General features: G+C 72.3%; 48 protein-coding genes, 2 tRNA genes and 2 pseudogenes (1 of these 52 running past the window's edge). 24 read left to right on the top strand and 28 right to left on the bottom strand.

The features are described 5' to 3' along the window. Positions 1-767: the 3' portion of an alcohol dehydrogenase catalytic domain-containing protein gene (locus ABT023_RS21930; protein ID WP_350888241.1), read on the top strand. Its footprint begins 409 nt before the window's first position; only the last 767 of its 1,176 coding nucleotides appear in the window; the start codon falls outside the window, past its left edge; the stop codon is at positions 765-767. 81 nt (positions 768-848) lie between these two features. Next, a complete protein-coding gene (locus ABT023_RS21925; protein WP_350888240.1) occupies positions 849-2,033 on the top strand; it encodes a saccharopine dehydrogenase family protein in 1,185 nt (394 codons plus the stop codon). 3 nt (positions 2,034-2,036) lie between these two features. On the opposite strand, the gene ABT023_RS21920 is transcribed toward ABT023_RS21925, so the two are convergent. Then, positions 2,037-2,717: a lysophospholipid acyltransferase family protein gene (locus tag ABT023_RS21920; protein WP_350888239.1), complete on the bottom strand. Its 681-nt coding sequence runs from the start codon at positions 2,715-2,717 to the stop codon at positions 2,037-2,039. 87 nt (positions 2,718-2,804) lie between these two features. On the opposite strand from ABT023_RS21920, the gene ABT023_RS21915 reads away from it, so the two are divergent. From ABT023_RS21915 to ABT023_RS21880, 8 genes are all read left to right on the top strand, one after another. Further along, positions 2,805-3,422, top strand: coding sequence for a TetR/AcrR family transcriptional regulator (locus tag ABT023_RS21915; protein ID WP_350888238.1), 618 nt, complete (start codon positions 2,805-2,807; stop codon positions 3,420-3,422). Between the two features lie 46 nt (positions 3,423-3,468). After that, entirely contained in the window at positions 3,469-4,527 is a 1,059-nt protein-coding gene (locus ABT023_RS21910) for a DNA polymerase III subunit beta family protein (RefSeq protein ID WP_350888254.1), read from the top strand. 128 nt (positions 4,528-4,655) lie between these two features. Next, entirely contained in the window at positions 4,656-5,942 is a 1,287-nt protein-coding gene (gene serS, locus ABT023_RS21905) for a serine--tRNA ligase (RefSeq protein ID WP_350888237.1), read from the top strand. Between the two features lie 571 nt (positions 5,943-6,513). Then, complete coding sequence (locus ABT023_RS21900; protein WP_350888236.1) at positions 6,514-7,959, top strand: alpha-amylase; 1,446 nt, start codon at positions 6,514-6,516, stop codon at positions 7,957-7,959. 77 nt (positions 7,960-8,036) lie between these two features. After that, complete coding sequence (locus ABT023_RS21895) at positions 8,037-8,954, top strand: L,D-transpeptidase (protein WP_350888235.1); 918 nt, start codon at positions 8,037-8,039, stop codon at positions 8,952-8,954. A 148-nt stretch (positions 8,955-9,102) separates the two neighbouring features. After that, positions 9,103-9,255: a type II toxin-antitoxin system VapB family antitoxin gene (locus ABT023_RS21890; protein ID WP_350888253.1), complete on the top strand. Its 153-nt coding sequence runs from the start codon at positions 9,103-9,105 to the stop codon at positions 9,253-9,255. A 555-nt stretch (positions 9,256-9,810) separates the two neighbouring features. After that, entirely contained in the window at positions 9,811-10,632 is an 822-nt protein-coding gene (locus ABT023_RS21885; protein WP_350888234.1) for a hypothetical protein, read from the top strand. Positions 10,633-10,634: 2 nt separating this feature from the next. Continuing rightward, the gene (locus tag ABT023_RS21880) at positions 10,635-11,765 is read left to right on the top strand and encodes an Ig domain-containing protein (RefSeq protein WP_350888252.1); all 1,131 of its coding nucleotides are present in this window, start codon (positions 10,635-10,637) and stop codon (positions 11,763-11,765) included. Here ABT023_RS21880 and ABT023_RS21875 read toward each other — a convergent pair. Then, positions 11,755-13,854 (bottom strand): prolyl oligopeptidase family serine peptidase, encoded by a 2,100-nt coding sequence (locus ABT023_RS21875; protein WP_350888233.1) that lies wholly within the window; start codon positions 13,852-13,854, stop codon positions 11,755-11,757. The two genes, ABT023_RS21880 and ABT023_RS21875, sit on opposite strands and share 11 nt — an antisense overlap. 83 nt (positions 13,855-13,937) lie before the next feature. Between ABT023_RS21875 and ABT023_RS21870 the strand changes: the two genes are divergently transcribed. Next, entirely contained in the window at positions 13,938-15,080 is a 1,143-nt protein-coding gene (locus tag ABT023_RS21870) for a site-2 protease family protein (protein WP_350888232.1), read from the top strand. Positions 15,081-15,162: 82 nt separating this feature from the next. Here ABT023_RS21870 and ABT023_RS21865 read toward each other — a convergent pair whose 3' ends face one another. Beyond that, positions 15,163-16,401 carry an FAD-binding protein gene (locus ABT023_RS21865; RefSeq protein ID WP_350888251.1) on the bottom strand — a complete coding sequence of 413 codons (1,239 nt, stop codon included), beginning with the start codon at positions 16,399-16,401 and terminating at the stop codon, positions 15,163-15,165. A 170-nt stretch (positions 16,402-16,571) separates the two neighbouring features. Between ABT023_RS21865 and ABT023_RS21860 the strand changes: the two genes are divergently transcribed. After that, positions 16,572-16,901, top strand: coding sequence for a hypothetical protein (locus ABT023_RS21860; protein WP_350888231.1), 330 nt, complete (start codon positions 16,572-16,574; stop codon positions 16,899-16,901). A 45-nt stretch (positions 16,902-16,946) separates the two neighbouring features. Here the strand turns inward: ABT023_RS21860 and ABT023_RS21855 are convergent, their stop codons facing one another. The 3 genes from ABT023_RS21855 to ABT023_RS21845 form a co-directional block, all read right to left on the bottom strand. Then, positions 16,947-17,876 (bottom strand): LLM class F420-dependent oxidoreductase, encoded by a 930-nt coding sequence (locus tag ABT023_RS21855; RefSeq protein WP_350888230.1) that lies wholly within the window; start codon positions 17,874-17,876, stop codon positions 16,947-16,949. Between the two features lie 63 nt (positions 17,877-17,939). Next, a complete protein-coding gene (locus ABT023_RS21850) occupies positions 17,940-18,617 on the bottom strand; it encodes a response regulator (RefSeq protein WP_350888229.1) in 678 nt (225 codons plus the stop codon). Then, positions 18,614-20,893 (bottom strand): sensor histidine kinase, encoded by a 2,280-nt coding sequence (locus ABT023_RS21845; protein WP_350888228.1) that lies wholly within the window; start codon positions 20,891-20,893, stop codon positions 18,614-18,616. Before ABT023_RS21845 ends, ABT023_RS21850 begins: the two co-directional genes overlap by 4 nt. A gap of 412 nt (positions 20,894-21,305) precedes the next feature. On the opposite strand from ABT023_RS21845, the gene ABT023_RS21840 reads away from it, so the two are divergent. Further along, positions 21,306-22,478, top strand: a complete 1,173-nt coding sequence (locus ABT023_RS21840) for an acyl-CoA dehydrogenase family protein (protein ID WP_350888227.1) — start codon at positions 21,306-21,308, stop codon at positions 22,476-22,478. Between the two features lie 55 nt (positions 22,479-22,533). Here the strand turns inward: ABT023_RS21840 and ABT023_RS21835 are convergent, their stop codons facing one another. The 4 genes from ABT023_RS21835 to ABT023_RS21820 all read right to left on the bottom strand — a co-directional run bounded on the left by ABT023_RS21835 (position 22,534) and on the right by ABT023_RS21820 (position 28,209). Beyond that, positions 22,534-25,794 carry an ATP-binding protein gene (locus tag ABT023_RS21835; RefSeq protein ID WP_350888226.1) on the bottom strand — a complete coding sequence of 1,087 codons (3,261 nt, stop codon included), beginning with the start codon at positions 25,792-25,794 and terminating at the stop codon, positions 22,534-22,536. Continuing rightward, positions 25,791-26,483 (bottom strand): hypothetical protein, encoded by a 693-nt coding sequence (locus ABT023_RS21830; protein WP_350888225.1) that lies wholly within the window; start codon positions 26,481-26,483, stop codon positions 25,791-25,793. The genes ABT023_RS21835 and ABT023_RS21830 overlap by 4 nt, the downstream gene beginning before the upstream one ends. Before the next feature lie 17 nt (positions 26,484-26,500). Continuing rightward, on the bottom strand, positions 26,501-27,643 hold the full coding sequence (locus ABT023_RS21825; RefSeq protein WP_350888224.1) for an endonuclease domain-containing protein: 1,143 nt from the start codon (positions 27,641-27,643) through the stop codon (positions 26,501-26,503). A gap of 164 nt (positions 27,644-27,807) precedes the next feature. After that, positions 27,808-28,209, bottom strand: a complete 402-nt coding sequence (locus tag ABT023_RS21820) for a hypothetical protein (RefSeq protein WP_350888223.1) — start codon at positions 28,207-28,209, stop codon at positions 27,808-27,810. Positions 28,210-28,421: 212 nt separating this feature from the next. Between ABT023_RS21820 and ABT023_RS21815 the strand changes: the two genes are divergently transcribed. Genes ABT023_RS21815 through ABT023_RS21805 form a run of 3 tightly spaced genes read left to right on the top strand, consistent with a single transcriptional unit; the run spans position 28,422 to position 31,074 of the window. After that, complete coding sequence (locus ABT023_RS21815) at positions 28,422-28,727, top strand: DUF6403 family protein (RefSeq protein ID WP_350888222.1); 306 nt, start codon at positions 28,422-28,424, stop codon at positions 28,725-28,727. After that, complete coding sequence (locus tag ABT023_RS21810) at positions 28,724-30,100, top strand: hypothetical protein (RefSeq protein ID WP_350888221.1); 1,377 nt, start codon at positions 28,724-28,726, stop codon at positions 30,098-30,100. The genes ABT023_RS21815 and ABT023_RS21810 overlap by 4 nt, the downstream gene beginning before the upstream one ends. Next, positions 30,097-31,074: a hypothetical protein gene (locus ABT023_RS21805; RefSeq protein WP_350888220.1), complete on the top strand. Its 978-nt coding sequence runs from the start codon at positions 30,097-30,099 to the stop codon at positions 31,072-31,074. Before ABT023_RS21810 ends, ABT023_RS21805 begins: the two co-directional genes overlap by 4 nt. A 246-nt stretch (positions 31,075-31,320) precedes the next feature. On the opposite strand, the gene ABT023_RS21800 is transcribed toward ABT023_RS21805, so the two are convergent. Next, the gene (locus tag ABT023_RS21800; protein ID WP_350888219.1) at positions 31,321-33,012 is read right to left on the bottom strand and encodes a glycoside hydrolase domain-containing protein; all 1,692 of its coding nucleotides are present in this window, start codon (positions 33,010-33,012) and stop codon (positions 31,321-31,323) included. 538 nt (positions 33,013-33,550) lie between these two features. On the opposite strand from ABT023_RS21800, the gene ABT023_RS21795 reads away from it, so the two are divergent. Then, entirely contained in the window at positions 33,551-33,700 is a 150-nt protein-coding gene (locus tag ABT023_RS21795) for a hypothetical protein (protein WP_350888218.1), read from the top strand. 67 nt (positions 33,701-33,767) lie between these two features. Here the strand turns inward: ABT023_RS21795 and ABT023_RS21790 are convergent, their stop codons facing one another. The 3 genes from ABT023_RS21790 to ABT023_RS21780 are packed head-to-tail and all read right to left on the bottom strand — an operon-like array spanning position 33,768 to position 35,468. Further along, entirely contained in the window at positions 33,768-34,253 is a 486-nt protein-coding gene (locus ABT023_RS21790) for a hypothetical protein (RefSeq protein ID WP_350888217.1), read from the bottom strand. After that, a complete protein-coding gene (locus tag ABT023_RS21785) occupies positions 34,240-34,761 on the bottom strand; it encodes a hypothetical protein (RefSeq protein WP_091630141.1) in 522 nt (173 codons plus the stop codon). The genes ABT023_RS21790 and ABT023_RS21785 overlap by 14 nt, the downstream gene beginning before the upstream one ends. Continuing rightward, entirely contained in the window at positions 34,758-35,468 is a 711-nt protein-coding gene (locus ABT023_RS21780; protein ID WP_350888216.1) for a hypothetical protein, read from the bottom strand. Before ABT023_RS21780 ends, ABT023_RS21785 begins: the two co-directional genes overlap by 4 nt. 182 nt (positions 35,469-35,650) lie before the next feature. Here ABT023_RS21780 and ABT023_RS21775 point away from each other — a divergent pair, with 182 nt between their 5' ends. The 5 genes and pseudogenes from ABT023_RS21775 to ABT023_RS21760 all read left to right on the top strand — a co-directional run bounded on the left by ABT023_RS21775 (position 35,651) and on the right by ABT023_RS21760 (position 42,451). Continuing rightward, positions 35,651-38,770: an AfsR/SARP family transcriptional regulator gene (locus ABT023_RS21775; RefSeq protein ID WP_350888215.1), complete on the top strand. Its 3,120-nt coding sequence runs from the start codon at positions 35,651-35,653 to the stop codon at positions 38,768-38,770. Between the two features lie 63 nt (positions 38,771-38,833). Next, positions 38,834-38,935 (top strand): annotated as a pseudogene (locus ABT023_RS29165) (IS982 family transposase); the annotation flags it as partial. A 132-nt stretch (positions 38,936-39,067) separates the two neighbouring features. Next, complete coding sequence (locus ABT023_RS29160; RefSeq protein ID WP_502890736.1) at positions 39,068-39,610, top strand: AAA family ATPase; 543 nt, start codon at positions 39,068-39,070, stop codon at positions 39,608-39,610. A gap of 459 nt (positions 39,611-40,069) precedes the next feature. Then, a complete protein-coding gene (locus ABT023_RS21765) occupies positions 40,070-41,329 on the top strand; it encodes an acyltransferase family protein (protein ID WP_350888213.1) in 1,260 nt (419 codons plus the stop codon). 225 nt (positions 41,330-41,554) lie between these two features. After that, a complete protein-coding gene (locus tag ABT023_RS21760) occupies positions 41,555-42,451 on the top strand; it encodes an alpha/beta hydrolase (RefSeq protein ID WP_350888212.1) in 897 nt (298 codons plus the stop codon). A 66-nt stretch (positions 42,452-42,517) separates the two neighbouring features. On the opposite strand, the gene ABT023_RS21755 is transcribed toward ABT023_RS21760, so the two are convergent. Beyond that, a complete protein-coding gene (locus ABT023_RS21755; RefSeq protein WP_350888250.1) occupies positions 42,518-42,973 on the bottom strand; it encodes a rhodanese-like domain-containing protein in 456 nt (151 codons plus the stop codon). 72 nt (positions 42,974-43,045) lie between these two features. Here ABT023_RS21755 and ABT023_RS21750 point away from each other — a divergent pair, with 72 nt between their 5' ends. Continuing rightward, entirely contained in the window at positions 43,046-44,026 is a 981-nt protein-coding gene (locus ABT023_RS21750; RefSeq protein WP_350888211.1) for a helix-turn-helix domain-containing protein, read from the top strand. An 87-nt stretch (positions 44,027-44,113) separates the two neighbouring features. Here ABT023_RS21750 and ABT023_RS21745 read toward each other — a convergent pair whose 3' ends face one another. The 6 genes from ABT023_RS21745 to ABT023_RS21720 all read right to left on the bottom strand — a co-directional run bounded on the left by ABT023_RS21745 (position 44,114) and on the right by ABT023_RS21720 (position 48,196). After that, positions 44,114-45,136 (bottom strand): hypothetical protein, encoded by a 1,023-nt coding sequence (locus tag ABT023_RS21745; protein WP_350888210.1) that lies wholly within the window; start codon positions 45,134-45,136, stop codon positions 44,114-44,116. Between the two features lie 929 nt (positions 45,137-46,065). Continuing rightward, on the bottom strand, positions 46,066-46,731 hold the full coding sequence (locus ABT023_RS21740; protein ID WP_350888209.1) for a dihydrofolate reductase family protein: 666 nt from the start codon (positions 46,729-46,731) through the stop codon (positions 46,066-46,068). Then, complete coding sequence (locus tag ABT023_RS21735) at positions 46,731-47,237, bottom strand: SRPBCC family protein (RefSeq protein WP_350888208.1); 507 nt, start codon at positions 47,235-47,237, stop codon at positions 46,731-46,733. The genes ABT023_RS21740 and ABT023_RS21735 overlap by 1 nt, the downstream gene beginning before the upstream one ends. A gap of 3 nt (positions 47,238-47,240) precedes the next feature. Next, positions 47,241-47,582 (bottom strand): ArsR/SmtB family transcription factor, encoded by a 342-nt coding sequence (locus tag ABT023_RS21730; RefSeq protein WP_350888207.1) that lies wholly within the window; start codon positions 47,580-47,582, stop codon positions 47,241-47,243. Between the two features lie 247 nt (positions 47,583-47,829). Next, positions 47,830-47,903, bottom strand: a tRNA-Ile gene (locus tag ABT023_RS21725). Between the two features lie 217 nt (positions 47,904-48,120). Next, positions 48,121-48,196: transfer RNA gene (locus ABT023_RS21720), tRNA-Asn, on the bottom strand. A gap of 275 nt (positions 48,197-48,471) precedes the next feature. Here ABT023_RS21720 and ABT023_RS21715 point away from each other — a divergent pair. Further along, the gene (locus ABT023_RS21715; protein ID WP_350888206.1) at positions 48,472-48,873 is read left to right on the top strand and encodes a hypothetical protein; all 402 of its coding nucleotides are present in this window, start codon (positions 48,472-48,474) and stop codon (positions 48,871-48,873) included. Between the two features lie 61 nt (positions 48,874-48,934). Here the strand turns inward: ABT023_RS21715 and ABT023_RS21710 are convergent. From ABT023_RS21710 to ABT023_RS21680, 7 genes and pseudogenes are all read right to left on the bottom strand, one after another. Continuing rightward, positions 48,935-49,361: pseudogene (locus ABT023_RS21710) on the bottom strand (sugar phosphate isomerase/epimerase family protein); the annotation flags it as partial. Positions 49,362-49,517: 156 nt separating this feature from the next. Further along, positions 49,518-50,807 (bottom strand): MFS transporter, encoded by a 1,290-nt coding sequence (locus tag ABT023_RS21705; protein ID WP_350888205.1) that lies wholly within the window; start codon positions 50,805-50,807, stop codon positions 49,518-49,520. Then, on the bottom strand, positions 50,807-51,382 hold the full coding sequence (locus tag ABT023_RS21700) for an ArsR/SmtB family transcription factor (RefSeq protein WP_350888204.1): 576 nt from the start codon (positions 51,380-51,382) through the stop codon (positions 50,807-50,809). The genes ABT023_RS21705 and ABT023_RS21700 overlap by 1 nt, the downstream gene beginning before the upstream one ends. Positions 51,383-51,514: 132 nt before the next feature. Then, complete coding sequence (locus tag ABT023_RS21695) at positions 51,515-54,889, bottom strand: non-ribosomal peptide synthetase (protein ID WP_350888203.1); 3,375 nt, start codon at positions 54,887-54,889, stop codon at positions 51,515-51,517. Positions 54,890-55,092: 203 nt separating this feature from the next. Next, the gene (locus tag ABT023_RS21690; protein WP_350888202.1) at positions 55,093-56,163 is read right to left on the bottom strand and encodes a branched-chain amino acid aminotransferase; all 1,071 of its coding nucleotides are present in this window, start codon (positions 56,161-56,163) and stop codon (positions 55,093-55,095) included. Positions 56,164-56,174: 11 nt separating this feature from the next. Then, positions 56,175-56,585, bottom strand: coding sequence for a nuclear transport factor 2 family protein (locus ABT023_RS21685; RefSeq protein WP_502890735.1), 411 nt, complete (start codon positions 56,583-56,585; stop codon positions 56,175-56,177). Continuing rightward, positions 56,570-57,671, bottom strand: a 1,102-nt coding sequence (locus tag ABT023_RS21680; RefSeq protein ID WP_350888200.1) for a thioesterase domain-containing protein, incomplete at its 5' end; no start/stop codon positions are given. The genes ABT023_RS21685 and ABT023_RS21680, both read right to left, overlap by 16 nt.

Genomic DNA, 57,671 nt, shown 5'->3' with positions numbered 1-57,671 from the left:
GTGGCCACGCCGAGTACGTCCGGGTGCCGTACGCCGACGTCGGGGCGTTCGCCGTGCCCGACCCGGTGGACGACGACCGGGCGGTCTTCGCGTCCGACGCGGTGCCGACCGGCTGGCTCGGCGCCGAGCTGGGCGAGGTGCGCCCCGGCGACGTGGTGGCGGTCTGGGGGGCCGGGGCGGTGGGCCAGATGACCGCGCAGGCCGCCCTGCTGCGCGGCGCGGCCCGGGTGGTGGTGATCGACCGGTACCCGGATCGGCTGCGGTCGGCCGAGCGGCACGTCGGCGCGGAGACCCTCGACTACCGGGCCACCGACGTCGCGGCCGAACTGCGCGAGCGCAGCGGCGGGCGGGGCCCGGACGTCTGCGTGGAGGCGGTCGGGGTGGCCTGGGACGGCACGGGGCCCCGGTCGCTGGCCGACCTGTTCGCCGCCGCCGGGCGGGCCGGCGCGGTCCCGGACCGGCCGATCGCGGTCCGCGAGGCGGTGCACGCCTGCCGCAAGGGCGGCACGGTCGTCGTGCTCGGCACGTTCACCGGGTTCGTCGACACGTTTCCGCTCGGCGCGGTGCTGCACAAGGGGCTGACCGTGCGCAGCTCCCGGCAGCACGGGCAGCGGTGGATCCCGATGCTGCTGGACCGGATGGCCCGTGGCGAGATCAACACCGGCCACCTGGCCACCCACCGCCTCCCCCTGGAGCAGGGCGCGCACGGCTACGACCTGTTCCGCGAGCGCGCCGACGGCTGCCTGCGCGCGGTCTTCACGCCCTGAGCCGGTCCCTGAGCCGTCCTCGGGGGCCCGGCTGTTGTCGGGGGCCGGGCGGGGTGTCGGCCCGGGTGGGACACTCGCAGGATGCGTGAGGACCGGGCGTACGACGTCGTTCTGTTCGGGGCCACCGGGTTCACCGGGGGGCTCACCGCCGAGTACCTCGCCCGGCACGCGCCGGACGGGCTGCGCTGGGCGCTCGCCGGGCGCAACCCGGCGAAGCTGGCGGCCGTCCGGGACCGGCTGGCCGGCATCGACCCGGCGCTGGCCGGGCTGCCGCTGCTCACCGCCGACGTCACCGACCCGGAGTCGCTGCGCCGGGTCGCCGGCAGCGCCCGGGTGGTGGCCAGCACGGTCGGGCCGTACGTGCACCACGGCGAGCCGCTGGTCGCCGCGTGCGCCGCGGCCGGCACCGACTACCTCGACATCACCGGCGAGCCGGAGTTCGTCGACAGGATGTACGTGCGCCACCACGCCGAGGCGGTGCGCACCGGGGCCCGGCTGGTGCACGCCTGCGGCTTCGACTCCGTCCCGCACGACCTGGGCGTCTGGTTCACCGTCAAGCAGCTCCCGGCGGACGCCCCGATCACCGTGGACGGGTTCGTCCGGGCCGGCGGGAGGTTCTCCGCCGGGACGTACCACTCGGCGCTGACCGCGTTCTCACGTACCGCCGAGGCGAGCCGGGCGGCGCGGGAGCGCCGGGCCGTCGAGCCCCGGCCGGAGGGCCGCCGGGTCCGGGCGGTGCCTGGGAAGGTGGGCCGGTCGAAGGAGCTGGGCACCTGGGCCGTGCCGCTGCCGACCATCGACCCGCAGGTGGTCCGCCGGTCGGCGGCGGCCCGCCCGGAGTACGGACCGGACTTCCGCTACCGGCACTTCGCCGCCGTCAAGCGGCTGCCGACGATCGTGCTCGGCGCGGCCGGGCTGGGCGGCCTCGTCGGGCTGGTCAAGCTCCCGCCGACCCGGCGCTGGTTGCTCGGCCGGCTCGCCTCCGGGCAGGGGCCGAGCCCGCAGCAGCGGGCCAAGTCCTGGTTCCGGGTGCGGTTCCTCGGCTCGGGCGGCGGCCGGCGGGTGCTCACCGAGGTCTCCGGCGGCGACCCCGGGTACGACGAGACCGCGAAGATGCTCGGCGAGTCCGCGCTCTGCCTGGCTCTGGACGAGGGCCTGCCGGCCACCTGCGGCCAGGTGACCCCGGTGACCGCGATGGGCGACGCCCTGCTGGACCGGTTGACGCGGGCGGGGATGACGTTCCGGGTCCTGGACGCGCCCCGCTGAACGTCAGCCCGGCTCGTCGCCGGGCGGCGGGTTGTACGTGTGGGCCCGCTCCTGGCCGGAGAGGGCACCGATGGCGTCCATGATCTGGTCGGTCACCCGACGACGGGCCGGGGCGGAGCCGGCGTTCCCCCGGTGTGCGGGGAACTCCAGCACCGGGCCGAACCGGACCACCGGCCGGGCGGCGCCGGGCAGCAGGGCCGCCGCCGACCCCAGCCGGGCCGTGCCGGCCACCGCCACCGGCACCACGGGGGCTCCGGAGGCCATCGCCAGCCAGGCCACCCCGGTGCGCCCCCGGTGCAGCCGGCCGTCCCGCGAGCGGGTGCCCTCCGGGTAGATGCCGAAGGCGCCGCCTGACTCCAGCAGCGCGAGGGCGGCATCGAGCGAGGACTGGAACTCGCGGTTGACGCCCCGCCGCACGGGGATGGCCCCGAGGCCGGCGAAGAACTGGCGGCGCAGCAGCCCGCCGGCACCGTGGCCCTCGAAGTACTCCGCCTTGGCCAGGAACGACACCGGGCGGGGCGCGGCCAGGGGGATGAGCACGCTGTCCTGGAAGGACAGGTGGTTGCTGGCCAGGATGACCGGACCGGTGGCGGGCACGTGCGACGCCCCGTCGATGCGGGGATGCCAGGCCAGCCGCATCAGCGGTCGCAGCACGGCGCGGACGGGGGCGGCGGCTCGGGGCAAGGGACTCTCCTGGAGTGAGGGGTCCCTCGCACTATAGCGACCGAACGTTCGGACGTTATTGGCCGCGCGCGTCGCTACACTTTCCCGATGAGTCCCCGCTCGTCCCTTGCCGACGCCGCCCGCACGCGCGCCGCCATCCTGGCGCACGGCGCCGCGGTCGCCTCGGTCGAGGGCCTCGCCGGGCTGACCATCGGCCGGCTCGCCACCGACCTCGGCATGAGCAAGTCCGGGCTGCTCGGCCCGTTCGGCAACAAGGAGACCCTGCAACTCCAGGTGGTCGAGGCCGCCGCCGACGTGTTCTGGCGGGAGATCTGGGAACCGGTCGCGGATCGGCCGGCCGGGCTGCCGAGACTCGCCGCCGTCTGCGGCAGTTGGGTACGCCACCTCGCCCGTCCCGTCTTCCCCGGCGGGTGCTTCTTCATCGCCGCCGCCAGCGAGTTCGACGACCGACCGGGCCCGGTCCGCGACCTCGTCCTCGGGTACGCCGACCGCTGGCACCGCGAGCTGCGCGGGCAGGCCGTGCGGGCCGTCGCCGACGGGGACCTGCCCGCCGGCACCGACCCGGAGCAGTTGATCTTCGAGCTGACCGGGCTGGCGCTGGCCCTGCACCAGGCGCTGCGGCTGCGCCAGGACGCGGGCGCGGTGCCGCGCGCCTGTCAGGGCATGGGGCGGCTGCTCGGCGTTCCGGTCCGGCTTCCGGCTTGACCCTCGACCAGGTCGAGGCAACAGGATCCTCGGTGTGGAGAGCGAACTGCGCAGCATCGGCGAACTGGCCCGGGCCAGCGGGCTGACGATCAGCGCCCTGCGGTTCTACGACCGCTCCGGTGTGCTGGTGCCGGCCCTGGTCGACCCGGTGACCGGTTACCGCTGGTACGCCGACGACCAGGTTGCCCCGGCCCGCCTGGTGGCGGGGCTGCGCCGGGTCGGGATGCCGCTGGCGGAGATCGCCGCCGCCGTGCGGCACCGCGCCGAGCCGGCCGTGGTGCGCCGGCTGCTCGACGGGCACCTGCGCCGGCTGGAGGACGGCCTCGCCGACGCCCGCCGCGAGCTCTCCCGCGTCCGCGCCCTGATCGATCCCGAGGAGAACCCGATGACCACCACTCTTGCCCTGTCCCGCGTCGACCTCGCCGCCGCGATCGACGCCGTCCGCTTCGCCGTCGGCGCCGACCCCGAGATGCCGATGCTGTCGGCGGTCCTGTTCGAGGCGGACAACGACGGCGTACGCCTCGTCGCCACCGACCGGTACCGGCTGGCGGTGTCCCGGGTTCCCGGCCGGGTCGACGGGGCCGGGGCGCGGGCGCTCGCCCCGGTGGCCCTCGTGGACCGGATCCGCGCACTGCTCGACACCGACGCCCCCGAGGCGCTGCTGCGGCTGGACGGGGCGAGCGTCTCCGTCTCCGTCGCCGACGACGAGGTCTCCGACACGGTCCTGCCGTACGACGCCCCGGACTACGGGCGGCTGCTGCGCGGGCACGTCGCGCCCGCGTACCGGATCGAGGTGGAGGTGCCGGCGCTGCGCGCGGCGCTCGCGGGCGCGACGCCGGCCCGGGTCCGGCACGAGGGCGTCGACGTACCGGTGACGGTGCTGGGCCTGGACGACGCGGGCGGGCTGCGGGTCCTCGACGGCGAGGCGCCCGCCGACCCGGGCGCGGTGCGGGTCGGGGTCAACGGGCGGTACCTGCTCGACGCCCTGGACGCGGGCGACCGGGGCCAGCTCGTGCTGGAGCTGGACGGCCCGATCGCCCCGCTGGCCGTGCGCCGGCCCGACGACGCCGACGCGTTCTCGATCCTGATGCCGATCCGCCTGTGACCGCCGGCCGGGGTCGTCGACCCGCGCGGCCCCGGCGGACGGTCACAGGGCCGGGCCGGTGGCGCGGGGCGGCGACGGTAGCATCTGGAGGTTCCACCTGACCCCCGGACGGAGGCGTACGGAGCAGCATGCTCGACATGGAGTTGATCCGGAAGGATCGCGAGGCGGTGGCGACCGCGCTGGCGAAGCGACTGGATCCCGCCGAGGTCAACCGGGCGCTGGACGAGATCCAGCGGCTCGACCAGGAACGTCGCGCCCTCATCACGGAGATCGACGCCGAGCGGCAGCGCCGCAAGGCGGACGCCCGGGCGTACGCGGCGGCGAAGCGGGCCGGCACCACGCCGGAGAGCGTCGCCCCGGAGGCGGAGCGCAAGCAGCTCGCCGAGCTGGAGTCCCAGCTCGACGAGGTGCAGTCCCGGCTGCGCGACCAGATGAGCGAGCTGCCCAACCTGCCCGCCGACGACGTGGTCGCCGGCGGCAAGGAGGCCAACCGGGTCGTCAAGACCTTCGGCGAGCCGCCGGCCATCGAGAAGGTCCGCGACCACGTCGAGCTGTCCCGGTCGCTGGGCCTGGTCGACTACGAGCGGGGCGTCAAGCTCGGCGGCTCCGGCTTCTGGATCTACACCGGTCAGGGCGCGCGGCTGGAGTGGGCGCTGATCAACTGGTTCATCGACCGGCACGTCGCGGCGGGGTACGAGTTCCTCCTCCCGCCGCACCTGCTGCTGGACAGCGTCGGGTTCGCGGCCGGGCAGTTCCCCAAGTTCTACGACGACGTCTACCACCTGGACCGGGAGTCCGCCCCGCGCGGGCAGTTCCTGCTGCCCACGGCGGAGACGGCGCTGCTGGGCACGTACCAGGACGAGATCCTGGACACGACGAAGCTGCCGCTGAAGACGTTCGCGTACACCCCCTGCTACCGGCGTGAGTCGGCCGGGTCACACTCGGACGAGCGGGGCACCGTGCGGGGCCACCAGTTCAACAAGGTGGAGATCTTCCAGTTCACCCTGCCGGAGCAGGCGGACGCGGCGCTGGAGGAGATGCTCGCCCACGCGGAGAGCCTGGTGGAAGGGCTGGGCCTACACTACCAGCGCAGCCTGCTGTCGGCCGGCGACGCCAGCGCGGGGATGAAGAAGACCCTCGACATCGAGGTGTGGATGCCGAGCACCGGGAAGTACAAGGAGGTGTCGTCGGTCTCCTGGGCCGGCGACTACCAGGCCCGTCGGGCGGCGATCCGGTACCGGGAGCCGGGCGGCAAGCAGACCCGGTTCGTGCACACCCTCAACGGTTCGGCGCTGGCCACCAGCCGGCTGTTCCCGGCGATCCTGGAGCAGTTCCAGCAGCCCGACGGCTCGGTTCTGGTGCCAGAGGTGCTCCGCGACCGGGTGGGCACCGACCGCCTCACCCCCCTCCGCTGACCACTGCGACAGAAGGCGGGGGCCGAGTGGCCCCCGCCTTCTGTCGCCGGCACCCGGGCCCGGCGGACCACCCCGGCCCCCACCCTCGCCGATCTTGCACTTTGGGCCCACCATAAGTGCGTAATGGGGCATTTGTCGGGGCCGCAACTGCAAGATCGCGAGGCTCAGGAGTGCGTGGGCCGGCCGGGCGGGGCGGTGACTGCGTGGGCACGTCAACCGGGTCGGTCCGGCGGCGCTATGAGCCGGCGGAGGCTTGCGAGACCGCGCCTTCCTTCGGGAGCAGGCGGCGGGAGCGGCGGGAGAGGCTGGCGCTGTGACGCCCCGGCTTCCGACCAGTCCAGCGAGGTTCGCTACTCGGCCCTGACCAGCCGCAGGCCAATTCCGCTCCCCGATGAGCATGGAGCGTCGGGGCCAACGCCCTGCACAATGACGCATGTCCATGCATTGACAGCCCTCGCAACACGCTTTAATCTCTCCGCAAATTTCAGCTCGGCTTGCAATATTGCATCAGTCGAGCCCTCACCCGCCGCAGCATCACCACGGTTCCCCCCGACCCCCGTCAGGAGTTCCGATGCATCGACGTAGCCGCCGCCCGGCGGTCCTCGCCCTCGGCGTGATCGCCAGCCTGCTCGTCCCAACCGCTGTGGCGGCACCGCCGGCCGCCGCGGCCCCGTCCGGCGGCAAGAAGGTCATCGCCAACCTGTTCGAGTGGAACTGGCCCTCGGTGGCCAGCGAGTGCACGAGCGTCCTCGGCCCGAAGGGGTACGGCTACGTCCAGGTCTCCCCGCCCCAGGAGCACGTCCGGGGCAACCAGTGGTGGGTGGCGTACCAGCCGGTCAGCTACCGCATCGAGTCCCGCAAGGGCACCCGGGCGCAGTTCCAGTCCATGGTGAACACCTGCCACGCCGCCGGGGTGAAGGTGATCGTGGACGCCGTCGTCAACCACATGTCCGGCCAGGACGCCGGCGGCACCGGCTGGGCCGGCTCGTCGTACGGCCACTACGACTACCCGGGGATCTACCAGACGCAGGACTTCCACCACTGCGGGCGCAACGGCGGCGACGACATCGCCAACTACAACGACCGGTACGAGGTGCAGAACTGCGAGCTGGTCAACCTCTCGGACCTGAAGACCGAGTCGGACTACGTCCGGTCGAAGATCGCCGGATACCTCAACGACCTGCTCTCCCTCGGCGTGGACGGGTTCCGGCTGGACGCCAGCAAGCACATGCCGGCCGCCGACATCGCCGCCATCAAGGGCAAGCTGTCCCGCTCGGCGTACCTGGTGCAGGAGGTCATCCACGGCGCGGGTGAGCCGATCCAGCCGCCGGAGTACACCGGCAACGGCGACGTGCACGAGTTCCGCTACGGCAAGGATCTCGCCCGGGTGTTCCGCAGCGAGAAGCTGGCGTACCTGAAGAACTTCGGCGAGGGGTGGGGCCACCTGCCCAGCGGCGCGGCGGCGGTCTTCGTGGACAACCACGACACCCAGCGCGAGGGTGGCGTGCTGACCTACCGCGACGGCGGGATCTACGCGCTGGCCAACGCCTTCATGCTGGCCTGGCCGTACGGCTCGCCGACGGTGATGTCCAGCTACACCTTCAGCAACCGGGAGGCCGGCCCGCCCTCGGACGGCGGCAACAAGACCTTGAACACCACCTGCTACTCCGGCTGGGAGTGCGAGCACCGCTGGCGGGTGGTGGCCAACATGGTCGCGTTCAACAACGCCGTCCAGGGCGCGGGCGTCGCCAACTGGTACGACAACGGCAACAACCACATCGCGTTCAGCCGCAGCGGCAAGGGCTACCTGACGGTCAACGACGAGGACGGCGCGGTCAACGGGCGCTCCTACCACGCCGGGTTGCCCGCCGGCCGGTACTGCGACGTCATCCACGGTGACTTCTCTGGCGGGGCGTGCAGCGGCCCGGTGATCACCGTGGACGCGAGCGGCTGGTTCGCCGCGAACGTCGCGGCCCACGACGCGGTCGCCATCCACGTCGACGCCAAGCTGAGCTGAGTGGAAGGGAGGGCCCTCTCCGGGAGCATTTCGCACAGGAGAGGGCCTCACCCCGAACATGTGGTTACAGTGCATTTGTGCTGTTTGCCCGATTGACTTCGCGGTGGGTGCTCGGCTGGCTGGCCGCCGCGCTCGGCGTACCGCTGCTGCTGGCCGCCGCCCTGCTCGCCGGCCGGGCCGCGACCCCCGACCCGGTCCGCCCGGCGCCCCCGCCCGCCGCCGATCCCGCCGAGAACGCCGCGCCCACCGAGGACGCCGCCCCCACCGACGAGCCGGTCCCGGCGGCGGCCCCCGCGCCCGCCACCCTGCCGGTCGTCGACTACGACCCGGCGCCCACCGGCTTCCCCGCCGACCCCCACCCGCTGGACGCCACCCCGCTCACCGAGGGGCTGCGGCCGAGCCGGAACGTCGCCGCCTACGACGCGCCCGGCGGCCGGCCGCTGGCCTTCCTCGCCCCCACCATCAACGGCGTCAAGCTGACCGTGCCGATCGTCGAGCGCCGGACCGGCTGGACGGCGGTGCTGCTGCCCTCGGCCAACCGGCGGCTCGCCTGGCTGCCACCCGGCGACGACCGCAGCGTCGTGCCGCTGCGCGACCAGATCGTGGTGGAGCGCCGGCAGCACCGGCTCACCTGGCACCGGGACGGCCGGGCGATGAAGTCGTGGCCGGTCAGCCTCGGCATGCCGGGCCAGTCCACCCCGCTCGGCCGCACCTTCGTCCTCGGCCGCACGCCCCCGCCCGAGGCGGTGTACGGCGGCGTGGACGTCTACGCCCTCGGCGCGGTCCCCGACGACCCGGACGCCGTCCCGGCCGGGCTGCGCGGCGCGCACATCGGCGTGCACAGCTGGCACAACGACGACACTCTCGGCGAGAACGTCACCAACGGCTGCATCCGGCTGACCCGCAGCGCTCAGCGCCAACTCCTCGCCGAGGTCCCGCCCGGCACCGGTGTGCTGGTGGTCGACGCCCTGCCCACCCCACCCCCGACCGCCTGACACCACCGGAGCCTCAGCAGCCAGCCACCCACTCTGATATCACCAACGAAAGAAATTGATATCACCCGAGGGAGTCCGCGACGAGAGGCAGGCCCGTGACCCGACCCGTCCTTGACGTCGACGACGAACTGCTCGCGAGGCGGCGAAGATCTTCGGCACGGCCACCGAGAAGGCCACCGTCAACGCGGCTCTGAAGGCTGCGGTCGACCGGGAGAAGCGCCGGGAATTCGCCGACTGGCTCAAGAGCGGCGGCCTGCCCGACCTGACGGGACCAGTCTCCGGCAAACGGGACGCCGCGTGAGTCGCGAGCACTCAGCCACGCCTACGCCCTTCTCGCTGAACGGCGCTGACCAACGCGTTATTCAAGGCTCCTAGTTCGACACAAGGATGAGATCGATCCCCTGATCAGGATGATAAGTCCACGACGCTCGCACCTTGCCCATTGCGCCGCCTGCTTGCCGTCCAGCGCAATCACTTATCGTCCTCGCATAAAAAGAGGCGCAGAAACGGCTGTTGCTGGCATTGGCCGACGCGTCCAACTGCCCGCTATCCCCTGGCGGCAATCGCTCGTCACGCCCAGGCAGCACCAAACTGCCCACTGTGACCTGATCGCCGGTTGCTAAACAAGGTTCCTAATCATTGTCGGGCTTTCGACAGTTGATCATCATGCCATCTTAGTTCTGGGACGCCCACCCCGTCGCCGGAGGGCGCTGCGGGAAGCCCTCCTGCAAGTCGCATCGGTGACAGTAGCGCGGCCCTCTCGGTCTTGATCCTTATGGTCATGCAACGGCGCGGGCGAGCCATGGAACTTCCATCACCGACCTGCTGCCTGACTGCGTATCAATCTGGGGGTTCGGTGGGGATTTTCGACATCATCGGCACGGCGCTCTCCGTCGCGACGACGATCGGCAAGGTGGCGGGGGCGCTCAGCGGGGCCCTCAGTGGCGACCTGGTGCATCTCGGCCGTGCGCAGGTCGGCAACAGCAACCCCGACCTCGGTGAGGTCGTGTTCTGGCGGGACAAGCAGACGGGCATGCTGATGGTCGGCAACCAGTCGACCGACACCAGCGTCGCGCTCTTCTTCCCGGGGAACCCGTACGGTGGCGCCGGCGCCGAGTCGATCATTCTCGGGAGCATGCAGAAGTTCCCCGTCGGCGACATCTTCACTCAGTACGCCAATGCCGACGTGGACGACCTGGTCATCACCCCCTTCCTGGACGACTCCAGCGCCCAGGCGGAGGCCGGCGTGGGCACCGGTGGCCCCACCGGCATCTCGATCCAGGCGTCCGGTCAGAACATCGCCCCGAGGGCCAAGGTGCAGCTCGGTCCGTCCGTCGTGATCGAGGCGTCCGACACCACCGTGCAGGTCGCGGTGGTCGGCGGGCTCGTCCTCGCCGGAATCGTGCTCCTCAACGTACGTGGTGCCGGCACCACGGCCGCGCGCATCCTGAACGTGCTCCGCAAGCCGTCCGACGCACTCGACGACGACACGTCGATGACGGTGGCCATCCCACAGGGCATCGACATCGCCAACGGCATCTCCTCCATCGACGTGATCCTGGCGGTGCAGAGCGCGAGCCCGACCGCAGCCATCCCCGCCCTGGCTCCCCACCCCGACGCCGTGCCGTTCACCGACGAGGACCTTGCCCGGCTGGCAGCGTCCACTCCCGGCCAGTGACCATGGTCGAGATCACGACACCCGATCCGCTTCCCCCGGGAACCGTCGGTCAGCCGTACCACCTGGAGTTGCAGGCCGCGCACGGCATCCCGCCGTACTCGTGGTCGACGGCGAACGGTGAGCTTCCCTACGGCCTGGCGCTGGACGACGAGGGTCTGGTCTCCGGGGTGCCGAAGGCCGAGGTGATCCTGTCGGTGCAGGTCCGTGTCCGGGACTCGTCGGAGCCCGCGCCGCAGTCGGCGCGGAAGTGGCTGAACATCGTCATCCGACCGGCCGGCCGGTTCCTGATAACGACCGCCGAGCTGCCGCCGGCGAAGCAGAACACCAGTTACCGCTTCGCACTCGCGGCGACGGGCGGAGCGCCGCCCTACGTCTGGTCCGTCGACAGGGACTCGTTGCCGGTCGGGATCGAACTGGACGCCACGACCGGAACGCTCGCCGGCACCCCGTCCGCGCCCGGCTCGTCGTCCTGCGAGTTCGAGGTGACCGACGACGCCGGCAACCACGCCGCCCGCACGCTGCCGCTGACGGTCCTCGGCGAACTCGGGGTCACGACCACGGACCTGCCGGCGGCGATGGACCAGCGCCCGTACGACGTCACGTTGCGGGCCGGCGGCGGAGCGCCACCGTACACCTGGGCCGTCACCACCGGCGCGCTTCCGGCCGGTATCGAGCTCGACGCCGCCGCCGGCCGGCTGAGCGGCACGCCGCAGAGCACCGGAACTTGCGCCGTCAGCTTCACGGTGACGGACAGTCAACAGTCCCACGCCAGCAGCGCGACGATTCCGCTGACGGTCGCCCCGACCGCCTGCCTCGCGACGATAACCTCGTTCACCGGCCGCGTGGAGGTCGTCGTACCGGATGTCAGGAACAGGGTCATCGTGTCGTGGCAGACGGAGGGCGCCGCGGTGGTCTACTTCGACCGGGAGGTGGGCCGGTTCGCGAACCCCGGGCCCAGCGGCCAGGTCTCCATCGAGTACCGGACCAGCGTTTCGGGGCCGATCGACCCTCCGGTCCTCCCCGGCACGATCACCTGCGTGGACCAGTACGGGCTATCGGTCCTGGCCCCCATCCGCCGGGCGCAGGACGCGTCACGCTCCGCCGTCCCCGGGAGGAGTCGGTCTACGCCCTGAGACCCGCCTCCGCCGCGCCGGCCGTCGGCCGCTGGCACGGCACGGTCGGACCCACCTCCCCGCTCAGGTTGCGCCACAGGAACTCCAGCGTCAGCGCCCAGACGAAGGCGCGCTGCGCGTTGTTCGCCGCCGCGCCGTGTCCGCCCTCGACATTCTCGTAGTACGCCACCTCGTGTCCGTGCTCGCGCAGCCGGGCCGTCATCTTGCGGGCGTGCCCCGGATGCACCCGGTCGTCCCGGGTGGAGGTGACGAGCAGCAGCGGCGGATACGGCTGGTCGCCGCGGATGTTGTGGTAGGGCGAGTACCGGCTCAGGTAGGCCCAGTCGGCCGGCTCGTCCGGGTCGCCGTACTCGGCCATCCACGAGGCGCCGGCCAGCAGCCGGTGGTAGCGCCGCATGTCCAGCAGCGGGACGTGGGCGACGACCGCCCCGAACAGCGCGGGGTAGCGGGTGAGCATCACCCCCATCAGCAGGCCGCCGTTGCTGCCACCCTCGATACCGAGTCGCGCCGGCGTGGTGATCCCCCGGGCCACCAGGTCGGCCGCCACCGCCGCGAAGTCCTCGTACGCCCTGGGCCGGTCCTCCCGGAGCGCGGCCCGGTGCCACGGGGGCCCGTACTCGCCGCCGCCCCGGATGTTCGCCACCACGTAGGTGCCGCCCCTGGCCAGCCAACCCCGGCCGATGACGCCGCTGTAGTGCGGGGTCAGGGAGACCTCGAAGCCGCCGTACCCGGTGAGCAGGGTCGGGCCGCCGGCCGCGTCCGGGTCGCCCACCACGAAGTACGGCACCCGCGTCCCGTCGGCCGAGGTGGCGAAGAACTGCCGTTCCGCCAGGCCCTCCCCGGCGAAGAACGTCGGGGCCCGCTTGAGCGTCTCGACCGTGCCACCGACCCGTCCGAGCCGCAGGGTCGCCGGTTGCCGGAACCCCTCGGACGCGAGCAGGTATTCGTCGCCGGTGTCGCGGTCGGTCTCCACCACCCGGCTGTGGCCGGACTCCGGTACGCCCGGCAGCGACTCCCGCCGCCAACCCGTCGCGTCGGGGGTCAGCACCTCCAGCCGGCTCCGCACGTCCGTGAGGGTGGCCAGGATGAGATGGTTGCGGGTCCACGCGTGCCCGCCGAGCGCGGTACGGTCGTCCGGCCTGAACAGCACCGCCAGGTCCCGCCCACCGGTGAGGAACGCGTCGAGCCGGGCCGCCAGCAGCGCGCCTGCCGGATGGGTGACACCCTCGACCGTCCACGGCGAGCGCAGCCGGATCACCAGCCACTCCCGGTGCACGTCCCACTGGGCGTCGTCCGGCACGCCGATCCGCAGCCGCTCACCCTCCCGGGTCAGCAGGTAGCTCTCCCTGCGGTAGAAGTCCAGGTCCCGGACCAGGAACGTGCGCTCGAACCCGGGCGTGCAGTCGTACGAGGCGTGGGCGGCGACGTCGTCCGGCTGCCCCTCGAAGACGACCTCGGCCGCCGACAGCGGCGTGCCCCGCCGCCAGCGCCGGGCCACCCGGGGATAGCCGGAGCTGGTCAGCGAGCCCGGCCCGAAGTCGGTGGCCACGTAGATGTGGTCGACGTCGATCCAGCAGACCGTGCTCTTGGCCTCGGGAAGCGTGAAGCCGCCCTCGACGAAGGCGCGGTCGATCAGGTCGAACTCGCGCACCACGAGGGCGTCGGAGCCGCCTCGGGACAGGCTGACCAGGCAGCGCTCGTACCCGGGGCGCAGCACCGTCACACCGTCCCAGACCCAGTTCTCGCCCTCCTCGGCGGCCAGGGCGTCGAGGTCGAGCAGCACGTCCCACTCGGGCTCGGGCCGGCGGTACCGGTCGAGGGTGGTCCGCCGCCACATCCCCCGCGGATGCGTCGCGTCGGTCCAGAAGTCGTAGTAGAAGCCGTCCCCGCGCCACCCGGGGTAGGGAATGCGGTCGTCCGAGTCGAGCACCTGCCGGATCTCGGCCCGCAGGGCGGCGAACCGCTCGTCCCCGGTCAGCGCGGCCAGAGTCTCCGCGTTGCGGTCCCGCACCCATCCGGCGGCGTCCGGTCCGTCCAGGTCCTCCAGCCAGAGGTACGGGTCGTCATGCTCATCAATCAGCCTCGCCACGTTGTCACTATCCCCCCACGCGTCAACTCGAACTACGACCGCCGGCCTGGTATGGCCCGCGACTGGCGGGGTATGACGCGAACATGAGGGCGAGTTTCCGGATCGGCCGGGTCGCGGGCGTGCCGGTCGGGGTCAACTGGAGCGTCCTGGTCATCTTCCTGCTGATCGCCTGGGGGCTGTCGGCCAACCAGTTCCCCCGGTCGTACCCGGACCGGCCGACCTGGGCGTACGTGCTCGCCGGGCTGAGCGCCGCGGTGGTCTTCTTCCTCGGGCTGCTGGCCCACGAGGTCTCGCACGCCGTGGTGGCCAGGCGCAACGGCATCGAGGTCGGTGGGATCACCCTGTGGCTCTTCGGCGGGGTGGCCGAGCTGCGCGGGGAGGCCCGCGACCCCGGGGCGGAGCTGCGCATCGCGGGGGTCGGGCCGCTGGTCAGCCTGATCATCGGCGTCCTCTTCGGCGGCATCGCGGTGCTGCTCGCCCTGGCCGGGGTGCACGGGCTGTGGTTGGGGGCGCTGGCCTGGCTGGCCGGCATCAACATCCTGCTGGCGGTCTTCAACGCGCTGCCGGCCGCCCCGCTGGACGGTGGCCGGCTGCTGCGCGCCGCCGTGTGGAAGGCCACCGGCGACCGGACGAGGGCGTCCGTGGTGGCGGCGCGGGCCGGCTGGATCCTCGGCGTGCTGCTGATCGGGCTGGGCCTGTGGCAGTTCCTGCGCGGCGTGGGGTTCGGCGGGCTCTGGCTGGCGCTGATCGGCTGGTTCCTGATCGGGGCCGCCGGCCTGGAGGAGCGGCAGGCCCGGACGGGCAGCGCGCTGCGCGGGATGCGGGTGGCCGACGTGATGACCCCGCAGCCGCAGACCGCGTCGGCGGAGATGACCGTGGCCGACTTCGTCGACCACTACCTCTTCGCGTACCGGCACTCGGCGCTGCCGCTGACCGAGGACGGCCGGCCGGTCGGCCTGGTCACCCTCGACCGGGTACGCGGCGTCCCGGCCGACCGGCGGGCCGCGACCACGCTGGCCGAGGTGGCCTGCCGGGCCGACCAGCTCGTGCTGGCCTCCCCGGACGAGCAGCTCACCGACCTGCTCCCCCGGCTCAGCGAGTGCGCCGACGGCCGGGCGCTGGTGGTGACCGACCAGCGCCTGGTCGGCATCGTCTCGCCCAGCGACATCAGCCGTGCGGTGCAGCGCGGCAGCCTCCGCGACCAGGTGGCGGCCGGCCACCACTGAGCCCCCTTGATCGTCTGCTGTGCACCGGCACCCGCTCCGGCGTGTCGCGCCGGTCAGCCGCAGACGATCAAGGGAAGGCGGGTCAGCGGGGGAAGTGGCGGTCCAGTAGGGCTGTGCGGAACTTGCCTGCGGGGTCCAGGGTGCGCAGCAGGGCCAGGAAGTCGCCGTGCCGGGGGTACGCGGCGGCGACCGCCGCCGGGTCGAGCGTGAACACCTTTCCCCAGTGCGGTCGGGGCGCGAACGGGGCCAGCCGAGCCTCCACCTCGGCCAGCACCGGGGCCACCGCGTCGGCGTCGTCGGTCCAGGTGAAGTGCACGGCGACGCTGTCCCGCCCGTACTGCGGGCTCAGCCACAGCTCGTCGGCGGCGACCGTACGCAGCTCGCAGACCTGGAGCACGGCGGCGATCCGGTCCGCCACCGGGTCGAGGGCGGCCAGCGCGTCCACCGCCGCCGCCCGGGGCAGGTGGTACTCCGACTGGAGCTCGTCGCCGCTGCTCGGGGTGAAGCCGAGCCGGAAGTGCGGCAGTCGCTCGTGCCAGGGGCCGGGCTCGCCGAGCTGGGCCGTGCAGTTGCCCGCCGGCATCCCGGGCACCGGGTGCACCGGCCCGGCCGCCGCCGTGGTGCCCAGCCAGTCGGCCTGCGGCGGCGGGGCGTCGGCGAGCTGCTTGCGCCACACCTGGCCGATCCGGCCGCCGCGCCAGTCGGTGAAGAGGCTGACGCTGTACGCCGAGGCGAACGCCTCGTCCAGGGCCATGCGGGGCAGGCCGAGCCGGACGTACTGCCGTATCTCGAAGGCGGGCAGCACGTCCAGGGTGACCCGGGTGACCACGCCCAGCGCGCCGAGGGCGACCACCATCCCGGCGAACCGGTCGCCGTCGGCGTCCCGGCGCACGGTCAGCAGGTCCCCGTCGGCGGTGACCAGCTCCAGGGCGGCCACGGCGGTGGCCAGGTTGCCGATCCCGACGCCCGAGCCGTGGGTGGCGGTGGCCACCGCGCCGGCCACCGAGATGTGCGGCAACGACGCCATCGTCGGCAGGGCGTACCCGGCGGCGTGCAGCCGGATGGCCAGGTCGCCGTAGCGCACGGCGGCGGCCACCGTGACCGTGCGGCGCTCCCGGTCCACCTCGACGGTGGGCGGCAGGCCGGCCAGCGACACCAGGTCGCCGGTGGTGTCGCCGAACCGGTTGAACGAGTGCCCGGTGCCGACCGCCCGGACCCGGTCGCTGCCGGCGACCAGCCGGCGCAGCTCGTCCAACCCGGACGGGCGGTGCCGCCGGGCGGCGGCGTACCGGACGTTGCCGGCCCAGTTGCGCTCCGGCACGCCCGGTGCCCGGTCGGCGGGCCCCGCCCCGGGCACACCGACGCCCGCTTGTGCTTCCTGCTCCTCTGCGTCCACGTCGCACTCCCGTCGCTCGGCGTCGTCGGCCGACGCCCCGGGGCGGCACCGGCCGGGGGCGGTTGGCCCGGGCGTCGTCGGGGAACCCTACGTCGATGAACAGCTACCTCGATCCCGCCCCGCGCGGCGACGTGTACCCGTCCGAGGAGATCGACGCGACCGGCGTCGGTCCGGGCCCCGGGGACGGGCCGCCGGCCGGGGCGCACGCCGCACCGACGCCGGGCCCGCCGGGCGAGTCGCACTCGATCGTCACCCACCACCTGGACGGCTCGACCGAGGTCGTCACCGACCTCGACGGCGACGGGATCGCCGACGTGGTCCAGTTGGACCTGGACGGCGACGGCGTCCCGGACATCACCTACCTGGACAGCGACCGGGACGGCCGCCTCGACACGATCCTGCGCACCCCGCACCCCGCCCGCTGAGGCCCGGCCGGGCGCGCCGAGCGGGGCCCGGGCGGGCGCGAGGACTCAGAGCTGCGGGATGACCTCGGCGGCGACCAGCTCGACGTGGTCCAGGTCGGCCAGGTCGAGGACCTGGAGGTAGATCCGCTCGCTGCCGATCTCGGCGTACCGGCCGATCCGGTCGACGATCTCGGCCGGGGTGCCGGCGAGGCCGTTCTCGCGCAGCTCCGCCGGCTCCCGGCCGATCACCTCGGCCCGCCGTCGCACCTCCGCCTCGTCCCGGCCGCAGCACAGCACCAACGCGTTCGACCAGCGCATCCCGGCCGGGTCCCGGCCGATGTCGGCGCAGGCGGCCCGGACCCGGTCGAACTGGGCCACCGAGTCGGCGACGGAGACGAACGGCAGGTTGAACTCGTCGGCGTAGCGGGCCGCGAGGCGGGGCGTGCGCTTCGGCCCCATGCCGCCGAGCAGGATCGGCGGGCGCGGCTGCTGCACCGGCTTGGGCAGGGCCGGCGAGCCGGTCACCGGGTAGTGGCGGCCCGCGAAGTCGAACGTCTCGCCGGCCGGCGTCTCCCAGAGCCCGGTGATGACGGCGAGTTGCTCCTCCAGCCGGTCGAACCGTTCGCCCACCGAGGGGAACGGGATGCCGTACGCGGTGTGCTCGTCGGCGAACCACCCGGCCCCGATGCCCAGTTCCACCCGGCCGCCGCTCATCTGGTCGACCTGGGCGACGCTGATCGCCAGCGGGCCGGGCAGCCGGAACGTGGCCGCCGTCATCAGGGTGCCGAGCCGGATCCGAGAAGTCTCCCGGGCCAGTCCGGCCAGCGTGGTCCAGGCGTCCGTCGGGCCCGGGTCGCCGCTGACCGCGCCCATCTTCAGGTAGTGGTCAGACCGGAAGAACGCGCCGTAGCCGGCGTCCTCGGCGCAGCGGGCCACGGCGAGCAGCTGGTCGTAGCTGGCCCCCTGCTGGGGTTCGGTGAAGATCCGCAGTTCCATGCCCCGAGCATAGGGAGCCCGTCGGGCCCCCGCCGCGAAAGGAAGGCCGCCGGGGCGTACCGGTCAGGGTTGGCCGAGGCCGGCCTCGCGGGCCCGCTGGATCGCCTGGCTGCGGTCGGCGACCTGGAGCTTGCCGAGCACGTTGGACAGGTGGTTGCGGACGGTCTTCGGGCTCAGCGTCAGTCGGCGGGCGATCACCACGTTGCTCAGCCCCTGCGCGACGAGGTCCAGCACCTCGCGTTCCCGGTCGGTCAGCTCGGGGAACGGCGCCGGGCCGCCGGCCCGCCCGCCGGCTAGGAAGCCGATCGCCCGGCTGGCGATCACCGGCCCGAGCAGCACCTCGCCGTTGGCGACCGCGCGGATGGCCCGTTCCACCTCGCCCGGCGCGGCACCCTTGAGCAGATATCCCCGCGCCCCGGCGCGCAGCGCGGCGAACACCGAGTCGTCGTCGTCCAGCATCGTCACCACCAGCACCCCGATCCCCGGGTGCCGGGCAACGATCTCCCGGGTGGCCTCCACGCCGGACCGCCCGCCGAGGTGCAGGTCCATGATGATCACCTCGGGCCGGGTGCGGTCGGCGAGCCGGACCGCCTCGTCGGCGTCCGCGGCCTCGCCGACCACCTCCAGTCCCGGCGTGGACGCCAGCAGCGCCGTCATGCCGAGCCGGAACACGGGATGGTCGTCGACCACCGCCAGCCGGATCACCGCCTCGCCACCGCCCACCGCACCGCCACCCGTCACCGCCGCACCGCCAGGCTTCGTCCCGTCCGCGTCCCCGGCACCGTACCGGCCTGTGCCGGCACGCCCGAAGGCTGCCGCCGGCCCGCCGACGGATCGGCCGGGGCGGGGGCGGCGGTCGGCGGCTCCGGGCCGGGGTCGGCGGTCGGCAACTCCTGGCCGGGGTCGGCCGGGGCCCACCCGCGCTGGGCGGGGACGGCCGACGGCCGGTCGCCGTCGACCGGCGGCAGGCGGTCGGCCGGCACCCGGACGGTGACCTCGGTGCCGCCGTCGGGCGCCGGGCCGATCACGCACAACCCGCCGATGCCCTCGGCCCGCTCCCGCATGGAGAGCATGCCGACCCCGGCCGGCGTGCCGACCGCGACGCCCCGGCCCGGGTCGGTCACCCGGACGGTGAGCCCGTCCGGATCCCGCTCGACCGCCACCCGGCAGGTCGGTGCGCCGGAGTGCCGTTGGGCGTTGCGGACCGCCTCGGAGACGATCCCGTACACGGCCGTGGCGACCGGCTCGGGCAGCGGCAGCGGCAGCGCCTCGACCAGCACGGTCAGCCCCGAACCGTCGTACCGTTGGGCCAGCTCGTGCAGGGCGGGGACCAGGCCGCGCTCGCCGAGGACCGGCGGCAGCAGCCCTCGGGCCAGGTCGCGGACCTGCTCGACCCGCTGGTCCGTCTCGTCGCGCAGCCGGTCCAGCAGCCGTCCGGCCGCGCCCGGGTCGGTGCCCAGCAGGTTGCGGGTCGCCTGGAGGCCGAGCGCCACCCCGGCCAGGGCGGGCCCGAGCCCGTCGTGCAGGTCCCGGCGCAGCTTGCGGCGTTCCGAGTCGCGGGCCTCGGCCAGCCGGGCCCGGGAGACGACCAGCGCCCGGCTGGTCGCGGCGAGGCTGGCCGCCGAGGCGACCACCGGCACCAGGTCGACCAGCGCCGAGCGGGTGCGCCCGTCCAGCCGCTCGCCGGCCCGGGCCCACGCGGTCAGCCGCCCCACCTCCCGCTCGCCCCGCCGCAGCGGCAGCACCAACGGCTCCCCCAATGGCCCGGCGGACGCGCAATGGGCGGTGCACGGGTCCGGGCCGTCCACCTCGATGCCGCAGGCGCCCAACCGCAGCGACTCGGTGAGGCTCCGCGCCACCCCGGTCAGCACGTCGGTCGGGTCCTCGCTCGCGCTGATCCGGTCGCCGACGCCCCGGACCACGCCGATCGGTTCCGCCGCCGCGCCGTGGATCAGCCGGTCCACCCGCCGCTGCACCCACCACCGGCCCGGCTGCACGGCAGCCGCGACCAGGGCCGTGACCAGCACCCCGGGGACCGCCCGGCTGGCCGGGAGCAGCGCGTCCAGCGTGGTCACCCCGACCACGTACGCGGCGACCAGCAGGAAGGTCAGCAGGAACCAGACCAGCGTGCGGCGGACGGCGATCTCGATCCCCCACAGCCGCTGCCGCAGCACCACGGCCAGCACGGCGGCCGGGAAGAACGCCTGCGCGGCCAGCATGGCGGTCGGCGGCAGCCCCTCCGGCACCGCACCCGCCCAGTCGGCGGGCAGCGCTATCGGGGCGAAGCTCACCGCCAGCAGCACCGTGCCGACCGCGAGCCAGCCCAGGCCGACCCGTTCGGCGGGCGGCGAGACCCGACGCCGCCACAGCAGCCCGGCGGCGGCGACCAGCCCGAGCAGCGGCACCAGGGCGGTGAGCACGGGCTGCACCCGGGCGACGAACTCGGCCCAGTCGGCGCTGCGGATCGCCAACGGCGCCCCGGACGGGGCGCCGCCCAGCCCGGGATAGGTCAACTGGAACAGCTCGGTCGCGGCGACCACCGCGGCGCCGACCGTCACCGCCACCTGGGGACCCACCGTGAGCCGGCTCTCCCGGATCAACCAGGGCAGCACCACGATCAGCGACAGCATCCCCGGCACCCAGCCCCAGTGCCGGGCTGAGGTCAGCAGCGTGACCTCCGGCAGCCAGGGGTACACCCGCAGCAGGTCGAGGTACTGGGCGCCCAGGCCGGCGATCCCCCCGCCGACCCCGGTGACCGCCAGCAGCCAGGCCACCGGGTGACTGCGGCGCAGCAGGATCAGCCATCCGGTCGTGCCGTACACCGCGCAGTCGGTGTAGTCGACGAGGAAGTAGAGCTGGGACAGCCCCCACGGGCGGCGGGCGAGGGCCCAGCAGAGGGTCGTGGCGGCGAGCAGCAGCACGCAGCCGACCAGCACCGTCCAGGCGGCGACCGGGCGGCCGGGGTCATCACCGGCGTTCGGGACGGTCAGCGCGCGCGGCACCGGGTCGACCAGCATGGCGTGATCCTGTCAGTCGGAGCGGCGGTTGCCGAGATCCCGGTGCTGCGCAACGGGTGTCGGTCCGGCGACAGTCGCGCGGGGCCCGGCCGGAAGGGGGTACGGCCACGGGTGGGACACGGGCGCCTCCCGGCGGGACGTGGTCGTCGATGGACCGGCGGGTCGGGGTGCGGGCGACACCGCCGGTCCACCGAGCGTGCCGGTCCCGGTGTCCCGGCCGCATGGTGCGCGCCGTCCCGGCCACCCGGGAACTTCCGCCGGGCAGGGGGCGCCCAGTGGGCCGGTACCGCCGTCCCTTCCCGCCGGGACGCCGGGCCGTCCAACGTCTGAGCCGCGGATGCCGCAGGCCGGCGCCGCGAGTCCGACGGCGCCGGGACGGCGCCGCGACGCCCGGGGCGAGCAGGAGGCAACCATGGACGGACAGGACCGGACCCGACTGACAGATGCGGTACGGGAGCTGACGCCGGAGCTGAGCCGGCGGGCGGAGGAGATCGAGGCCGCCCGGGAGCTGCCCGCCGACCTGCTCGACGGGCTCCGGGCCGCCGGCTGCTTCCGGATGTTCGTGCCGCGCAGCCACGGCGGGTACGAGGCGGACCCGCACACCGGGCTGGCGGTGCTGGAGGAGTTGGCCCGCGCCGACGGCTCCACCGGCTGGACGGTGATGATCGGCGCGGAGACGCCGCACCTGCTGGCGTTGCTGCCCCGGGACCGGTTCGACAAGCTCTACGCGTCGGGCCCGGACGTCGTGGTGGCCGGCGGTTTCGCCCCGCAGGGACGGGCCGAGCTGGCCGACGGCGGGTTCCAGGTAACCGGGCGGTGGGGGTTCGCCAGCGGCTCCCGGCACGCCGACTGGATCTTCGGCAACTGCGTGCTCACCGGGGACGGCCAGCCGCTGCCCGGCCCGAACGGCCAGCCCGTGGAGATACGTTCGATGCTGCTGCCCGCCGGCTCGGTGACGGTGCAGGACACCTGGCACACGCTGGGGTTGCGCGGCACCGGCAGCCATGACGTGCTGATGGAGTCGGTGTTCTGCCCGGTGGAGCAGAGCTTCGACCTGTTCACCGGGACCCCGTGCGTCCCGGGGCCCGGGTTCCTCGCGCCGCTGGCGCAGTTCGTCCTGCACCTGGGCGCGGTGGCCGTCGGGATCGCCCAGGGTGCCCTGGACGACACCGTGGCGCTGCTCGACGGCGGCCGGCAACGGCTGTACGCGCGGCAGTCGCTGGCCGACTCGCCGGCCTTCCGGGTGCAGCTCGGCCGGGCCGACCTGAACGTCCGGGCGGCCCGGGCGCTGGTGCGGTCGCTGGCCCACGACCTGTTCCGGGCGGCCCACGCGGATGACCCGGCCGCGGTCGGGGCACTGCACCCGCAGATCTCCGCCAGCCTGCCCTGGGTGACCGAGGTCGCCACCGCCGCCGTGGACGCCTGCTACCGGGCGGGCGGGGGCGGCGCGGCCCGCGACTCCTCCCCGGTGCAGCGCCGCTTCCGGGACATCCACACCTTCGCCCAGCACGCGGCGGCGGCGGAGGGCTGGCTGGGCAACAACGGCGCCCACCTGCTCGGCCGGCCGGTCGAGCTGGCGTACTAGGTGGCGCTTCGCGGGATCGGCGTGTCGTGCGGTGGGCACCGCTGGTCGGCGCCGGTCAGCCCGCCCGGTCGATCACCTCCTCCGGCGTCAGCGGCGCCTTGGGGTGGTGGGTCAGGCACAGCGGGGTGTCGACCTTGACGAACGGTAAGCCCTCGCCCGCGACATAGAACTGGCCGCTGCTCAACAGCCCGATGTCGGGCAGCCGGCCACCCTTGGCCTCGGCGAGTTGCCGCGCCGCGTCGATCTGCGCAGGGGCGTTGAGCAGACCGAAGAACTGGGTGGTGGCGTTGCCCGAGATCTGGTTGTGCAGGCCTTTCGGGGCCTGGGTGGCGAAGACCAGCCCGAGGCCGTACTTGCGGGCCTGCGAGGCCAGCGCGATCGTGCTGGCCGTGCAGGCGGTGTTCCCGGTCGACGGGGCGAGGGTCTGCGCCTCGTCCATGACGAACAGGCCACCGAGCGGCCGGTCCCCGGCGGGGTGCCGCCGCACCCAGGCGAACAGCGCCATCTGCAACTGGTTGACGAAGCTCTGCCGCTCCTGGTCGGAGGTGAGCCCGACGAAGCTGACCACCGACACCCGGGCCCGGCGGCCGGGCGTCGGGGTGAGCAGCAGCCCGGGATCGGCCGGGGCGCCCGTGCCGCCGAAGAGCGGGTCGGTGACCATCGCCGCCTTGAGCGCCTCGGCCAGTTCCAGGGCCAGCTTGTCGGCCCGGGCCAGCCGGCTCACCCCGTCGGGCAGGTCGGCGAGGAACTCGGTGAAGCCGGGCAGGCCCACCATGCCGCTCCTGGCGTACGCCAGCAGCGCCTCCGTCAGCACGGCCTTGCCCTGCTGGGCGAGCCGGGTGGGCCGGTCCACCCCGGCCCGGGGCGCGAGGGCCTCCACCGCCGAGCGGATGGCCTGGTCGAACTCGTCCGGCGAGTCCCGCACGGGGCTGAAGTCCGGCAGCGGCTGGAAGCTCAACGGCCGCCCGGCTTTGACCCGGGGAGTCCAGACGACGACCTCCGTGTGGTCGAGGTAGTCCCGGGCCCGCTCGTCGTCGCCCGGCTCCCAGCCGGCCGGCGGCTGCGGCCAGGCGTCCCCCAGCCGGGCCAGGTCGTTGTTCGGGTCCAGCACGATCGAGGACACGCCCTGCCGGGCGCACTCCTCGACCAGCCGCCGGATCAGCACCGTCTTGCCCGATCCGGAGCCGGCGAAGACCACGGCGTGCCGGCGCAGCGACTCCAGGTCCACCTGGAACGGTCGCCGCCCGTCCGTGGTGTGCCCCAGCCGGACCGCCGCCGGGTCCGGCCCGTCGCCGCCGGCCGGCCGCTCCCCCGTCGCCCGGCCGTCGGCGGCGGCCGGCACCGCACCACCGGGTGCGCCCGGGACCGGCCCGTCGGGGGTTGCCGGCACCAGGCCGTCGGCGGCCCCGGAAACCGGCGTCGCCGGCTCGGCCGGCACGGGGACAGCCGACCCGGAGGCAGCCGGGGTGGGGGCGGCCGGGACAGGGGCGGCCGGGGCGGAGGCGCCGAGCACCGCACGGAACAGGGCGGTGCCGCTCGCCGGCCGGCGGGCGAGCAGCCATTCCTGGTACGCGGCGTCCGGCTCGCGGGCCAGCTCGCGCAGTGCGGCGAACACCCGCAGGTCGGCCTCCGCCACGGCGCACCGAACCCCGCCGGCATCGTCGAACTCCGCCAGCACCTGACCGGTACGCGGGCCGGTCGGCCAAGGGCCGTTGCGCAGGAGCACCAGTCGCCGCTGCGGGTACTGCCGGTCCAGGCCGGCCATCGTGCAGGCCGCCCGGACCCGGGCGAGCGTGGCGCTCGCGTTCGGGTGGGCGATGCCCCGGAAGCACCAGTGCGCCTCGTTCTCGGTGGCCTCGTCCAGCACCTCGATGAGGCGGCCGTGCAGCGCCGGCTTGCGCCCCGGCAGCGGGTCGTGCTTGTAGGTGGCCCCGGTCGGGGCCTGCTCGGCGATCCACGCGGCGAGCCCGGCGGCGAGCAGCGGCGGCAGGTGGACGTCCTCGGTGCGGTGGTCGAGCGCGGCGCTCACCTCGGCCGCCGCCAGCAGCAGGGCGAACCGCTCGTCCAGCGGGCGCAGGTCCGCCGTCCCGCCCGGCATCGGCCGCCCGACGACCGGGGGGTCCCCGCCGTCGACGAGCCGCTCGAGCAGGGTCACCTCGTCGGCGTCGCGGCACCGGGTGACGTGCCGGTCCACCCGGCGCAGCAGGGCTCTCGGGGTGAGGTTCGGGGCGTCGGCGAAGGCGTCGGGGCTGACCGGCCAGGTCGGTTCCGGCGGGGTGAACCGCAGCTCGGTGAAGACGGCGGCGAAGCGCTTCTGCACGATGGTCCGCCCGATCTCCGGCGTCGGGATCCGGTCGGGCAGCAGGGAGACCCGGAACCGGTCCGCCACGGAGGTGGGCGCGCTGCGGGTCAGCAGCTCCCAGGTGTCCGGCAGGCAGGAGACCACGAGCAGCGTCCGGCGGGTGGCGTCGCGCAGGGTCAGCAGGCCGTCGGCGAGGGGCCCGAACGCGGCCACGTGGGCGTCGTCGAGCTCCGCGCGCGGGTCGAACATGGACGTGCTGGTCTGGGCGAGAAGCGTGTCGAGCTGGTCGACGGCGATCACCGTCGGGTCCAGGGTCAGCGCCATCAGCCGGGAGATGTCCTGAACGACCTGCTGCGGTGGTCGTACCGTGCTGGTCAGCCCCCACGCGGCCCGGCCCGCCGGGTCGCCGGGCTCGCTGATCAGGTGGGCGTAGCCGACGTCCTGGTCGTCGAACTCCTGAGAGCCGTGCAGCACAAGGGCCCGGACGGTGTCCTGGCAGTCCCGCCCCACCTCGCGGTGGTGGGTGCGCAGGGCCCGGACGAAGGTGTCCAGGTGCTCGCGGGTGAGCGGCTGAAGGCCGGCCACCGCGTCCCGGACGTCGATGGGGATGCCGAGCTGCGAGGTGAGCCGGCGCAGGAACTTGCGCAGTTGGGTGTCCCAGCCGCCGGACTCACGGCCCATGCCCTCCACCATGGCCAGCGCAACGCTCGACCAGAAGGTCCGGCCGCTGACCATGTTGACCAGGAAGAAGTAGCCGCCCTCGCGCTGGATGCGCTCGCGGACCGCGCCGAGCAGGTGGGTCTTGCCGGAGCCGGCCCGCCCCTGCATCGCCACCCCGAGGGGCCGGCTGGTGTCGTCGGTGCGGGCCCGGGCCACCCCGCGCAGGATCTCGTTGGCCACCCGCTCGTGCAGTTCGGGCACGTCGCAGGGGGAAGGCCGCCACACGTCGTCGGGGGTGACCGCCGGGTGGAAGGTCAACGCCTCCAGCGCGGCGCGCTCGTCGTCAGGAATCATGCCGCCCCGATCGACAGGGTGTGGTTGTCCTCGTCCCCGATGCGCACCGCCGCCGCCCGGTCCCGCGCGGTCAGCGACTTGCTGTTGGTGACCGGGATGATCCGTACGCCGTCCTGCCGGACCAGCACCCGCAGCGCGGCGTCCACCGCCGCGCGGTCGGTGCCGACGAGGTGGTCGCGCAGGTCGGCGAGGCCGACCCAGGCGCCGGGCCTCGCGGCCAGTTCCCGGTACGCGGCCCGGACCAGCTCCGCGACGTCCCCGTCGCCGGTGGGGGCGGCCGGGGGCGCGTCCTCGACGGCCGGGGGCGGCCCGGCCGGGTCGGCGGCGGTCTGCTTGAAGAGGTCGGCGGGGCTGATCCGCAGCCGGTCCAGCCCCCGGTGCAGGTTTCCCAGCAGGGTGAACAGGGAGCGGCTGGCCGAGCCGCCCGCCTTGGGCGGGACGCCGGTGTGCAGTTGGCGCATCACCCGCCAGCCCTCATCCGTCAGCTCGTGCGAGAGCAGGCGGCGGCTGCGGTCGGTCTCGACCAGGCCCAGCTCGACCAGCTTCTTGTTGTCCTTGCCGGTGAGCGCGAACCCGGCCAGGTCCCGCAGCTCGGCGTTGGTCAGCTTCCGGGCCTCCACCATCAGCACGACGAGCGCTTGGATCTGGTTGGGGGTCAGGCTCGGCAGGTCCGCGGTGCTGCTCGACATGGTGCCTCTTTTTCCTGTCAGGGGTGCGCGCCGGCCGCGCGTCGTCGGGCCAGCAGGTCCCGGATGCTCCGGATGACGGCCTGGACGTCGGTCAGCACCTGTTCGTTGGTGAACCGGAGCACGTCGAGCCCCAGAAGCTGGAGCTGTACGTCGCGCCGCCGGTCGTCGGCGAACATGATGGCTCCCCGATGCTCCGGGCCGTCCACCTCGACCGCAAGCCCTTCGACCGTCCAGAGCAGATCCAGGCGGTACGGCCGACCCAGTGGATGCCATTCGTAGGTGTGGTTCCACCGCCGGCCACGGGCCCAGTCGTGCGGGGCGAGGGCACGCTCCAGGGCCTGTTCGGCGGCGCTGTCCGGCCGGGGTGCCCCGGCCGGCGGCGGGTACGCCAGGCCCACCCCACCCGGGTGGGCGGGGCTGTCGGAAACCCGACCGATGCCCCCGGTCAGCTCGGCGAGGTGCATCGGGAGCCGGAGCGGAACCGGTCGGACCCGGTCGCCTCCGTGCGGGAGCGGGCCGACCAGCCACACCGCGCACCGGCCGTGCTGGACCAGCCACTCGGCCGCCGCCACGAGCGCCCGCTCGTCCTCCGGCCCGGCCCCCTGCGGCGACTCGGCCACCAGCACGCAGGACTCCCGGTCGTACGCGGCGGCGAGTACCCGGGTGAGGCCGGCGGCCCGCACCTCGGCGGGAAAGCGCGACGGGCGCGCACGCCGTCGGTCGTCGCCGGGGCCCTGCGGGCCGTTCCCGCCCGGCTGTGCCCGTCGGTCACAGGGGCGGGCTCCGGCACGGCGGGAGCACAGGGCCCGCTCGGCCAGGTCGGCGAGGAACGGCCCGAAGTGGTCGGAGCGGGCCGCGACCCGGGCGGCGAGCTCCCGGGCGGCGGTGGCGCCGAGGCGTCCGCGACCGTCGAGCCGGGCCGCCCCGGGCAGCCAGCGGGGAAACAGTGCCCCGGCGATGTCCTCCAGCTCGTCGAGGAGGACGGTGACCAGGCTGGCGAGGGAAAGGCCCCGCGCCGGCCGGTAGGCCACCACCGCCGGCGCGGACGGCGGCAGCGGGTCGAGGGCCAATCGGAGCAGTTCGGGGTCGACGCCCGCGAGGTGGCTGACGCGAAGCGGCGGGACAGCCGTCCACCATTCCGGACCGGCCCCGCTGCGCATGGCCACGCACGCTACCGAGCCGGCGGCACGGGCGCTGCCCCCCGCTCCGGCTGTTGTCGAGAAGCCGACCTCGCCGGGCACGCGGCCGTACGCCGTGGCCGGGGAGACCGGGCTGACCGACCGGCGCGCACCTACGACAGGTTCGACGCGGCGACCGGCGCGGATCAGCTTCCGCCGGCCGGCCGCCGCCGCAGCACGTGGGCGACCGCGCTGACCGCGGTCGTGCCGGCCGCCATCCCGACCAGGATCAGGACCGCGCCGACCGCCCATAGGCCCGAGTCGTCGCTCGTCGCCGCCCGCCACGCCCAGGCGATGGTGAAGGCCGCCGTCATCACCGGCGCCACCAGCCAGGGGCTGAGCACCCGACCGCCGACGGCCGCGACCACCGCCAGGGACAGGACGCACCCGACGACCTGCCACACGTCGTACGGGCCGCTGACCGAGTCGGTCACCGGGTCGACCGTGTACTCCGTGTCCCAGCCGAGCCAGGCCCACCAGACTGCGACCGTCGCCACCGCGAGGACCAACCCACCGAGCAGAACACGCGTACGCGTCGAGGTGTTCACAACAAGATCCTCCCCCTGCCGACCCGCACGACGAACAAGCCCCCACCCCGATGAACTGCGACCTTGGACAGTTTCCGTCACCAGCGGACGGGAACTGTCCAAGGTTCGGAGGTGAGGGCCGTGTGCAGCGGTTTGCCTCGATCGGGGAGACTCGGGCGGCACCCCGCCCCTCGCGGCGACGGACCCGACCCCTCGGCACAAGGCTGGAGCGCATGTCACACACCCTCCCGATCTGGCTGGCCGGTGGCCTGCTGCTGGTGGGTGCGGGCTTCGGGACGACCCTGCTGCCCCGGTGGCGGGCCCGGGAGCAGGCTCGCCGTACCGCCTGGTCCACCGCCCGCGCACAGATCGACAGCGCGGCCGTCAGCCGGGACGCGGCCGGGATCCGGGTGCCCGAGGCCGAGCAGTTGCTCGCCCGCGCCGAGCTGATCGCCGCCGGCCGGGGCGGGTCGGCTGCGGCGAGGACGGCGGCCGGGCACGCCCGGCAGGCCGACCGGCTGTGGCGGGAGCACGCATGACCGGCCGCCTGAGCCAGGGCCGCCGCGAGCTGCTGCGCTGGGCGTTCCTCGGCATCGCCGTGGTCGTCCTGGTCGTCTTCCTGCTCGCCCAGCGGCAGAGCATCGACGTCAGCTACGGCAGGTCGCCGTCGTCCTCCCAGGGGGTCGAGGAGGGCTCGGCGGGCGAGCTGAGCGACGCGACCGTGCCCTCGGAGGACGAGCTGACCGCGTTGGTGGCTGCCGCCCCCGTGGTGCGGCTGCCCGGTTCGACCGCGCGGTGGAACGAGCAGCGGGTACGGGAGATCATCGGGAACCGGGACGTCCGCATCCTGGTCGCCCCGCCCGGGCTGGACGAGGACGAACGCCTCCGGGTGAAGGGCGTGAAGAACGCGACCGTCCGGGTGGTCGGCACCGAGGTGAGCGGGGGCCACTATCAGGCCGTCCCCGACGACCTGCCCGGCTGGCGCGACCAGTTCGCCGCCGACGACGTGACGGGGCCGCTGCTGACGCTCATCGCGAAGCTGGAGGACCAGCCCACCCCGCCCGACGGCGACGAGCTGCGCTGGCGGGAGCCGAGCGCCCGGGAGCTGGCCGTGGTCGCCGCCGACCTGCGGGCGACCGGGCTGCACCGCGCGCCGGGGGCCACGCTCGCCGAGGTTCCCGCCGTCAACGCCAAGACCGCCTTCCCGGACGGCGTCCGCGTCGTCGCACTCCCCCCGCAGCGCGACGGCGCGCCGGTGCCCCAGTACGGTCCCGCGCTGACCAGGCTCTTTCCGGGCACCCCGATCGTGGTGATGTACGGCCTCTGGATCGAGCACCACGGCCCGTGGCAGGAGGACTTCGCCGAGCTGGTCGGGGCGAGCTTCTACGGTCAGTTCGGCGGCCGGCTCAGCCTGTACGACTACCCGCAGTACAACGTGCTGGCGGTCTACCTGAACCGGGTCACCGACGTCCGCTACGCGGGCCTGTTCGACCGGCCCCTGCCGTACCGTCCGATCGATCCGCTCCGGGTGGCGCTGCCGGCGCTGCCGTGGGTGTTCGCGGCCTGCGTGGCGGCGTTCCTGACCCTGTCGATCAGGTCGCTGCGCCGCCTCGAAGACGGCCGGGACGGCCGGCGGGGCGGCCCGCGCCGGGGCGGCGTGCCGGCCCGGTTGGCCGGACTGACCGCCCTCGCCGTCGAGATGTCCCTGCTGACCGACGCCCGCAGCGACCCGGCGCTGACCCGGGGCATCGTCCGGCTGCAGGCGGCCCGCGAGGCGCTGGGCGAGGACCTGCCGGACCGGCACGTCCGGACGTTGCTGAACGAAGCGGCGGACGAGTTGGACGACGCCGCCCGCACGCTGGGCATCCCCGGCTACCGCCCGGACCTCTACCTCCGGGGCAGGTTGTCGTGAAACCGACCGTGCGCCGCCGGCTCGGCGACCTGCTCGGCACGTCCTTCGGCCGCGCGGCGCTGGCCTGCGCGGTCCTGGCGGGCTGGGCGTTGTGGAGCGGCGGGGCGCTGGACGGCCCGGTGGCCCGGCAGGTCCGCACCTCGTCGGTGTACGCCGCGCCCGGCGTCGACCTGGACCGGGCCGCCGCGGAACGAGTCATCGGCAACCGCAGGCTGGTCGTGGTGCTGCTCGAACCGGGCGCGAACCTGCGGGACGCCTGCGACCAGGTCGAGCGCGCCGCCGCCGGGACGGTCGTGCTGGTGATGAGCCGCGACGGCGACGACTACGACACCTACGGCTGCGCGCTGTTGCCCGGGCGCAAGAAGAAGAACTTCGGCCGGGCCGTCGTCGCCGAGATGACCGTCGGCCGGGGCATCGACACCTTCGTCGACCGTCCCCTGGAGGCGCTGAAGGTCGTCACCGTCAACTACGACCTGCTGGTGAAGAGCGGCACCGTTCCCGACGGCGCCCGCACCATCAGCCCCTCCCTGCCCCGGTACCTGCTGGCGGCCGCGGCGATCGCGGGCGTCATCGCCGCGGCGACAGTGCTCTACGTCGGAGGCCGGCGGGCCGGCCGGCTCGCGGCGACCCGCCGCAGCCGCCACGACGAGCAGGCGGACGACCGGAGCGCGCTCAGCGCCGCCGCCGCCGTCCTGGCCCAGCAGATCATCGACCTCGACCAGCAGTATGCCCTGGCGGACGGCCGGCCCGGCCGCACCAACCGGCAGTTCTGCCGGAGTTACCTGAAGCTGACGTCCGAGTACACCGCGCTGTTCGACGGCATCACGGCCTTGGACGGCGACGACGAGACTGCCGTACGCGAACTCACCGAGCGCGTCGACTCGCTGAGCCTGCGGGCCCGGTCCGTCGCCGAGGCGGGGACCGGAACCCTTCCTGCGGCTGACCGTCCTGCCCGGCGGGTGCGCCGTGGATGACGTTGTGTTCGAAGGACTCGCGGACGTTTTCGCGTCCGAGCCGTACGGCGACGCCGGCCTGCCACCTGGCTCACCAGCTGCTCAGGAGCACGCCGCCGGCCAGATGGCCTGGTTCGCCGGCATCCCCGGAACACCCGCCCGCGCCGGCGATGCCGAACGATCCACCGCAATGGCCGACGGCCCGGGTCAAGGTCATCGGCCCGGGCCGTCGGCTGTCACGTCACAGCCGCTCGTTCACGCTCCCGGTCAGGCGCGGGTGATGCGGACCGCGTCGGCGATGACGTAGCCGGTGCCGCTGGTCCACCGGCTCACTCCCACCTTGTTGCCCGCGCCCGCGGCCAGCGTGAACACCCCGAGTGACACCCATCGTCCCCCGTTGAGCCGCTGGTTCACCTTCACCGTCTGGCTGCCGCTGGTGGTGGCGACGACGTACGGGGTCGAGTCGTTGTAGCCCGGGTCGGCCGGGTACCAGACCGAGACCTCGTAGCTGCCGGTCGCCGGGAGGTCCGCTGCGAACCAGGCGGCATCACTGGCGGGGGTCGGGGTGGCGAACCGGTAGTCGGTGCCGAACCGCTGGCTGGAATAGGCCGAGGTGCTCCAGTTCGCGCTCGCGGTGAACCGGCCCGTGGTGGTGTTGTCGACCGTGACGGTGAACCCCTGCGGCGGCTCCGTGGTTCCGGTCGAGACGTCGAGATAGTCGCGGTCGATGTAGATCGTCACGCCGCCCCAGGTCTCGCTGGTGTCGCCGGTGTACTGGTGGATGCGCTGGTGGTTGCTGTAGTACGCGTCCGGGCAGTAGTCGCCGGCGTCGGTGTCCGCCACGCCGTTCCACCAGCCGAGGAAGAGGTGGTCGACGCGGGTGTACCGGGTGTCGTTGTAGGCGTTGCACAGATCCCGGACCCCGGAGGAGCCGCTGGAGTACATGCCCGAGAGGTAGCCGAGCGTGTGCAGCCGTTCGGTCCAGCCGGAGAGGTACGAGAGCACGGCCGCCTTGCACGACTCACCCGACGGGTACTGCTCGATGTCGTTGTAGATCGCGCTGCCGGCGGGGATGCCCAGCGCCTTGGCCGCGTTCACCGCGCTGGTCGCCCGGGTCGCGCCCTCGGACCGCGCCGTGGCGGGGTCGTACGACATCTTCGGCAGGCGGGTGCCGCACGGTGCCTGGCGGTCGAGCTCGATGGGGATGAGGTGCCAGCCCTTGGCGGCCTGGTTGGCCACCCAGGTCGCGGTCAGGTTGGCCTGGGTGCAGGATCGGCTCGCGCCGCTGATGTAGATGCCGACAGCACGGTAGGGGGAACTGTTGCGCCACGTGTCCATCGTCGACTGCGACGGGGCGGTGCACGTGTCGAAGCCCTTGCCGGTGTAGGTGCCCGGCTGCGGGCCGGTTGCCAGCGACGGTGCCACCGTGGCGGCCGTGGAGGCCGCGCGGACGGCGTCCAGGGACACCGGCCTGGCACCCGCGCCGAGCTTGGCGGCGGCCAGGATCCGGCGGACCGCCGGCTCGGTCTGCGGCGTGTGGACGGCCGTGACGAGTACGCCCGCGTCGCGCACCGCGACCTGGGCCGCCCCGTCGCGGGACACCAGGGTGTCCACGGTCGCCCGGCCGCCGGCCGTGACGGCGGTGTCCGCCGTGAGGCGCTCGGCGGTGACGGCGTCGATCGGCTCGATGATCAGTCCTGCCGTGCGCCCGACCAGCCCGGTGGGGCACCAGGGCTCGGCGCTCGGATGGCCGAGGTAGACCGTGCGTCGGTCGAACCGGACGCATGCGTGCGGGTCGGTGGACAGGTCGACGACCTGCCAGTCCGCCGGCACCGACACCTGGTAGCCGCGGTAGCTGACGATCTGCTCGTCCGTGGGGACCGCCCAGGTCGGGGTGGCCGCCACCGCCGGAGCGACGATGGCGGCCGTGAGGCCGGCCATGATCCTTCGTATCCTCATCGAGGCCTCTCCCTGGGTGAAATCCTTCGCGAACAACGCCAGACTTGGCAAATTCCTACCATGAGCGGGCCGCTCGCACCAGAGATCGGTGTCGATGGAATATCGGGGTTGTCCTCCCGCCACCCTCCGACCGCGCGGGCGCGGCGCTGCTACGACGGCCGCGTGCGCTTGATCTTGGTTCCGCAAAGACGCATCCAACCGGGAAGCCGAAGCAGCGGCTCGGTCCGGTGGCGCACCGGTGACGGCCACCCGAATCGCCCGGGACGTGAGCACGGTTGCGGCGTCCTGGCTCTGCTGCGGCCGAACCGCCGCCCTACGCGCCCCGGTCGCCGCATATGAAATCGTCGCCGAGGCACCGCCACAACCGGGGAGATCGTCCAACTTGCCACCGGCCACCCACCACCCGGGGGTGCAAAGCCCCGTTCATGATGTGGCTACCCCCGGACCGAGCAGTACGGAAAGCCGCGACGCCCTAGACGAGTAAGTCCTAACGACCCCCGGGGCTGCGGTATAGGCGAAGGGTGTTGAAGATTCGTTTGTGACGACAGACCTCAACACCCTTCTGACCGCACTGTACGTGAAGATCGACGACTGGCTTGGACGGCCGAACCGCCGCGAAGCGCTCCACGCCATGCTCCGCGACAAGATCCCCTACCAACCCCGCCCAACAACACCGATCACCGCTTGACCACACCCATAGGGACACCCCCCGATGGCGAACCGTCTGACGACGTCCCACCCGCGGAGTCCGCAGCTCAGGTGCGGATGTTGGGCAGGTTGACCCCGCAGGTGCGTTCGATGAACTCCCCCGCGCGGCGTCCGCTCGCCTTCACCGCCGTGCCGTTCGGCACGGCCGCCTCCGCAGCGGACGCGTCGTCGTGCTCGTGCGCGGCCGTGCCGGCGTCGTGACCGGCCGCCTCCGGGCTCGATCCGGTCGGGCCGTGGTCGTGCGGGGTGGTGGGCTCGGGTCCCCCCAGTGCACCGGCGAGCCGCTCCAGGTCCGGGGTGAGCTCCCGTGGTGCGGAGCGGATCAGGGCGGCCATCGCCTCGACCCGCTGCTCACTGGTGAGCTCGCTCTGGTTGACCAGAGCGAAGGTCTGCGCCTCGGCGCAGAACTGGCTCCGGCCCGACCAGTCCGAGGGCAGATCCGGCCGAGACAGCCACCACCCGCCCAGCGCGGCGGCGGCCACCGCGACCACCGCCGCACCGGAGAACAGCAGACGACGATCAGACGTTGTCATTGATCGCGGTGATGTCATGGCTGTCGAAGTTCTTGGGCCAGATCTCGCTGCGCATACACGAGTTGTTGTCCGTGTCGGCGCTCTTCGAGCGGTGGCCCAGCGAGCCGGTGTGCCCGAGTTCGTGACAGCCGAGGCTCTGCCAGTAGCCCGTGGACTTGCCGCTCATCGTCCGGGTGTTGAATTTGACGTCGTACTGGTCGCACAGCCCGTTCCACCAGTTGGTGTCGGTGCAGGTCGTCTGCCCGTACCAAGAACTGGAGTACGACTTGTCGTAGACGTGGATGTCCCCACCGCCGGTCGAGGTGTTGATCTGCGAGCGGTCGAGCTGAGCCCGGCCGTGCGAGACCGCCGCCTTGCCGGCGCTCGTCAGCGAGTTCGACTCCACCGCCTGTTCCTTGTTGTCCGGCTTGCCGCTGTTGGCCTTGCCGCCGTGCCCGGCCATGGCCGGTGGCGCCAACGCCACCACGGCGATCAGCGTGGTACCGAGGACGATCGTCGTGCGCTTCATTCCCCACTCTCCTCCGGAGGCTGCGGCAGCTCCGCGGTCGGCATCGACTCGGTCAGCGTGCCGGCGGCGACCTGCCCGCTCGCCGCGACGACCGTGTTGTTCAGGAACGAGGGCGCCATCGTGGTGATCGACGTGGCCAGCTCGTTCTCCGCGTTGCTGGGCCGCAGCGCGCCGTCGACCACCAGCGCGCGCCCGTCGGAGCTGGCCAGCTGGTAGGTGTAGGGGTTGCTGGTGCCGACGGCGCGGCGCAGGAAGAAGTAGCCGGTGTCGCCCACCGCACTCCAGGCCACGTTGTTGGAGATGTAGCCGCGCCCCTCCTCGTCCCAGCCCTCCTCCTCGATGGTGATGGACGGCGGGATGATCAGGTTCTTCGGGTTGTGCAGGACATCGTGCTGGTTGATCGTCACCGTCCGCAGCCGGATGTCACCGCCAACCGCCGCCGGGTCCTCGTCGGCGCTGGCCAGCCGGCCGGGCTCCACCGAGGTGACCGTGCCGAAGACCACCAGGTGTGAGGTGGCGGTCATCTGCTCGACGGTCTGGAAGTCGTACATCTCCTTGCCGAAGGCAAGCGCCTCGGGCTGTGTGTCGTAGCGCACGCCGGGGTCGGCCCGGCCGACACCCACGGCCGCCACGAGCGCGGCCACCGCGACGGCCCCTGCCGCCGTCAGGCCCAGCCGGCGTGGGCCGGGACGCCTGAGTTTCTCCACTCGCCGTTCTCCCTTTTCGAGGTGAGGCGCGGCCGGTGCCGGCCGCGCGTCCCGACCGAACGGCCGAAGGGCCGCCAGATCAGGACGGGATACACGGTCCACACCCGTGGATGCAGGATGCTTGCAACCGGCTTGCAGCTCGTCCACTGCGGACCGTCATACTCGCCGGCGGGGAGGTGGCGGTGGAGTTCCGGGTGTTGGGCACGGTCGAGGTGTGGGCGCACGGCGTCCAGGTCGACCTCGGTGGGCGCCAGCCTCGCCTCGTTCTCGCGACGCTGCTGCTGGAGCCGGACCGGGTGGTGGCGGTGGATCGGCTGATCGACCTGGTCTGGGGTCCGGCGCCGCCGCGCAGCGCCCGGGGCACCGTGCAGGCACTGGTCTCCCGGCTGCGCACCGCGTTGCGGCAGGCGGGGGTGCCGGTGGAACTGATCGGCCGTGCGCCCGGCTACCTGCTCCGGGTCGACCCGCTGGCGGTTGACGCGCACCGGTTCACCGACATGGTCGCGCGGGCGCGGGCGGCCGGCGACGACGCCGTGGCCCTGTTCGACCAGGCGCTGGCGCTGTGGCGGGGGGAGCCGCTCGCCGACGTGGCCGACGAGGAGGTGCGGCACCGGCTCTGCGCCGGCCTGCGCGAGGCCCGCTGGACGGCGGTCGAGGAGCGGGCCGACGTGCTGCTGCGGCGGGGGCGTTCCCGGCAGGTCGCCGACGAGTTGACCGACGCGGTGGCCCGGCAACCCGGACGCCAGCGGCTGGTCGGTCAGCTCATGCTGGCCCTGTACCGGGAGGGCGGCGCCGACCGGGCGCTGGCCACCTACCGGCAGGTACGCGATCGGCTCGCCGACGAACTCGGCCTCGACCCGGCCCCGGCGCTGCGCCGCCTTGAGGAGCGGATCCTGCGCGCCGACCCGACGCTGGGGCCGCCCGCCGACGTCGCCGGACCGGGCGGCGACGACCGCTCCGCGCTCGTCCGCCCCGCCGGGCTGCCGCACAGCAGCACGACCCTCACCGGACGGGACGCCGAGCTGGAACGGCTCGACGCCGGGTTGGCGGAGCCGGCCGGCCGTACCCGGATCTGGGTGATCAGCGGCACCGCCGGGGTGGGCAAGACCGCCCTGGCGCTGCACTGGGCCCACCGGGTCCGCGCGGAGTTCCCGGACGGGCAGCTCCACCTCGACCTGCGTGGCTTCGACGCCGACCGGGAGCCGATGCCGGTGGAGACGGCGCTGACCCACCTGCTGACCGCGCTCGGGGTCGACCCGAGGGCGGTGCCGGACGGGTTGGACGGCCGAACGGCGCTGCTCCGCTCGCTACTGGCCGGTCGGGACATGCTGCTGGTGCTGGACAACGCCCGCCACGCCGACCAGGTGCTGCCGCTCATCCCGTCCCGCGGCACCGTGCTCGTCACCAGCCGGCACCGCCTCGGTGACCTCGTGGTCCGCGCCGACGCCCGGCTGCTCCCGTTGGACGTACTCACCCCGGTGGCGTCGGTACGTCTCCTGGCGACGCTGCTGGGTGCGGCGGCCGTGCGGGCCGACCCGGCGGCGGCAGCGAAGCTGGCTCGGCTCTGCGGCCACCTGCCACTGGCCCTGCGCATCGCCGCGGCCAACGTGCAGTCGGCCGGCAGGACGGACGTCGCCGGCCTGGTCCGCGAGCTGGCCGACGGGGACCGGCTGGCCGGGTTGACCGTCGACGGCGCCGAGGAGGGGGCGGTGACGAAGGCGTTCGCCCTGTCGTACCGGGTGTTGTCCGGGCCGCAGCGGGAACTGTTCCGCCGCCTCGGCCTGGTGCCCGGGGCGAGCATCACCGCCGGCCCGGCCGGCGCGGTCGCCGGCGTGCCGGTGCCCACCGCGACCCGGCGACTGCGGGCCCTGGCGGCGGCGCACCTGCTGGAGCGACACCCCGGCGAGCGCTACCGCTTCCACGACCTGCTGCGCCGGTACGCCGTGGACCGGCTCACCGCGGAGGACGACGAGGCGGCCCGCGGGGTGGCCCGGAGGCGGCTGTTCGACCACTACCTGGACACGGCCGACGCGGCGGGCCGCCGGGTCATTCCGCATTTCGTGCGGCTGCCGCGGCCGGTGGCAGCGGACCCCTTCCCCGACACCGACGCCGCCCTGGCCTGGTTGGATGCCGAGTGGGCGAACCTTACGGCGGCGGTCGAAGAGGCCGCCCGGTGCGGTCCCCGCCGGTACGCCTGGCATCTCACCGACGCGCTGCGCGCCTACTTCCACCAGCAGGGTCGTCGGGAGGAGTGGCTGAACGCGGCGACGGTGGCGCTGGCCGCCGCCCAGACCGACGGTGACGCCCGCGCCCAGGCCGCGATGCACCAGAGCATCGCGCTCGTGCAGGTCAACAGCGGCCGGTACGAGGAGGCCCGCGAGCACCTGCTCGAAGGGCTGCGGTGCAGCGACGCGGACAGCTGGCAGGAGGGCCGGGCCGGGATCCTGAACAACCTCAGCGCGGTGCACCAGCGGCTCGGCGACCCGCACGCGGCGATCGACTGCGCCCGCCTGTCGTTGGCGCTCAACCGCCGGTCGGGCAATGACGGCGGGGAGGCCATGTCCCTGGCCAACCTCGGGTTCTCGCATTGGCAGCTCGGCGCGTTCGCGGAGGCGGACGCCCACTTCCGGGCCGCACTGGAGCGCGGGGAGCGGGCCGGGGCGCACTACAACGTGGCCGTGCTCCTGGTCGACCTGGCCAACGTGCACCGGGACCGGGGCGACCCGGACGGCGCGGATGATCTCTACGCCCGCGCGCTCGCCGCCAATCGGGAGCTCGGCTACCGGTACGGTGAGGCGACCGCCCTGGCCGGCCGTGCGGTGCTCTGGAGCGACACGGATCGCGCCGAGCTGGCCCGTGCCGACGCCGAGCGGGCGGTGACGCTGACCCGGGAGATCGGCGACGCGGGCACCGAGGCGTGGGCTGCCGACGCGCTGGGGCGGGTGCTGCTGGCGCTGGGACACCCGGGCGAGGCGGCCGAGCAGCACCGCCGGTCCCTCGAACTTGCCCGGCGTACCCGATTCTGCTGGTGCGAGGCGACGGCCCTGACCAGCCTCGCCGCCGCCGAGCTGGCCGGGGGCGACCCGGAGGCCGCCGGGCGACACGGGCGGGCGGCGTTGGGTCTGGCCACCCGCTCGGGCTACCGGCCGCTTGAGATTCGGGCGTCCTATCTCCTCGCCCGGCTCGCGGAGCGGTCCGCGGACACGGCCGAGGCAGCGCGGCTGGACGGCCAGGCGACGCGGCTGGCCCTGGAGACCGGGTACGCGCTGCCGGGTCGCCCGGCACCGCAGCCGCAGCGCTAGACGAGTAGGTCCTAACGGCCCCCCGGGGCTGCGGTATAGGCGAAGGGTGTTGAAGATCCGTTTGTGACGACAGACCTCAACACCCTTCTGACCGCACTGTACGTGAAGATCGACGACTGGCTCGGACGGCCACCCAGGACTGGTCGGCCACCGAAGCTGTCGGATGAGCGAGGCAGCAGGCAGGAAGCCCCGAACGGAGGTCTTGGCCGACCGGCGGGCGTCCCTCCCTGGGCGGACCGGAGGCAGATCGCCTCGGACGCCGGGTCGCCTGCTTCAAGCCGCCGCCCACACCAACCGGTGATCTTCCACAGCGACAGGGGATGCCCAGTACACAGTGCTCGTTACGCCCGATCACTCGCCAACACCGACCGAACTGCTCGACCACCGGGCCTGGCTCAGCCCCGCCGCCTACGAAGCCACCACCCGCATCACACCACCAGCCCGGCAAATGGCGTGACAACGAGATATCGACCCTGTCCGTCAAATCGGATCAACCCAGCTGACGTGGGAATCGTCAACGTCTCGGTCCCCACAGGACTACAACTCTTCCGCGTTCAGTTCGCCCACCGGGGCCCGAACGGCATCGCGCCGGTCGACCTTCAGGACCAGTCGACCGGCAGCCGGCAACTGCTGACCCTGGGCCTGCGCGCTGCCGCGATGCTGCGTACCGGGGCCACGATGCTGATTGACGAGATCGACGCCAGCCTGCACCCGATCGCGACCGCCAAGCTCATCGTCCTATTCCGCAGCCCGGCCGCCAACCCGCCGACAGCGGCCCTTGTCGAGCAGGCACGTCACGCATGCGTTGGCGCGCATCCGAGAACCAACCTGGCAGCGTGACCGGGCATACAGCCAGCAGGCGATATTCACCCGATCGGGCGGCGTGACGGTACGGTCGACCGCGACCGGTGACCGGAAGGAGGAAGGCGGAAGGAGGAAGGCGAAAAGGAGCACCAATAGGCGTTCCGGCGCATCTCTCAGAATTGATTCATTTAGCTCGAATAAATTAGGTATACGGCCATTGCCGCAACTATCTCGACTTTCCACAGAAAGCGGTCGTCGACGAGACGTCGAACATGGCCGCGACCTCCCTGCGGGCCGGCGGGTCGACGCCCGGCACGCTGCTCCACCACTGCGATCCGGCGGGGCCAGCCGTGTATCCCATTCACGACATGTCACAGCATTCACGACGCCTCACGTCTCGACAACAGAACGATTCCCTGCAAAACATGGCCACGAATCTAGCCACCCTCATGCTCATAGATTTAGATCAAGCTTTCTGAATTCCCCTCAGGAGGAATGATGGCCGCTCCAGCCGACCCGGCGCATTTAGCGCCCGTCCAACCCGCCGGCCCTGAACGGCCGGCGCCGTCGCCGGCCGTCGGCGAGCCGAGCCACGCAAGCCCGCCCGACCGGCCGCGCTCCAGATTCCGTGGCGACATCGAGGGAATCCGCGCGGTCGCCGTGGTGATGGTGATGCTGTTCCACGCCGGCGTGCCGGCGTTCTCCGGCGGCTTCGCCGGCGTCGACGTCTTCTTCGTCATCTCGGGCTACCTCATCACCACCCAACTGCTGTCCGAACATGACCGGACCGGCGGGGTCGCGCTGATCGACTTCTACGCCCGCCGGGCCAAGAGACTGCTGCCGGCGGTCAACGTGGTGCTGCTGACGGCGGCGGTGTTCGTGTTCCTGATGGTGCCTCGTGGCCGGTGGGGTCAGATCGGCGGCGACATCGCCGCCGCGGTGGCCTACCTGCTGAACTGGCGGCTGGCCGAGCGTTTCACGCACCCCGACCCGACGATGCCGCCGTCCCCCGTCCAGCATTTCTGGTCGCTTGCCGTCGAAGAGCAGTACTACCTGATCTGGCCGTTGCTCATCCTGCTGGCGGTGGCGCTGGCCAAGGTGTCCGGCGCCCGGCTGAAGCCGGTGCTGGCGACGGCGCTGGGCCTGCTGGCCGCCGGCTCGCTGGCCTGGTCGGTAACCACCACCGTCGGCGCGCAGTCCCCGGCGTTCTTCCAGACCACCAGCCGGATCTGGGAGTTGGCCGTCGGCGCCGGCGTCGCCATGTCGGTCGGGGCCTGGTCCCGGCTACCCAAGCCGGTCGCTGTCGTGCTGGGCTGGGCCGGGTTGGCGGCGGTGCTGGTGACGGGCCTGTTCTTCACCCCGATGATGGACTTCCCCGGCTACACCGCCGCCCTGCCGGTACTAGGCACCGCGGCGGTCATCGCGGCCGGCTGCGCCACAACCCGGGGCGGGGTGGAGACTCTGCTCGGGATCGCGCCACTGCGCTGGATCGGCGCGCTGTCGTACTCGCTGTACCTGTGGCACTGGCCGATGCTCGCGATCGCGGCCACGTACTGGGGACCGCTGTCGACGTCCACCGGACTGCTGGTGATCGCACTGTCGATCGCCCCGGCCTGGTTGACCTTCCACTTCGTCGAGAACCGCATCAGGTACTCCCGGCGGGTCTCGCAGTCACCACGGCTCGCCCTGGGCATCGGGGCCGGCTTCTCCGCGTTGGGCGTGCTGGCCGGCGTCGCGCTGGTGCTGGCGAGCTGACCGGGTCAGGCACCGGCCGCGTGAGCGGTCGGTGCCTGACCGACGGCCGCGACGTCAGACCGACTCGGCAAGTGAGGCCGGAAAGTAATACCACCCAGGATGCCTAATCCTTGCCCGGTCGCTCGTTGGTAGGACGAACGCCGCTCGGCAGCCTTCCGAGCGGTCCCGGCCGTGGAGGTTGCCATGACATATCCCTTTGATACAGAGCTGGCACCGTGGGTCCCGATGCTGCCCATCCTCGACCTTCGCGACCCGGCCGCCGCCCGCGAAGTCGGGCGGGCCATCGCGGCCCAGCTTCCCCAGCCCGACCTGACCGGCCTTACCGTGCTGGACCGCACGGTGCCCGGCCCGGCCGGCGCCCCCGCCGTCCCGGTGCGGATCTACACCCCGCAGCCGGCGGCGGCGCCGGCGCCGGCCGTCCTGCACCTGCACGGCGGCGGCTTCGTACTCGGCGACCTGGCGCTCGAACACGCCGACGCCGCCGCGTTCGCCACCGGCATCGGGGCCGTGGTGATCGCCGTCGACTACCGCCTCGCGCCCGAGGAGCCCTTCCCGGCGGCCCTGGAGGACTGCTACGCGGTGCTGTGCTGGCTGGCCGGCAACACCGACGAACTCGGCGTGGACCCCACCCGCCTGGGCCTCTACGGCCGCAGCTCGGGTGGCGGGATCGCCGCCGGCCTCACCCTGCTGACCCGCGACCGCGGCGGCCCCCGGCTGGCCATGCAGTACCTTGACGTCCCGGTGCTCGACGACCAGCTCGACAGTCTGTCCATGCGCGCCTACGTCGACACCCCGATCTGGAATCGCCCCAACGCCGAGCTGGGCTGGGCCTACTACCTCGGGGACGACGTCAAGCCCGGCGACCCGAGCGTGTCGCCGTACGCCGCCCCGGCCCGCGCGGAGGATCTTGCCGGGCTGCCGCCAGCGTTCATATCGAGCTGCCAGTTCGATCCGGTACGCGACGAGGGAATGCACTATGCCCAGCGGCTGGCCCAGGCCGGCGTGCCGACCGAGGCGCACCTGTACCCGGCCACCTTCCACGGCTCCGCGTTGGTGACCGAGGCGGCGGTGTCGCGGCGGATGCAGCAGGACGCGGTGGCCGCCTTCCGCCGGATGCTCTGATGCACCGGAAGACATCCCTGCCGTGGCGCGCGCGGCGGGCCCGACCACCCGGCGATCGGCACGATCTCAGCAGCCGCACGCCTCGGCCGCGTTGGGCGCGGTCAAGTCGTCCGCCGGCCGTCGACGCAGGCCCTCCGGGGTCAGCACCGGGAGACCCTCCCGGACCCAGTACTCGTACCCGCCGATCATCTCCTTGACCGCAAAGCCCAGTTTGGCGAACTCCAGGGCGGCCCGGGTCGCGCCGTTGCACCCCGGGCCCCAGCAGTACGTGACGACCCGGCGTCCGGCGGGGACCAGCGCCGAAGCGTGGCCGGCGATGTCGGCGGTGGGGAGGTGCAACGCGCCCGGCAGGTGTCCCTGATTCCAGGCCCTCTCGTCCCTGCTGTCCACCACCGCCAGGTCGGCCCCGGACTCCAGGTCGGCGTGCACGTCGCTGACGTCGGTCTCGAAGGAGAGCCGGGCGGCGAAATGGGCGATGGCGATCGCGGGCGGGGCGGCCGGCAGGGAAAATACTCTCGACATGCCCAGCAGCATGCCGACCGGCGAGGGACGGACGACAGTGGCGCTGATGCCACGCATCGCTAAGATCCCGCCATGACCGGGCCGCCCGAAACTCGACGGACGGTCTCGGTGCTGGCCTATCCCGGCATGTCGGTCTTCGAAACCGGCATCGTCACCGAGGTGTTCGGGCTGCCCCGGCCCGAGCTCGGCCGGCCCTGGTACGACCTCACCATCTGCGCCGAGCGACCCGGGCCGGTGCCGCTCCTCGGCGGGGCCAGTCTCGACACCCCGTTCGGGCTGGACACGTTCGCCGCCGCCGGAACCGTGATCGTGCCCGGGGTCCCCGATGTCACTGTGGACCCGTCACCGGATCTCGTCGCCGCGCTGCGGCTGGCCCACCGGCGGGGCGCCCGGCTGATGTCCATCTGTTCGGGCGCCTTCGCCCTGGCCGGCACGGGCCTGCTCGACGGCCGTCGGGCGACCACCCACTGGCGGTACGCGGACGAGCTGCGCCGCCGCCACCCGGCCGTGCGGGTCGACGCCGACGTGCTCTACGTCGACCTCGGGGACGTGCTCACCAGCGCGGGCAGCGCCGCAGGGCTCGACCTCTGCGTGCATGTCGTTCGGCAGGACCACGGGAGCACGGTCGCCAACGCCGTCGCCCGCAGGCTGGTCACCGCGCCGCACCGGGACGGCGGGCAGGCCCAGTTCATCGATGCGCCGGTGGGCCCGATTGCCCAGGACGGTGACGGGGTGGCCCGCAGCATGGACTGGGCGCTGGGACATTTGGCGCAGCCGATCACCGTCGAGACGCTGGCCGCCCGGGCTCGGATGTCCTCCCGGTCGTACCTGCGACATTTCGCCCGGGCGACCGGCAGCACCCCGATCCGCTGGCTGATAGTCCAGCGGGTCCGGGCCAGCCTCGCCCCGCTCGAGACCTCGGACTGGCCGGTCGAGCGGATCGCGGGCCTGGTCGGCTTCGACTCACCAGTCACCTTCCGCTACCACTTCGGCCGGATCATGCGTACCTCGCCGGCGGCCTACCGGCGGGCCTTCCGCACGACCCCCACGTGAGGCGGTTTCGAATAGCGCTCGGGAATCCATGCGAGCCGCTACGGCAATGGACAACTGCACCGAACGGCCGTCGACCGGTACGACCCGTCACGCACCCTCACGCACCGGCCGTTGCCGCCTCTGGGTAGGGCCCCTCGACGACTCACCCGATGCGGAAGGTGTTTCCTGGGCGAGCCGCTTCAACAACTCCTGTCGCAGGGGCCACGACTGGTCGCCGATGGCCTGAGCCAGGCAGGCCAGGCCGAAGGCCAGGGGCCATGACGCCGAGCGTCTGATCTCCTCCGGCAGCATGGACAGCGGCTTTCTCGGGTTCCACCTGGCTGTTGGCGCTAGGTCAACCGCCAGCACCTCGGAGACGTAGGGGCGCTCGACGAGCCTGATCGCCCGATCGAGTACCTGGTCGCTGGTGAGTTGAAGAAGGGTGACCGCACAGAACTCCGGCATCGCACCTCGACTGATCCACCGACCGTGCCCCACAATCATACTGATTTCGACTTCGTCCGAGCTGATGTGGCATTCCTCCCGCAACTCCCGCACGGCACCGCGGAGGACGATGTCGCCGATCGTCAGCCCTGTTCCATCCTGTGGTACGTCGCGGGGTTCGAGAGCGCCAGAGCCGGATGGGGCGATGAGCCCGGGGCTTCCCACATTGTCCTTGGCCTGGGCCACCAGGATCAGTTGACCGTCCGTGGTGAAGGCCAGGGACGAGACGCCGACCGTGTTCGCGAGTCGACTACGCCGGAACGTTATCAGTTGCCCACGCTGATCGAGGATGAGATCCCTTCCCCGCAGAAGCGGCAACTTCCGCCCTGTTCCCCATACATCAAATGGGGCCAGCAGGTTGCTGCAGAAGAAGTCGAAATAGCGGCCGGGCCTGAGCTTGACGACTACGTCCTCGTCGCCGGAAGGCAGATCGGAGGCCAGGCCGAGTATGTCGCCGTTGTACATGGCAGCGACCCGGGCCCGACGCGCGAGGAAGTCGAACGACCAGATCTTGAGCTCGCGAGGCAGGCGGTACGGTGCGGTTTCAAGCTCGGCTCGGACGGGCTGGCCTCGAAGTCGGGCGCACTCTTTTGTCATTACCACGCCGACGTCGTGTGCGCTTTCCACGACGGGCCCCGAACCTCCCAGTTGACTTGACAGATCGCGGTAGTTGTCGCCGTCCCGCGACTGGAACCGCACCAACCGAGCCCGACGGCGATTGGCTCGGATCTCCAGTAGGGACACGAGGCAGCCAACAGCTGCGGCCAGGACACTGACTGCTGTGGGAGGGTTGTCCAAAGCCGTGGCGGCGCCGAAGGAAGTCAGCGCAATTCCCGCAGTGGTGACTCGATAGCGCCACAGACTTCTACGCCAGATGCTCATCGTTGTCACGGCTTTCCTCGCAGTTCCCAGCATCCGCGCCCTCCCCAGTGCGACCTGATGTTGACAGCCGCAGTGTAGCTACGCTGCGACAGCACCTTGGGGGCCAGACATTCGACTCAGGGGGCGCGGATTGTATTTGTCGTAATTAATAATGACTTTGGAAGAACCGGCTGGAGTGCCTTGCCCTGTCAACGCCCGCAAGGCGCTGTTGGTGACGTGTGAGCGCCTCGCGGTGCCAGGTGCTCGCCGTCCTGGAAGTCGGCCCTGGACCATACGCGCTTTGCGCACGCCGCCGCTCACCTCCCGGGCGGCGGCAGCGACCCGCGCGGCGATCCTGCTTCGCAACGCCCTGCATGAGGAACTGACGGCGAAGCGCTTCCGCCGCGAGGCCCGCGTCACCGCCCGCTCCAGCACCCTCCGGCGGCCGGACACTTCCCGACCGGCATGCCGGACCCCACTCTCCTCGCCGAGGAGCGGTACGCCAGGCGGCGGAAGCGTTGCAGCAGGTCATCGAACCCGCAGCCGCCCTGGCCTGTCTGCGCCAGGACGGCGCTGACCACGGGTGTGTTGGTGGATGAGATGAAGCCGCTGTTCGCAGTTGGCCGTGGTGGCCTGCTGGTTCAGGCGTGTGCGCCGCGGGTGCTCGGGTCGCTGTGGGTGCAGTGGCGGCGCGGCTACCGTGGGTGCACGGCGTAGGTCAGGTGCGTCACCCGCGCCGACGACTCCGAACGGACCGGCTCCAGCGCGACCCTGGACGCGTCCACGCCGTCGAACAGGCGGGTGCCGGCGCCGAACAGCACGGGTGAGAGCGCGATCGAGAACTCGTCGACCAGGCCGGCGTTGAGGTACTCCAGGATCGTCTCGCTGCCGCCTGCGATGCGGACGTCCCGGTCGCCGGCGGCGTCGCGGGCCTGGCCCAGCGCGCTGTGGATGCCGTCGTTGACGAAGTGGAACGTGGTCCCGCCCGGCCGTTCCCAGGGGTCGCGCTGCTGGTGGGTGACGACGAACACGGGGGTGTGGAAGGGCGGCTCCCCCGGCCATGCCTGCTCGCCGAGGTCGAACATGCGCTTGCCCATGACGCTTGAGCCGGTGCGCTCGAACGTCTCTCGGGCGATGTCGTTGTCGCGCCCTTCCTCGCCGCCTTCGCCCAGGTGGAGGTTCTCCCGGAAGAACCGCTGCGGGAAGATCCACGCCTGTAGTTCCATCCACTGCGCCGTCCAGCGCTCCAGCCTCGGGTCCCGCTCCCGCTGCTCGGGCGTGGCGAGAATGCCTTCCATTGACTCGGGCGCGCTGAAGCCGTCCAGCGACATCGACACGCTGAAGAACACCTTGCCGGCCATCAGCGGCGCTCCTCCTGCTGGGCGATCTCGGCGACGTAGGCCGCCAGGTTGCTCAGCGTCTGCTGGCCGCCCTCGATCGCGTGGTACTCCTCCACGGCCTGGTCGCGCAGTTGTCTGGTGGGGAAGACCGTGCGCATCACGATCCGGGTCGCGGTGCCCTGCGGCGTGAAGGCCAGGGTCGACTCGAAGGCGTTGGGGTCGTCGCGGGACTCACCGTGCAGCAGCGCGATCCGCTCCGGTGGGGCGATCTCGGTCCAGGTGATCCACTCGGAGTAGTCGGTCCCGTCCGGGGCGTGCATCACGAAGTCCCAGGTTCCGCCCTCGCGGAACTCGAAGGCCCGGGTGGTGGTGGTGAACCCGTCCGGACCCCACCACTGCGACAGGTGCCGGACCTGCGTGAACGCCTCGAACACCAGCTCCCGTGGGGCATCGACGACCCGGGAGATGACGATCTCCCGGTCGGCCGTCACCGGCTCCGCCCGCGTTTCTTGCCTTGCCTCTGCCATCGGTCATTCCTCCTGCTGTGTCTGCTTGAGGTCCTGCACGTAGGTGTCCAGCCGGTCGAAACTCTCGTTCCAGAACCGCTCGAATCCGCCGACCCACTCGTGGACCGGCCGCAGCCCGTGGGCGTCCAGGCCGTAGAGGCGCTGCTTGCCCACCCCGCGGACCCGCACCAGCCCCACCTCCCGGAGCACCCGCAGGTGCTTGGACGCCCCCGGCTGGCTCATCCCCAACTCCTGGGCCAGGTCGGTCACCGGCCGCTCACCCGCCCGCAGCAGCGCCAGGATGTCCCGGCGCTGCGGCTCGGCGATCGCGTTGAACGCATCCGACGTCGTCGCTGCTCGTGCCATGCCGGCCATCATATTCCCATAACGGAATACGTCAAGCCGGTCGGGAATCGGGCGACACATCGGAAGCCGGAGTCGCATGTGCCGGAGTCGCAAGTGGAGGCTGCGGTGCCGCCGGGGCGATGACCACCCCTGGCCCCGGGCAGGAGTCGTCCCCGTGTTCAAGATCCCCACCGAGACGGCAATGCCCCCGCCCGAAACGGACGGGGGACCTCGGAGAACCCACCGGTTCGCACAACGGTGCGGTCGGTGGGGCGGACGGGACTCGAACCCGTGACCGATCGATTATGAGTCGACTGCTCTAACCCGCTGAGCTACCGCCCCGCTACCGCGCCGGATCGTAACCCGCGCGGTGGATCACCGGCCACCTCGAAACAGCGCCATCCACCAACCGGACGGGCCATCAATGATCCAGCACGATGGGCTACGCGAGGATAACAGCCCGCAGCTGCCCGCGAGGGGACCAGCCCGGGGCACGACAGCGGGGTGAAGGGGAGACAGAGGCACCCGCCGGCGAAGCCGGCGGGTGCGGGTGGGAGCTTGGCTCCCCCGTTTGGACTCGAACCAAAAACCTGCCGGTTAACAGCCGGCTGCTCTGCCAATTGAGCTACGGGGGACTGCTGCCGCCCGGTCCGGAACCTTCCGGTGCCCGGCGACGGCACAAGAATACAGGACTCACGGGGGGTTTGGTCCAGGGGGTTACCGACCCGGCCGGACCGGGCGGGGGCCTGCGGCGACAACTGGCAACCAGACAATTCGTCATCCTGGCACAACCAGGTATGAGCGCGGAGGAGGATGGGTAGTTAGCTGTCGACAGAGAAGATAGGCGCGATGATCGCCACGGGGTCCGCCCCGGGGAGACGATGGCGCGTCAGGTACGGAAGGAGCCGCCATGCGCGGAAAGATCATGTTTCTTGGCGGGCTGGCTGCGGGATTCGTCCTGGGCGCCCGTGCCGGTCGGGAAAAGTACGAGGAGCTCGTCGTCCGGGGCCGCAAGGTGCTCGACCACCCGACCGTCCAGGAGGCGGCCGGGGTCGCGCAGGCCCAGGCCAACCGGCTCTACAGCGAGGGCAAGGACAAGATCAGCCAGTCCAAGCTGGGTGAGAAGCTGAGCACCAGCGGCAACGGCACGCAGAACCTGACCTCCGCCGACAAGCCGTTCGCCGGCACGCCGGCTGCGGTCGGCGCCAACGCGGGCAACAGCTCGTCCGGCACCACCTCGACGGGGCCGACCCCGAGCACCGCCGCCCGCCCCAAGCCGTCCGGCACGGGGACCAACGGCAGCACGCTCTGATCGACCGTACGACGACGGGCCGGCCGCCTTCGGGCGACCGGCCCGTCTGCTGTCCCCCCGCTCAGTCCCGGCTGCTGCTGAACGCCGCGTCGAACGCGGCGGCCGGGGCGTCGAAGGCCAGTCGGCGGACGAACTGGAGCGCCTCGGGCGCCCCGACGAGGCGGTCCATCCCGGCGTCCTCCCACTCGATCGAGATCGGGCCGGCGTACCCGATGGCGTTCAGCGCGCGTAAGCAGTCCTCCCACGGCACGTCGCCGTGGCCGGTGGAGACGAAGTCCCAGCCCGGCGCAGGTCCGCCCACAGGGTGTGCCAGATCGACGAGCCGGTGAACCCGACGACCGTGTCCACGCCCAGCTTCGCCGCCGCCCGGGCGGTGTCCTTGATCTCCTCGGCGGCCCGCCGGCGGACCCCTCGGGCTCGCCGTCGCCCCAGATCCGGGCGGGCAGGATGCCCTGGGTTGCGCCTCCCGCCGGGTCACCGACCACCGCGTACGGTCGCCGTCCCCCACTCTAGGGCCGCCCCGACCGGCGGGAAGGGGCCCCGGCGCAACGCCGACCGGGGCCCCTTCCCGCCCTGCCGTGACCGCGGCGGACGGAGTTGCGGTGGGCGGGGTGGCTACCGTCCGCGGCCCCCACCCGACGAGCTCACGGCAGGGCGACCGCAAGCGGCAGGTCGCGGCGTCGCCGTATCGGGCTGACGAGGAGGACCACCACGGCCGCCACCAGCCCGACCGCCATGATCCACATGGTCGCGCGGAGCCCCAGGCTGGTTCCGAGCACGCCCGCGAGCAGTGCCCCCAACGGAATCGTCCCGTAGTTCAGCAGGTGCATCGTCGCGACGACCCTGCCCAGCAGCGCCGCCGGGGTGTAACTCTGCCGAAAGCTGCCCTTGATGACATTCCCACCGACGATGCCCACACCCACGCCCACGCCACCGACAACCGCCAGCGAGAGCCCCGCTCCGGGAGCCGATAACGGAATCAACAGGGCGAAGGGAACACCCAGGCACTCGATGAGGAGGAGCCCGCGCGCCGTTCCGAACCTGCGGGCCACAAGCGGCGCTATCGACGCGCCGAGAACTCCGCCCACGCTCATCGCGGAGATCAACAGCCCGGCCGCGGCGGCGCTTGTGCCGACCTCACGGACCAGGAAGACCACGAGAATCGCCTGGTAGCCGGTGAGGGCGATGTTGCTCAGCGCACCGAAGAGCGTGAAGGTTCGGATGTACGGATCCCTGCGAACGAAGCTCAACCCGACTCTGATCTCCTTCACCATGGACGCCCGTTGGCCACCGACGGCGTGCACCTCGTCCTTGACTTTGATCAGAAGCAGACACCACGACGAGACCAGGAACGTGATCGCGTTGACTGCGAGGCCGAAGACCGCCCCCACGACCTGCGTGATCGCCCCGGCCAGGCCCGGTCCCGCCACCTGGGCGACCGACTCGCTGCCCTGCAACGCGGCGTTCGCCGCGGGAAGCTGGCGGTTGTCGTTGACCACCGAGGGAAGGAACACCTGGTAGCTCGTCTGGAAGAACACGCTTGCCGCGCCGGTGAGCAGCGCGACCACCAGGAGGTGCGCGATGGTGAGCACGCCTGCCCAGTAGGCGACCGGGGCACTCAGGACGGTCACGATGGAAACGACGTTGCAGGCCAGCATCAGCGACCTGCGCGGGAGCCGATCCACCCAGGCGCCGGCCGGAAGCCCGAGCAGGAGCCAGGGCAGCCAGGCCGTTGCGGTGAGCAGACTGACCTCGAAAGTGCTGGCGTCCAGGGTGACGACCGCGATCAGCGGTAGCGCGACCCGGCTGACGCTGGTCCCGAAGGCACTTGTCGTCTCGCCGATCCACAGCATCCGGAAGCCACGGTTGCGCATCACGGACTTCGGCGCCTCCGGCACGACCGCAGCGTCCGCGTCCGCGACGTTCTGGCCCATCACGGTTCTCCCGGCTGCCCGTAGGCGAAGACGAAGACCGGCCTACGCTCGTCGTCCTCCTTCGGAGGGGGGCGGTTGGACCACCGGTCCAGCACCGCGCTGAGCTCGCCGGACAGCTGGGCCAGCTCCTCCGGTGTCAGATGGAGCCAGTTGCTGATCGAGAACGCCGAGTCCGCCCAGTCCCCCCGGCTCTCACCGCTGCGCGACAGCCAGGCACGGACGATGCGGACGTGGTGATCGAGGTTGAGCGACTCGGCCGCCTCCGCCACGGCCGCGCCGGCGGGGTCCGTCGCGAAATCGACGCTCGACCATCGCCGCCCCGTGGACGCCAACTTCCACCACCGTTCGCGGCCGTCGCGAGCCAACTGGGGCGCCGCCTCGATCAGCCCACTGCGGTGCAGCACGCGGAAGTGATGACTGGCGTTCGCCACGGACTGCGCGGTCAGCCCAGCAACGGCACTGACGGTGCACGGCCCGTGGACCTTCAGCACGTCGAGCATGCGCCGGCGCAACGGATGCGACATGGCCGTCAGTACGCGGGAGTCGGTGACCTGGTGGATGCCGGCTGCGTCCATGCCAATCACTTTTTCAGGTAAACACCTGTTGCGCAATAGTTGTCGCACAACTTGGCCCGCCCGGTCCCGACACCACTCGTGGCGTCGGGACCGGGCGGGCGGGCCGCATGACCACATACCGGCCAGCACGGCTCACAGGCCGCCGAGATCGGCTTCGAGGGCCGCCAGTTCGGCGGCGTCGAGGTCCGACGTGGCGTGGACCGGGGCACCGCGTTGTTCGGGGCGCCGGGCCCGCCGAGCCGCCCTCACGATCCCTTCCAGATGCTCGAACCAGATGGACGCCAGTACCCGCACGTCCTCATCGGGAAGCGCGTCGGACGACCAGGACCAGTTCGCCGACAGGACCAGGCCGTCCGGGCCGTCGTAGGCGATGGCGTTCAGTTCGAGGTCGTGAGCCATCGCCATGGCCGTGGCAGGGCTGTCGAGCGCGACGGAGTGCCCGGGGGCGAAGGCCCAGTCCTCGTGCCGGGTGGAGAAGCGGCCGAGATAGTTGAAGCACACGCGGGGCTCCGCACGGTCTTCGAGCTGACGCGCGGCCCCGGGCTCCAGGTACCGCAGGATGCCGTAGCGAAAGCCCTTGTCGGGGTAGGCGGCCAGTTGCTCGGCGACCGAACGCACGGTGCGCGACACGCAGGCGCCACCCGCCACGAAGTCGCTCCGCGTGAACCCGTTCACCTGGATCCGGACCGGGAAAATCGAGGTGAACCAGCCCACCGAGCGCGACACGTCCACGTCGGAGAACACGTCTTCACGGCCGTGGCCTTCGAGATTGATCAGGACCTCCGCCGGCCCGCCCTCGCCCCGCCGGCCCTTCCAGTCGGTCAGGGCTGTCGTGAAGGCCGTCACCAGCACGTCGTTGATCTGCACGCCGAAGGCGCCCTGCGCCTGGTTGACGAGCCTCTCCGTCGTCTCGGCCGGCAGCGTGAGGGTGAGGGAACGCTCACGTCCGGGTCGCGCCGGACGGCCCCGGGAGGCGATGACCAGGCTCCGCTCACCGGCGGACAGGACGTGCAGCCAGAACGGCAGCTCGGTCCGGGAACGGACGTGCCCGGCCTCGCGGTTGCACAACTCGGCCCAGCGGCGGAACGAGGTGCCCGGCGCGTCCAGGTTCGGCTCGTCGCCGTCGAGCACCGCCCGCCAGGCCGACGACAGATCGGCCTGGATCGTCCGCCAGGAGATGCCGTCGACACACAGGTGGTGGATGACGAGGCAGACCCTGCCGCGCTGAGCGGCACCGGCGTCCAGCCAGGCGCACCGGAACACCGCCCCGCTGCGGGGATCGAGCCGCTCCCGCAGGGTCCGCAGCACCTCCGGCACCCGCCGGTCGATCTCCGACTGGTCGGCACCGGACAGGTCCACCCGGGTCACCAGCTCAGCGGCGGCCGGTCCTTCGTCCGGTATCTCCGCGCTCCAGCTTCCGCCGTCGCCCGAGGCGCCCAGTCGCAGCCGGAGCGCCGGGTGCGCATCCACCACCGCCTGGATCACCCGGTCCAGGCGTTCCCGGGTCAGGTCGGCCGGCGCTGTGAACGTCGCCGACTGGCTGAAGTCGTCCTTGTCTCCGCCGCGTCCCTCCAGCCAGCGCATGATGGGCGTGAGGGCGAGTTCCCCCACGGCGACGTCGCCCGCGCCATCGGTGACGGGCGAGTCCGTACGCTGCGCGCAGCCCGCCAGGGCGGCGAAGCTGGGCTGACTGAGCACGTCGCGCATGGTGATCCGGATGCCGCCACGGCGGGCCCTGCTGATGAGTTGAAGGGCCAGGATGCTGTCGCCACCGGAGGCCAGGAAGCTGTCCGTCGGGGTGAGCCGGCGCACCCCGAGCAGATCGCGGGACGCCGCGAGGAGGAGTTCCTCCGCCGTCTCACCGGTGGGCGACTGCGCCGCATCGGCGCTCGCGACGGCGGGGAGGGCGGTGCGGTCGAGCTTGCCGTTGCGGGTGAGCGGCAGAGCCGGCAACTCCATCAGGGCGACCGGCCGCATGTGCACCGGAAGCGACGCGGCAAGATGCTTCCGGAGTTCTTCCAGGTCGACCGAGGCGCGACGCACGAAGTAGCCGACGAGGCGCTTTCCTCCCGAGTCGTCCTCCCGCGCCGCTACTGCGGCCGACCGCACCGCCGGATGCCGTTCGAGCGTCGCCTCGATCTCACCGAGCTCGATGCGGAACCCTCGGATCTTCACCTGGTCGTCGGCGCGGCCGGCGAAGTGCAGTGAGCCGTCGTCGACCCGCCTCGCGAGATCCCCCGTCCGGTACATGCGATCGCCGGGGCGGCCCGCCGGGGCGGCCACGAACCGCGAGGCCGTCAGGCCGGGGCGCCGCAGGTAGCCTCTGGCGAGCCCCTGGCCGCGGACGTACATCTCGCCGACGTGCCCGGGCGGGACCGGTCGCAGGGCCTCGTCGAGGACGTCGACGGCGAGGTCGGGGATGGGAACGCCGATGTCACCGGAGGAGCCGCCCCGTCGCCCGTCGCCGCGCACCTCCGAATAGGTGACGTGCACGGTCGTCTCGGTGATGCCGTACATGTTGACCAGGACCGGAGACCGGTCGTCGTGGCGGGTGAACCAGGGCGCCAGACGCCTGACGTCGAGCGCCTCACCCCCGAAGATGACCCGGCGGAGCTTCAGCGGCAGGCCGGCTTCCGCCTCGGCCTGCACCAGCCCGTAGAACGCCGACGGGGTCTGGTTGAGGATGGTGACGCCGTGGCGTGACAGGACCTTCAGGAAGTCGCTGGGCGAGCGACTGTCGTAGTACGAGACCACGATCAGCTTCCCGCCGTGCAGGAGTGCCCCCCAGATCTCCCAGACGGAGAAGTCGAAGGCGTACGAGTGGAAGAACGTCCACACGTCACTGTCGTCGAACTCGAACCAGTGACGTGTCGACGTGAAGAGCCTCAACAGGGCACGGTGCTCGATGATGACGCCCTTCGGCTGCCCGGTCGAGCCCGACGTATAGATGACGTAGGCGGCATCGGCGGGGCTCAGCGGCGCCAGGCGGTCGTCGTCGCCGATGTCGTCGGATGCCCGGCCGCCGATCTCGTCGACGAGCGGCCCGTCGTCGAGCAGGAGAACGCTGACCCGGTCACCGAAGCGACCACCGCCCCCTGCCGAGTTGCTGACCAGACAGGCCGGTGCGGTGTCATCGATCATGAGCATCAGCCGCTCGGCGGGGTAGTCCGGGTCCATGGGCACGTAGGCGGCGCCGGCCTTCACGACGGCCACCATCGCCACCACGAGTTCCATGGAGCGGGGAAGCACCAGCGCAACCGCCCGGCCGGGGCCGACCCCACGGGACACGAGCAGTCGCGCCAGTCGGTTGGCCCGGCCGTTGAGCTCCGCGTACGTCATCTCGCTCTCGTCACACACGACGGCGATCGCGCCCGGGGTCCTCCTGACCTGGTCCTCGAAGGCGTCGGCGATCGTGACCGACCCACCGAACTGGGGATACCCCTCGGGACGGCCGCTCTGCTCAGGGGCCGCGGACATGTCGAGATGCGGCAGGTGGTTCTGGGTCACGTTCAGGTCCCTCTCGTCGCCTCGGGATCGGGCGTTCCTCGACCGCCCGATCCCGCCGGGTGGGCGGTGAGGGCCGGCGGAGCCGTGGTCCCTCACCGCCCGGGCCACTTCCACGTCGTACGCGAGCGGTGGTTGCGTCGGTCGGCTCTCCGCCGGCCCGGAAGCGGAGCGCGGTCGGCGGAGAGCCGATCAGCTGTGGCGGACTACCGGATGGTCCGCATCCAGCCGGCCGGGTCCGGCGCGAGCCCGTGGTGCACGTCGACGAGCAGCCGGCGGAGCTTGTAGGTCACCGGCCCCTCCCGGCCGTCCCCGATCAGCCAGCTCTCGTTGCCGTCCCGGACCTGCCCGACCGGCGTGACGACGGCTGCCGTTCCGCAGGCGAACGTCTCCGAGATCCGGCCGTCGCGGCACTCCTCCCGCCACTGCTCAAGCGATATCTTTTCTTCCCTCGGCGTGCAGCCGAGGCGCTGCGCGAGTTCGAGCAAGGAATTCCTGGTCACCCCCGGAAGGAGCGTTCCGGTCAGCGACGGAGTGACGACCTCGGTCTCCTTGCCGTTGTTCCGGACGAAGAAGAGATTCATTCCTCCCATCTCTTCCACCCACCGTCGCTCAACCGCGTCCAGCCATACCACCTGGTGACAGCCGGCATCGGTGGCCTGCACCTGGGCGTTGAAGGAGGGGGCGTAGTTGGCGGCGCACTTGACGTCTCCGGTGCCTCCCGGGAATGCCCTGCTGTAGTCCCGGCTGACCCAGACGGAGACGGGCTCCACAGTGTCGCCGAAGAATCCGCCCGTGATGAAGGACATGAGCAGGAAACGGTAGCCGACCGAGGGGCGCAGCATCAGGGAGCGGTCGGTGCCGAACATGAGCGGGCGCAGATAGAGGCTGTGCGAGGGATCGTCGGACAGCAGATGACCGTCCGCTGCGACCAGTTTTTGTATCGCCGAGAGGAACAGTTCCGTTGGCAACTCCGGCATGCACAGCCGACGTGCCGACCGCTGGAACCGCCGGGCGTGCTCCTCCGGGCGGAACGCGGCCAGCGTCCCGTCCTGACGGCGGTGGGCCTTCAGCCCCTCGAAGATGACCTGGCCGTAGTGCAACCCGATGGTCGCGGGATCGAGGGACAGGTCCTCGTACGGCCCGAGGGTCGGATCGCTCCAGCTGTCGACACCGTTCCACTCGGCCGACACCAGGTGTTCCGTCAACTGCTCTCCATGCCCCGGCCCGGTGCGCGCCGCCGTCGGGGCAGTTGGTGCCGATACGCTCTGCGTCATTTGTCTTCCTATCAGACCAGGGGGGCGAAAAAGAACGTGTCGCGTCGCGAGAACCGGCCGTCAGGGGCCACGACGAAGAAGTCCGCGAAACGGAGGCTGACCTCGCTGCCGTCCTTCAGGGTGCCGTGGAACTCGCCGTGGACGGCGATGTCGTCCTCGGCCGCCAGGACGCGGTTGACGGTGTGCCGCCCCTCCCGGATCACGCGTTGGCCCCCGTAGAAGGACGCCAGCTCGGCCGATCCGCGCATGGGGTCGTAGCCCGGCCGGTGATAGGTGGCATCCTCCTCGAAGAGTGCGACGAGCTGGTCCACGTCGCCAGCGTCCACGAGTGCGTAGTAGCGCCGCACGATCTCCTCACCTCGCCCGGCGGGAGCAGTAGATTTCGATTGTGACGGATTTGTGCCCCTCACGTCGTCCTCCATATCTCCGGGTGTTGCAGGGTGTCTGCAACGTATGGACCAATGAGCCGCATCGCAGCCGGGCCCAGCATCTCGCCGTGCCGGCACGGAATTGGTTTCGAGTGGATCCGGCCGGTAACGAACGGCCGCCATTCCTCCGGAACATGTCCAACAGCAGACCCGTTTTCCGCAACCAACAGCTGGATATCGCCGTCGAACGGTCGCAGGTCTGCTTCCCTCTGCAGCCGGACGTTGGTCGCGAAAACGTCGGCGACCGCCCGGAGCTGACTCGCGCTGAGATCGACCAGCGGGCCCGCGGCACCCTTGAGCCGCTGCACGAACGCCGCCATCGACTCGTGCTCCGCGGGATCGACCGGGTCGTAGCCGAGGGAGTCGAGCAGGTCGCGCAGCGTCTCCGAAGCGCTCGGTTCGGCGGGGTCGCATCCGGACGGCCGGGGCGGGTACGCGTCCAGGAGGGCGAGGAAGTCGACGGTCTCGCCCTCGGACTGCAACTGGTTGGCTATGCAGTGCGCCGCCACACCGCCGAAAGACCACCCAAGGAGGCGGTAGGGCCCCGACGGCTGCACGACACGAATCTGACGCACGTAGTCCGCCACCATTTCCGCCATGGTCCGGGGAAGCCCGTCCGGCTGGATGAGCCCCCTGGCCTGGAGCCCGTACAGCGGCTGGTCCTCCGGCAGGTACCGCAGGCAGCTCGCGTAGACCCAACTGATGCCCGCAGCGGGATGGACGCAGAACAGGGGCGGCCGGGTACCGGTGCTGCGCAGGGGGAGCACGACGCTGAGGGACTCCTCGACGCCGACCGTCGCCCTCTCGCCCGCGCCGAGGTGCTCCGCGATGCCGGCGGGCGTCTGGGTCGCGAATATCTGCGCGATCGTCACCGTTCGATCCGTGACGGCACGAACACGACTCACCAAACGCGCCGCCAACAACGAATGCCCACCAAGCTCGAAGAAACCATCATCAACCCCCACCGAATCCAACCCCAACACCTCAGCGAACAACCCACACAAAATCTCCTCACGAGCATCACGCGGCCCACGACCACCCACCCCCGAAGAAACCACCGGCGCCGGCAACGCCCGCCGA

Origin of the sequence: Micromonospora sp. NPDC002296 (assembly GCF_040296145.1) — a bacterium.
Classification (GTDB): domain Bacteria; phylum Actinomycetota; class Actinomycetes; order Mycobacteriales; family Micromonosporaceae; genus Micromonospora.
Note: the sequence above shows the minus strand (reverse complement) of the source record. Positions and strands in the feature narration are given on the sequence as shown.

Excerpts from the sequence above, each read along its gene's own strand:
- ABT023_RS21925 (WP_350888240.1), top strand. The coding sequence starts at position 849 with ATGCGTGAGGACCGGGCGTACGACGTCGTTCTGTTCGGGGCCACCGGG.
- ABT023_RS21915 (WP_350888238.1), top strand. The coding sequence starts at position 2,805 with ATGAGTCCCCGCTCGTCCCTTGCCGACGCCGCCCGCACGCGCGCCGCC.
- serS (WP_350888237.1), top strand. The coding sequence starts at position 4,656 with ATGCTCGACATGGAGTTGATCCGGAAGGATCGCGAGGCGGTGGCGACC.
- ABT023_RS21900 (WP_350888236.1), top strand. The coding sequence starts at position 6,514 with ATGCATCGACGTAGCCGCCGCCCGGCGGTCCTCGCCCTCGGCGTGATC.
- ABT023_RS21880 (WP_350888252.1), top strand. The coding sequence starts at position 10,635 with ATGGTCGAGATCACGACACCCGATCCGCTTCCCCCGGGAACCGTCGGT.
- ABT023_RS21870 (WP_350888232.1), top strand. The coding sequence starts at position 13,938 with ATGAGGGCGAGTTTCCGGATCGGCCGGGTCGCGGGCGTGCCGGTCGGG.
- ABT023_RS21860 (WP_350888231.1), top strand. The coding sequence starts at position 16,572 with ATGAACAGCTACCTCGATCCCGCCCCGCGCGGCGACGTGTACCCGTCC.
- ABT023_RS21855 (WP_350888230.1), bottom strand. The coding sequence starts at position 17,876 with ATGGAACTGCGGATCTTCACCGAACCCCAGCAGGGGGCCAGCTACGAC.
- ABT023_RS21845 (WP_350888228.1), bottom strand. The coding sequence starts at position 20,893 with ATGCTGGTCGACCCGGTGCCGCGCGCGCTGACCGTCCCGAACGCCGGT.
- ABT023_RS21840 (WP_350888227.1), top strand. The coding sequence starts at position 21,306 with ATGGACGGACAGGACCGGACCCGACTGACAGATGCGGTACGGGAGCTG.
- ABT023_RS21835 (WP_350888226.1), bottom strand. The coding sequence starts at position 25,794 with ATGATTCCTGACGACGAGCGCGCCGCGCTGGAGGCGTTGACCTTCCAC.
- ABT023_RS21830 (WP_350888225.1), bottom strand. The coding sequence starts at position 26,483 with ATGTCGAGCAGCACCGCGGACCTGCCGAGCCTGACCCCCAACCAGATC.
- ABT023_RS21825 (WP_350888224.1), bottom strand. The coding sequence starts at position 27,643 with ATGCGCAGCGGGGCCGGTCCGGAATGGTGGACGGCTGTCCCGCCGCTT.
- ABT023_RS21815 (WP_350888222.1), top strand. The coding sequence starts at position 28,422 with ATGTCACACACCCTCCCGATCTGGCTGGCCGGTGGCCTGCTGCTGGTG.
- ABT023_RS21810 (WP_350888221.1), top strand. The coding sequence starts at position 28,724 with ATGACCGGCCGCCTGAGCCAGGGCCGCCGCGAGCTGCTGCGCTGGGCG.
- ABT023_RS21800 (WP_350888219.1), bottom strand. The coding sequence starts at position 33,012 with ATGAGGATACGAAGGATCATGGCCGGCCTCACGGCCGCCATCGTCGCT.
- ABT023_RS21790 (WP_350888217.1), bottom strand. The coding sequence starts at position 34,253 with ATGACAACGTCTGATCGTCGTCTGCTGTTCTCCGGTGCGGCGGTGGTC.
- ABT023_RS21785 (WP_091630141.1), bottom strand. The coding sequence starts at position 34,761 with ATGAAGCGCACGACGATCGTCCTCGGTACCACGCTGATCGCCGTGGTG.
- ABT023_RS21765 (WP_350888213.1), top strand. The coding sequence starts at position 40,070 with ATGATGGCCGCTCCAGCCGACCCGGCGCATTTAGCGCCCGTCCAACCC.
- ABT023_RS21760 (WP_350888212.1), top strand. The coding sequence starts at position 41,555 with ATGCTGCCCATCCTCGACCTTCGCGACCCGGCCGCCGCCCGCGAAGTC.
- ABT023_RS21755 (WP_350888250.1), bottom strand. The coding sequence starts at position 42,973 with ATGTCGAGAGTATTTTCCCTGCCGGCCGCCCCGCCCGCGATCGCCATC.
- ABT023_RS21750 (WP_350888211.1), top strand. The coding sequence starts at position 43,046 with ATGACCGGGCCGCCCGAAACTCGACGGACGGTCTCGGTGCTGGCCTAT.
- ABT023_RS21740 (WP_350888209.1), bottom strand. The coding sequence starts at position 46,731 with ATGGCCGGCAAGGTGTTCTTCAGCGTGTCGATGTCGCTGGACGGCTTC.
- ABT023_RS21735 (WP_350888208.1), bottom strand. The coding sequence starts at position 47,237 with ATGGCAGAGGCAAGGCAAGAAACGCGGGCGGAGCCGGTGACGGCCGAC.
- ABT023_RS21730 (WP_350888207.1), bottom strand. The coding sequence starts at position 47,582 with ATGGCACGAGCAGCGACGACGTCGGATGCGTTCAACGCGATCGCCGAG.
- ABT023_RS21715 (WP_350888206.1), top strand. The coding sequence starts at position 48,472 with ATGCGCGGAAAGATCATGTTTCTTGGCGGGCTGGCTGCGGGATTCGTC.
- ABT023_RS21705 (WP_350888205.1), bottom strand. The coding sequence starts at position 50,807 with ATGGGCCAGAACGTCGCGGACGCGGACGCTGCGGTCGTGCCGGAGGCG.
- ABT023_RS21700 (WP_350888204.1), bottom strand. The coding sequence starts at position 51,382 with ATGGACGCAGCCGGCATCCACCAGGTCACCGACTCCCGCGTACTGACG.
- ABT023_RS21690 (WP_350888202.1), bottom strand. The coding sequence starts at position 56,163 with ATGACGCAGAGCGTATCGGCACCAACTGCCCCGACGGCGGCGCGCACC.
- ABT023_RS21685 (WP_502890735.1), bottom strand. The coding sequence starts at position 56,585 with ATGGAGGACGACGTGAGGGGCACAAATCCGTCACAATCGAAATCTACT.